This window comes from Mycolicibacter terrae, from assembly GCF_010727125.1.
GTDB classification, from domain to species: Bacteria; Actinomycetota; Actinomycetes; order Mycobacteriales; family Mycobacteriaceae; genus Mycobacterium; species Mycobacterium terrae.
The window spans coordinates 3425575-3481031 of record NZ_AP022564.1 but is presented as its reverse complement, the minus strand read 5'-3'; the positions used below and the strand labels follow the sequence as shown (position 1 = coordinate 3481031).

Annotated in this window: 58 protein-coding genes, 4 tRNA genes and 1 riboswitch (2 of these 63 only partly in view); of the genes, 39 read left to right on the top strand and 23 right to left on the bottom strand. The window is 69.2% G+C overall.

Features of this window, described 5'->3' with window-relative positions; translation table 11 throughout:
* Nucleotides 1-204 carry the end of a class I SAM-dependent methyltransferase gene (locus tag G6N23_RS16490; RefSeq protein ID WP_085258953.1) on the top strand. Its footprint begins 711 nt before the window's first position, so 204 of the gene's 915 nt are visible here — the last part of the coding sequence; its start codon lies off the left edge, out of view; its stop codon occupies nt 202-204.
* Between the two features lie 62 nt (nt 205-266).
* Here the strand turns inward: G6N23_RS16490 and G6N23_RS16485 are convergent.
* Nucleotides 267-339: transfer RNA gene (locus tag G6N23_RS16485), tRNA-Lys, on the bottom strand.
* Between the two features lie 124 nt (nt 340-463).
* On the opposite strand from G6N23_RS16485, the gene G6N23_RS16480 reads away from it, so the two are divergent.
* The 3 genes from G6N23_RS16480 (at nt 464) to G6N23_RS16470 (ending at nt 748) form a co-directional block, all read left to right on the top strand.
* Nucleotides 464-536 (top strand) — tRNA-Glu (locus G6N23_RS16480).
* A 32-nt stretch (nt 537-568) separates the two neighbouring features.
* Nucleotides 569-642 (top strand) — tRNA-Asp (locus G6N23_RS16475).
* A gap of 29 nt (nt 643-671) precedes the next feature.
* Nucleotides 672-748, top strand: a tRNA-Phe gene (locus G6N23_RS16470).
* A gap of 27 nt (nt 749-775) precedes the next feature.
* On the opposite strand, the gene G6N23_RS16465 is transcribed toward G6N23_RS16470, so the two are convergent.
* Nucleotides 776-1225 carry a DUF5994 family protein gene (locus tag G6N23_RS16465; protein ID WP_085258954.1) on the bottom strand — a complete coding sequence of 150 codons (450 nt, stop codon included), beginning with the start codon at nt 1223-1225 and terminating at the stop codon, nt 776-778.
* 226 nt (nt 1226-1451) lie between these two features.
* Between G6N23_RS16465 and G6N23_RS16460 the strand changes: the two genes are divergently transcribed.
* Nucleotides 1452-2219 (top strand): chymotrypsin family serine protease, encoded by a 768-nt coding sequence (locus G6N23_RS16460; protein ID WP_085259018.1) that lies wholly within the window; start codon nt 1452-1454, stop codon nt 2217-2219.
* A 4-nt stretch (nt 2220-2223) separates the two neighbouring features.
* On the opposite strand, the gene G6N23_RS16455 is transcribed toward G6N23_RS16460, so the two are convergent.
* Nucleotides 2224-2565, bottom strand: a complete 342-nt coding sequence (locus G6N23_RS16455) for a DUF732 domain-containing protein (protein ID WP_085258955.1) — start codon at nt 2563-2565, stop codon at nt 2224-2226.
* A gap of 87 nt (nt 2566-2652) precedes the next feature.
* On the opposite strand from G6N23_RS16455, the gene G6N23_RS16450 reads away from it, so the two are divergent.
* Both G6N23_RS16450 and G6N23_RS16445 read left to right on the top strand, forming a co-directional pair.
* Entirely contained in the window at nt 2653-3096 is a 444-nt protein-coding gene (locus G6N23_RS16450) for an SRPBCC family protein (RefSeq protein WP_085258956.1), read from the top strand.
* Nucleotides 3097-3150: 54 nt separating this feature from the next.
* Nucleotides 3151-3603 carry an SRPBCC family protein gene (locus G6N23_RS16445; RefSeq protein WP_085258957.1) on the top strand — a complete coding sequence of 151 codons (453 nt, stop codon included), beginning with the start codon at nt 3151-3153 and terminating at the stop codon, nt 3601-3603.
* On the opposite strand, the gene G6N23_RS16440 is transcribed toward G6N23_RS16445, so the two are convergent.
* Nucleotides 3590-4792 (bottom strand): pyridoxal phosphate-dependent aminotransferase, encoded by a 1203-nt coding sequence (locus G6N23_RS16440; RefSeq protein WP_085258958.1) that lies wholly within the window; start codon nt 4790-4792, stop codon nt 3590-3592. The two genes, G6N23_RS16445 and G6N23_RS16440, sit on opposite strands and share 14 nt — an antisense overlap.
* A gap of 209 nt (nt 4793-5001) precedes the next feature.
* Here G6N23_RS16440 and G6N23_RS16435 point away from each other — a divergent pair, with 209 nt between their 5' ends.
* The 3 genes from G6N23_RS16435 (at nt 5002) to G6N23_RS16425 (ending at nt 8675) form a co-directional block, all read left to right on the top strand.
* Nucleotides 5002-6213: an acetyl-CoA C-acetyltransferase gene (locus G6N23_RS16435; protein WP_085258959.1), complete on the top strand. Its 1212-nt coding sequence runs from the start codon at nt 5002-5004 to the stop codon at nt 6211-6213.
* A gap of 15 nt (nt 6214-6228) precedes the next feature.
* Nucleotides 6229-8373: a 3-hydroxyacyl-CoA dehydrogenase NAD-binding domain-containing protein gene (locus G6N23_RS16430; protein WP_085258960.1), complete on the top strand. Its 2145-nt coding sequence runs from the start codon at nt 6229-6231 to the stop codon at nt 8371-8373.
* 77 nt (nt 8374-8450) lie between these two features.
* Nucleotides 8451-8675 carry a hypothetical protein gene (locus G6N23_RS16425; RefSeq protein WP_085259019.1) on the top strand — a complete coding sequence of 75 codons (225 nt, stop codon included), beginning with the start codon at nt 8451-8453 and terminating at the stop codon, nt 8673-8675.
* Nucleotides 8676-8679: 4 nt separating this feature from the next.
* On the opposite strand, the gene G6N23_RS16420 is transcribed toward G6N23_RS16425, so the two are convergent.
* Genes G6N23_RS16420 through G6N23_RS16405 form a run of 4 tightly spaced genes read right to left on the bottom strand, consistent with a single transcriptional unit; the run spans nt 8680 to nt 13831 of the window.
* Nucleotides 8680-9285, bottom strand: coding sequence for a class I SAM-dependent methyltransferase (locus G6N23_RS16420; RefSeq protein WP_085258961.1), 606 nt, complete (start codon nt 9283-9285; stop codon nt 8680-8682).
* Between the two features lie 5 nt (nt 9286-9290).
* Nucleotides 9291-9716, bottom strand: a complete 426-nt coding sequence (locus G6N23_RS16415; RefSeq protein WP_085258962.1) for a pyridoxamine 5'-phosphate oxidase family protein — start codon at nt 9714-9716, stop codon at nt 9291-9293.
* 58 nt (nt 9717-9774) lie between these two features.
* Nucleotides 9775-11427: a DNA repair helicase XPB gene (locus tag G6N23_RS16410; RefSeq protein ID WP_085258963.1), complete on the bottom strand. Its 1653-nt coding sequence runs from the start codon at nt 11425-11427 to the stop codon at nt 9775-9777.
* Nucleotides 11428-11461: 34 nt separating this feature from the next.
* Entirely contained in the window at nt 11462-13831 is a 2370-nt protein-coding gene (locus G6N23_RS16405; RefSeq protein WP_085258964.1) for a helicase-associated domain-containing protein, read from the bottom strand.
* Nucleotides 13832-13885: 54 nt separating this feature from the next.
* Between G6N23_RS16405 and G6N23_RS16400 the strand changes: the two genes are divergently transcribed.
* From G6N23_RS16400 to G6N23_RS16385, 4 genes are read left to right on the top strand one after another with little or no spacing between them, the layout of a single operon-like run.
* Nucleotides 13886-14083, top strand: coding sequence for a hypothetical protein (locus G6N23_RS16400; RefSeq protein WP_173675005.1), 198 nt, complete (start codon nt 13886-13888; stop codon nt 14081-14083).
* An 11-nt stretch (nt 14084-14094) separates the two neighbouring features.
* Nucleotides 14095-14568 carry a cyclic pyranopterin monophosphate synthase MoaC gene (gene moaC, locus G6N23_RS16395; protein WP_085259021.1) on the top strand — a complete coding sequence of 158 codons (474 nt, stop codon included), beginning with the start codon at nt 14095-14097 and terminating at the stop codon, nt 14566-14568.
* Between the two features lie 29 nt (nt 14569-14597).
* Nucleotides 14598-15056: a MogA/MoaB family molybdenum cofactor biosynthesis protein gene (locus tag G6N23_RS16390; protein ID WP_372508919.1), complete on the top strand. Its 459-nt coding sequence runs from the start codon at nt 14598-14600 to the stop codon at nt 15054-15056.
* Nucleotides 15053-15490: a molybdenum cofactor biosynthesis protein MoaE gene (locus tag G6N23_RS16385; protein WP_085258966.1), complete on the top strand. Its 438-nt coding sequence runs from the start codon at nt 15053-15055 to the stop codon at nt 15488-15490. Before G6N23_RS16390 ends, G6N23_RS16385 begins: the two co-directional genes overlap by 4 nt.
* Before the next feature lie 76 nt (nt 15491-15566).
* Here G6N23_RS16385 and G6N23_RS16380 read toward each other — a convergent pair whose 3' ends face one another.
* From G6N23_RS16380 to moaA, 3 genes are all read right to left on the bottom strand, one after another.
* Nucleotides 15567-16526 carry a transglycosylase family protein gene (locus G6N23_RS16380; protein WP_095173729.1) on the bottom strand — a complete coding sequence of 320 codons (960 nt, stop codon included), beginning with the start codon at nt 16524-16526 and terminating at the stop codon, nt 15567-15569.
* A 9-nt stretch (nt 16527-16535) separates the two neighbouring features.
* A riboswitch (cyclic di-AMP (ydaO/yuaA leader) is annotated at nt 16536-16714 on the bottom strand.
* A gap of 248 nt (nt 16715-16962) precedes the next feature.
* Nucleotides 16963-17241, bottom strand: coding sequence for a MoaD/ThiS family protein (locus G6N23_RS16375; RefSeq protein WP_085258968.1), 279 nt, complete (start codon nt 17239-17241; stop codon nt 16963-16965).
* 3 nt (nt 17242-17244) lie between these two features.
* Nucleotides 17245-18381: a GTP 3',8-cyclase MoaA gene (gene moaA / locus G6N23_RS16370; RefSeq protein WP_095173731.1), complete on the bottom strand. Its 1137-nt coding sequence runs from the start codon at nt 18379-18381 to the stop codon at nt 17245-17247.
* Nucleotides 18382-18594: 213 nt separating this feature from the next.
* Between moaA and G6N23_RS16365 the strand changes: the two genes are divergently transcribed.
* Together G6N23_RS16365 and G6N23_RS16360 are read left to right on the top strand one after the other, a co-directional pair.
* Nucleotides 18595-19005 carry a cold-shock protein gene (locus G6N23_RS16365; protein ID WP_064921134.1) on the top strand — a complete coding sequence of 137 codons (411 nt, stop codon included), beginning with the start codon at nt 18595-18597 and terminating at the stop codon, nt 19003-19005.
* 96 nt (nt 19006-19101) lie between these two features.
* Nucleotides 19102-21048 (top strand): acyl-CoA dehydrogenase family protein, encoded by a 1947-nt coding sequence (locus G6N23_RS16360; protein WP_085258969.1) that lies wholly within the window; start codon nt 19102-19104, stop codon nt 21046-21048.
* Nucleotides 21049-21189: 141 nt separating this feature from the next.
* Here G6N23_RS16360 and G6N23_RS16355 read toward each other — a convergent pair whose 3' ends face one another.
* Complete coding sequence (locus G6N23_RS16355; protein ID WP_085258970.1) at nt 21190-21525, bottom strand: DUF732 domain-containing protein; 336 nt, start codon at nt 21523-21525, stop codon at nt 21190-21192.
* A 410-nt stretch (nt 21526-21935) separates the two neighbouring features.
* On the opposite strand from G6N23_RS16355, the gene G6N23_RS16350 reads away from it, so the two are divergent.
* Nucleotides 21936-22949, top strand: coding sequence for a glutathione S-transferase family protein (locus tag G6N23_RS16350; protein WP_085258971.1), 1014 nt, complete (start codon nt 21936-21938; stop codon nt 22947-22949).
* Here G6N23_RS16350 and G6N23_RS16345 read toward each other — a convergent pair.
* Nucleotides 22941-23450: a DUF2771 domain-containing protein gene (locus G6N23_RS16345; protein WP_085258972.1), complete on the bottom strand. Its 510-nt coding sequence runs from the start codon at nt 23448-23450 to the stop codon at nt 22941-22943. The two genes, G6N23_RS16350 and G6N23_RS16345, sit on opposite strands and share 9 nt — an antisense overlap.
* Complete coding sequence (locus G6N23_RS16340; RefSeq protein WP_095173733.1) at nt 23447-25039, bottom strand: MFS transporter; 1593 nt, start codon at nt 25037-25039, stop codon at nt 23447-23449. Before G6N23_RS16340 ends, G6N23_RS16345 begins: the two co-directional genes overlap by 4 nt.
* Nucleotides 25040-25264: 225 nt before the next feature.
* Between G6N23_RS16340 and G6N23_RS16335 the strand changes: the two genes are divergently transcribed.
* A complete protein-coding gene (locus tag G6N23_RS16335) occupies nt 25265-26248 on the top strand; it encodes a DUF3027 domain-containing protein (RefSeq protein ID WP_085258974.1) in 984 nt (327 codons plus the stop codon).
* Here G6N23_RS16335 and G6N23_RS16330 read toward each other — a convergent pair.
* From G6N23_RS16330 to G6N23_RS16320, 3 genes are read right to left on the bottom strand one after another with little or no spacing between them, the layout of a single operon-like run.
* Complete coding sequence (locus G6N23_RS16330; protein ID WP_085258975.1) at nt 26245-26781, bottom strand: hypothetical protein; 537 nt, start codon at nt 26779-26781, stop codon at nt 26245-26247. The two genes, G6N23_RS16335 and G6N23_RS16330, sit on opposite strands and share 4 nt — an antisense overlap.
* Before the next feature lie 21 nt (nt 26782-26802).
* Nucleotides 26803-27258, bottom strand: a complete 456-nt coding sequence (locus G6N23_RS16325) for an SRPBCC family protein (RefSeq protein WP_085258976.1) — start codon at nt 27256-27258, stop codon at nt 26803-26805.
* A 28-nt stretch (nt 27259-27286) separates the two neighbouring features.
* Complete coding sequence (locus tag G6N23_RS16320; protein WP_085258977.1) at nt 27287-27556, bottom strand: DUF2530 domain-containing protein; 270 nt, start codon at nt 27554-27556, stop codon at nt 27287-27289.
* Nucleotides 27557-27595: 39 nt separating this feature from the next.
* Between G6N23_RS16320 and G6N23_RS16315 the strand changes: the two genes are divergently transcribed.
* Together G6N23_RS16315 and G6N23_RS16310 are read left to right on the top strand one after the other, a co-directional pair.
* On the top strand, nt 27596-28423 hold the full coding sequence (locus tag G6N23_RS16315; RefSeq protein WP_085258978.1) for a TrmH family RNA methyltransferase: 828 nt from the start codon (nt 27596-27598) through the stop codon (nt 28421-28423).
* On the top strand, nt 28420-28695 hold the full coding sequence (locus G6N23_RS16310; RefSeq protein ID WP_085258979.1) for a DUF2537 domain-containing protein: 276 nt from the start codon (nt 28420-28422) through the stop codon (nt 28693-28695). The genes G6N23_RS16315 and G6N23_RS16310 overlap by 4 nt, the downstream gene beginning before the upstream one ends.
* On the opposite strand, the gene sepH is transcribed toward G6N23_RS16310, so the two are convergent.
* Both sepH and serC read right to left on the bottom strand, forming a co-directional pair.
* Nucleotides 28686-29471, bottom strand: a complete 786-nt coding sequence (gene sepH, locus G6N23_RS16305; RefSeq protein ID WP_085258980.1) for a septation protein SepH — start codon at nt 29469-29471, stop codon at nt 28686-28688. The genes G6N23_RS16310 and sepH overlap by 10 nt on opposite strands.
* 115 nt (nt 29472-29586) lie before the next feature.
* The gene (gene serC, locus G6N23_RS16300) at nt 29587-30705 is read right to left on the bottom strand and encodes a phosphoserine transaminase (protein ID WP_085258981.1); all 1119 of its coding nucleotides are present in this window, start codon (nt 30703-30705) and stop codon (nt 29587-29589) included.
* Nucleotides 30706-30951: 246 nt separating this feature from the next.
* Here serC and G6N23_RS16295 point away from each other — a divergent pair, with 246 nt between their 5' ends.
* Genes G6N23_RS16295 through G6N23_RS16285 form a run of 3 tightly spaced genes read left to right on the top strand, consistent with a single transcriptional unit; the run spans nt 30952 to nt 34597 of the window.
* A complete protein-coding gene (locus G6N23_RS16295; protein WP_234808453.1) occupies nt 30952-31929 on the top strand; it encodes an AurF N-oxygenase family protein in 978 nt (325 codons plus the stop codon).
* 20 nt (nt 31930-31949) lie between these two features.
* Entirely contained in the window at nt 31950-33650 is a 1701-nt protein-coding gene (locus G6N23_RS16290; protein WP_085258983.1) for an FAD-dependent oxidoreductase, read from the top strand.
* A 44-nt stretch (nt 33651-33694) separates the two neighbouring features.
* Nucleotides 33695-34597, top strand: coding sequence for a class I SAM-dependent methyltransferase (locus tag G6N23_RS16285; RefSeq protein WP_085258984.1), 903 nt, complete (start codon nt 33695-33697; stop codon nt 34595-34597).
* Between the two features lie 63 nt (nt 34598-34660).
* On the opposite strand, the gene G6N23_RS16280 is transcribed toward G6N23_RS16285, so the two are convergent.
* Nucleotides 34661-35782, bottom strand: coding sequence for a citrate synthase 2 (locus G6N23_RS16280; RefSeq protein WP_085258985.1), 1122 nt, complete (start codon nt 35780-35782; stop codon nt 34661-34663).
* An 85-nt stretch (nt 35783-35867) separates the two neighbouring features.
* On the opposite strand from G6N23_RS16280, the gene pdxH reads away from it, so the two are divergent.
* The 8 genes from pdxH (at nt 35868) to arfC (ending at nt 41751) form a co-directional block, all read left to right on the top strand.
* A complete protein-coding gene (gene pdxH / locus G6N23_RS16275; RefSeq protein ID WP_264069866.1) occupies nt 35868-36527 on the top strand; it encodes a pyridoxamine 5'-phosphate oxidase in 660 nt (219 codons plus the stop codon).
* 17 nt (nt 36528-36544) lie between these two features.
* Complete coding sequence (locus tag G6N23_RS16270) at nt 36545-37816, top strand: MFS transporter (protein WP_085258986.1); 1272 nt, start codon at nt 36545-36547, stop codon at nt 37814-37816.
* A gap of 108 nt (nt 37817-37924) precedes the next feature.
* Nucleotides 37925-39220 (top strand): citrate synthase, encoded by a 1296-nt coding sequence (locus tag G6N23_RS16265; protein WP_085258987.1) that lies wholly within the window; start codon nt 37925-37927, stop codon nt 39218-39220.
* A gap of 5 nt (nt 39221-39225) precedes the next feature.
* The gene (locus G6N23_RS16260; RefSeq protein WP_085258988.1) at nt 39226-39594 is read left to right on the top strand and encodes an FKBP-type peptidyl-prolyl cis-trans isomerase; all 369 of its coding nucleotides are present in this window, start codon (nt 39226-39228) and stop codon (nt 39592-39594) included.
* Nucleotides 39595-40068, top strand: coding sequence for a channel-forming protein ArfA/OmpATb (gene arfA / locus G6N23_RS16255; protein ID WP_085258989.1), 474 nt, complete (start codon nt 39595-39597; stop codon nt 40066-40068). It abuts the gene before it with no gap.
* A gap of 102 nt (nt 40069-40170) precedes the next feature.
* Entirely contained in the window at nt 40171-41241 is a 1071-nt protein-coding gene (gene arfA, locus G6N23_RS16250) for a channel-forming protein ArfA/OmpATb (protein ID WP_235653469.1), read from the top strand.
* A 13-nt stretch (nt 41242-41254) separates the two neighbouring features.
* Complete coding sequence (gene arfB / locus G6N23_RS21470; RefSeq protein ID WP_095173734.1) at nt 41255-41407, top strand: channel accessory protein ArfB; 153 nt, start codon at nt 41255-41257, stop codon at nt 41405-41407.
* Nucleotides 41407-41751: a channel accessory protein ArfC, sunset domain variant gene (gene arfC, locus G6N23_RS16245; RefSeq protein ID WP_085258990.1), complete on the top strand. Its 345-nt coding sequence runs from the start codon at nt 41407-41409 to the stop codon at nt 41749-41751. The genes arfB and arfC overlap by 1 nt, the downstream gene beginning before the upstream one ends.
* Nucleotides 41752-41766: 15 nt before the next feature.
* Here the strand turns inward: arfC and G6N23_RS16240 are convergent, their stop codons facing one another.
* Nucleotides 41767-43101, bottom strand: coding sequence for a sensor histidine kinase (locus G6N23_RS16240; protein WP_085259025.1), 1335 nt, complete (start codon nt 43099-43101; stop codon nt 41767-41769).
* Between the two features lie 17 nt (nt 43102-43118).
* Nucleotides 43119-43829: a two-component system response regulator PrrA gene (prrA, locus tag G6N23_RS16235; protein WP_085258991.1), complete on the bottom strand. Its 711-nt coding sequence runs from the start codon at nt 43827-43829 to the stop codon at nt 43119-43121.
* A 147-nt stretch (nt 43830-43976) separates the two neighbouring features.
* Between prrA and G6N23_RS16230 the strand changes: the two genes are divergently transcribed.
* The 3 genes from G6N23_RS16230 to G6N23_RS16220 all read left to right on the top strand — a co-directional run bounded on the left by G6N23_RS16230 (nt 43977) and on the right by G6N23_RS16220 (nt 48425).
* A complete protein-coding gene (locus G6N23_RS16230) occupies nt 43977-45689 on the top strand; it encodes an ABC transporter ATP-binding protein (RefSeq protein ID WP_234808457.1) in 1713 nt (570 codons plus the stop codon).
* Nucleotides 45686-47446 carry an ABC transporter ATP-binding protein gene (locus G6N23_RS16225; RefSeq protein WP_234808455.1) on the top strand — a complete coding sequence of 587 codons (1761 nt, stop codon included), beginning with the start codon at nt 45686-45688 and terminating at the stop codon, nt 47444-47446. The genes G6N23_RS16230 and G6N23_RS16225 overlap by 4 nt, the downstream gene beginning before the upstream one ends.
* Nucleotides 47447-47573: 127 nt before the next feature.
* Nucleotides 47574-48425 (top strand): DMT family transporter, encoded by an 852-nt coding sequence (locus tag G6N23_RS16220; RefSeq protein ID WP_109560172.1) that lies wholly within the window; start codon nt 47574-47576, stop codon nt 48423-48425.
* Here the strand turns inward: G6N23_RS16220 and G6N23_RS16215 are convergent.
* Nucleotides 48422-49900 carry a carboxyl transferase domain-containing protein gene (locus tag G6N23_RS16215; RefSeq protein ID WP_085258994.1) on the bottom strand — a complete coding sequence of 493 codons (1479 nt, stop codon included), beginning with the start codon at nt 49898-49900 and terminating at the stop codon, nt 48422-48424. The genes G6N23_RS16220 and G6N23_RS16215 overlap by 4 nt on opposite strands.
* A gap of 27 nt (nt 49901-49927) precedes the next feature.
* On the opposite strand from G6N23_RS16215, the gene G6N23_RS16210 reads away from it, so the two are divergent.
* The 5 genes from G6N23_RS16210 to G6N23_RS16190 form a co-directional block, all read left to right on the top strand.
* On the top strand, nt 49928-50659 hold the full coding sequence (locus G6N23_RS16210; RefSeq protein ID WP_085258995.1) for an enoyl-CoA hydratase: 732 nt from the start codon (nt 49928-49930) through the stop codon (nt 50657-50659).
* A gap of 120 nt (nt 50660-50779) precedes the next feature.
* The gene (locus tag G6N23_RS16205; protein ID WP_085259028.1) at nt 50780-52003 is read left to right on the top strand and encodes an MBL fold metallo-hydrolase; all 1224 of its coding nucleotides are present in this window, start codon (nt 50780-50782) and stop codon (nt 52001-52003) included.
* Nucleotides 51988-54417, top strand: coding sequence for an HAD-IC family P-type ATPase (locus G6N23_RS16200; RefSeq protein ID WP_173675006.1), 2430 nt, complete (start codon nt 51988-51990; stop codon nt 54415-54417). The genes G6N23_RS16205 and G6N23_RS16200 overlap by 16 nt, the downstream gene beginning before the upstream one ends.
* Nucleotides 54418-54442: 25 nt before the next feature.
* Nucleotides 54443-54880, top strand: a complete 438-nt coding sequence (locus tag G6N23_RS16195; RefSeq protein WP_085258996.1) for a type II toxin-antitoxin system Rv0910 family toxin — start codon at nt 54443-54445, stop codon at nt 54878-54880.
* A gap of 174 nt (nt 54881-55054) precedes the next feature.
* Nucleotides 55055-55457, top strand: partial view of an ABC-F family ATP-binding cassette domain-containing protein gene (locus tag G6N23_RS16190; protein ID WP_085258997.1) — the start only. 1184 nt of this gene lie beyond the right edge of the window; 403 of the gene's 1587 nt are visible here — the first part of the coding sequence; it begins with the start codon at nt 55055-55057; its stop codon lies off the right edge, out of view.

Below are 55457 nucleotides of genomic sequence, written 5' to 3'. Positions count from 1 at the left end.
GAGGTCGAGATCGGCGAGCTGATCTACCACGGCGAACGCAACCACATCGTCGACTACCTGACGGCGGCGGGCTGGACGGTGGCGGGCCGACAGGTCACCGAGCTCTACGCCGAGGCCGGCCTGGAGTACGGCGACGATCCGCTGGCGGTGGCATTCGGCGATCTGACCTACCTGAGTGCGGAGCTACCCGGCCCGGCCGTATGACAAGCGTCACAACAGTTGATCGGCGATGCGACGGCGGCGCCGCGACGACCACGACGATGAGGTGCCCCCAGCAGGGCTCGAACCTGCGACCTGCGGATTAAAAGTCCGTAGCTCTACCAACTGAGCTATAGGGGCCGTGCCGGAACAGAATACTGCCTTCCCGATCGAGCCCGCGTTTGAGGATTGGGCCCGCCGTGCCCTAAGCTAGCGAAGCTCCCAACGTGACCACGTTGCGAGTCCCCGGAGAGATTCGGTTCTGGCCCCCTTCGTCTAGCGGCCTAGGACGCCGCCCTTTCAAGGCGGTAGCGCGGGTTCGAATCCCGTAGGGGGTACTCGCATCGCGGGGACGCGGAGCGAAGAGCAAGGCCCTGTGGCGCAGTTGGTTAGCGCGCCGCCCTGTCACGGCGGAGGTCGCGGGTTCAAGTCCCGTCAGGGTCGCTTCACACGGCGAGGCACATGTGCCTTCCGGCCAGGTAGCTCAGTTGGTACGAGCGTCCGCCTGAAAAGCGGAAGGTCGCCGGTTCGATCCCGGCCCTGGCCACCAGATCTCATCCTCCTCGGCCGGCCAAGACTAGGTTCCGCAGGCGGCCTCACGTTGTCGCCGGGCGGAGCGCAGAATCGAGCCGGCCGTCAGGCACACGGGCTTGTTCTGGTCCGCCGCCTCGATAGGCAGGTTCGCGGCGCAGCGCATCACCATCATGGCCAGCGCACTGTGCGTCGCATACGAGATCACCAACAGGTTCACGCATGCCTGCATGCCGCTGACGGTCATCACGTGCTGGCGTTTGCTCTCCCAGCCCGGCCAGTTGAGGTCCGGTGGTCGCTGCAGCGGCGACCAGTTGACGTTGATGCCGGTGATCTCACCGAGCCGGGGTGTCAGCAGCGCGACAAGCTCGGGCAATTCACGGGTGATCCGATCGGCACGCGGCCACCAGGCGCCGTCGATGTCGCCGCCCAGTTCCCGAGCCACCGTGAGCCGGATGGGGCGGGCCTGGCGGGTGCCGCCGATCGGGTGGCTCATGGCAGCTGCCCCTGCGGACACCACAGTTCACAATTCACGGGAGGGTTCCTTCACGATTCGTTTGGCCCGCGGCTGCGGACAGGCGGAGGAATCACAATTGCCCGTGGGATCGCCCGCGAGTCTGGGTGAACCACCGCTGACAATGAAGCGGCTCATGCTCGACCGTACGCGCTCGGCAGCGTTTCGGCTGCGGTTCGACCGCAGTCGAGCCATAGACTGGGCCGCTGTGCACCGTGTATCTCCCCGGCGAACGGCCGCGGTCACCGCTGCCGCGCTGATCGCCTCCATCGGGCTGTCCGCCGGCGCAGCTGCAGCCGATGCCAAGATTCTGCTCGGCGGCGGCGCCGCCATCACGCTCGATGACGACACCCTGTGCACGCTGGCCGCCATCGGCCACGACAGCGTCGGCCGGCTGATCGGCTTCACCTCGGTGCACTGTGGCGTACCCGGCTCGCCGGTCGTCGCAGAGGGAGCCGAAGACCACGGCACCGTGGGCACGGTGGTGGCCGCCGACGAGGGTCTCGGTTATGCGGTGATCGACTTCGATCCGGCCAAGGTGAAGCCGATCGCCGACTACGAAGGCTTTGGGATCTACGGCCTCGGCCCCGCCGACCCGGATCCCACCGACCCGGCCCCGGCCGGCCTGGAACCTGGCGTCCCGGAACCTGCCGGCCCGGAGCCCGCCGGACCGCAGCCCGAGCCCGCCGCGTCGGAACCCGTGGCGGCGAAGCAGGCGTGCAAACTCGGCCGGGGCAGCGGCCTCAACTGTTTCGATGTCGCAACGGGCGCCGGGGACCCGGCCGAGGAGTGGTGGCAACCCGGCGATGACGGCTCGCCGATCACCATCGATAACCTGCTCATCGGCATGGTCCGTGACGGATCCGTGCCGGTCGCACCGCTGGACCAGTCCGGGCCGGGAATTGTGACTTTCAAGGAGATCCTCGACGACATCAACGCCAAGGGCGGTCCGGGCGCCGGGTTCGGCCTCGGCTAAATCCTCAGGGGCGCAACGTCTCCGGGCAGAGCTCGGACTGCGCCGCGGCGATCTGGACGTCGGCGGCTTCGGGGCTGTAGTAAAAGGTGTTGGTCAGCTGGCGAACCAGATCCCCCGGCGAGATCCCGGCCCGGTAGGTCCCGGTGTGGCCGTACATCCGCAACTGGGCGCAGATGTAGTGCCCCGAGGTCACCTTGACCTGATCGGCGATCGGGATCGGCACCGGCGATGCGTTGACCTTCGCCAGATAGCTGGCGTCGTCGGCGTGTGCGGCGGGCGCGCCGGCCAGCGCAACGGCGGCCAGCAGGGGTGCGGCGATGCGCGCGGTCACATGCATGACCTCCATCGTGCCACCGCCGCCGGCTGGCCGGGACACCTCCGTCCGGGGCAAATTCCCCGCGCACCGCCGCACGGCTGACTATCGTTGCCAGCCATGGCAGTCAAGGATTCCCGCGAAGTGGTCATCGAGGCCAGCCCGGAGGAGATCTTCGATGTCCTTGCCGACGTCGAGTCCGTCCCGTCCTGGTCCCCGCAGTACCAGTCCGCCGAGGTGCTCGACACCTATGACGACGGCCGGCCGCGCCGGGTGCGGATGAGGATCAAGGCGGCCGGTCTGACCGACGAGCAGGTGGTCGAATACAGCTGGACCTCCGACAGTGTCGGCTGGACGCTGGTGTCGGCCGGTCAACTCAAGGCGCAGGACGCCAAGTACACCCTGACCCCGCAGGGCGAGGCGACCAAGGTCCGCTTCGACATGGAGGTCGACCCGTCGATCCCGATCCCGGGGTTCCTGCTCAAGAACACCCTCAAGGGCGGCATGAAGACCGCCACCGACGGCCTGCGCACCCAGGTGCTCAAGGTCAAAAAGGGCCGCTGACTTCGGTTCGGTGAAACCCCGCCGGGGGCTGGTCACCCGGCTAGGCTCGGGGCAGTGGCTGTTCGAGCATCGCGGGAAATTGTGATTGAGGCGCCGCCGGAGAAGATTCTGGACGCGCTGGCCGATGTGGCTGACTTGGTGTCCTGGTCCCCGGTGCACAAGCGGGTGGAGATCCTCGACACCTACGAGGACGGCCGTCCCCACCACGTCCGTGCCACCATCAAGGTTCTGGGGTTGGTGGACAAGGAGATTCTGGAGTACCACTGGGGTCCGGACTGGATGGTCTGGGATGCCAAGGCGACAGCGCAGCAGCACGCCCAGCACGTCGAGTACACCCTGATCCGGGAAGGCCCGGACAGCACCCGGGTGCGCTTCGACATCACCGTCGAACCGGCAGGGCCGATTCCGGCGTTTCTGGTCCGGCGCGCCAGCAAGGTGGTGTTGGCCACCGCCACCGAGCGGCTGCGGGAGCGGGTGATGGGCGACGAGACCCCTAGCGGGTCGTGATCGGCCCGTCCCGCAGCACCGCCAGACGGCGGATCGCCTCGTCGAGAGTGTCTTCACGTTTGACAAAAGTGAAGCGCACCAAGTGATTCCAGACCTCGGGAGCTGCGGCTTCGGCCGCGGGCACGCAGAACGCCGACAGCGGGATCGCCGCCACCCCGGCCCGATGCGGCAGTTCGGCGCAGAACGCCGTGCTGTCGTCATAGCCCAGCGGCCGCGGGTCGGCGCACAGGAAATAGGTGCCGAAACTGTCGTGCACCTCGAAGCCGACTCCTGCCAGCCCGGCGGCGAGCCGGTCCCGGCGGGCCTGCATCGTCGCGCGCAGCGTCGCCACCCAGGCGTCCTCGGTGTTGAGCGCCAACGCCACCGCCGGCTGGAACGGCGCCCCGCCGACATAGCTCAGGTACTGCTTGGCGGCCCGCACCCCGGCCAGCAGCTCCGCCGGCCCGCAGGCCCAGCCGATCTTCCAGCCGGTGCAGTTGAACATCTTCGCCGCACTGGAGATGGTGACGGTGCGCTGGGCCATGCCCTCGAACCCGGCCAACGGCAGGTGCGCCCGCCGTTGGGGCCCCGGGAAGACCAGGTGCTCGTAGACCTCGTCGGCGATCACCAGCAGATCGGCCTCTACCGCGATCCGGGCGATCGCCGCCAGCTCGGACTCGGTGAACACCATGCCGGTCGGGTTGTGCGGTGAGTTGACGATCAGCGCGCGGGTCGCCGGCGTGACCGCGCGCTGCAGTGCGTCGACATCCAATGCGAAGCCGCGGCCGTCGGGAACCAGCGGCACGCTGACCCGCCGCGCCCCGGCCATGGCCACCACCGGCGAATAAGAGTCGTAGAACGGCTCGAGCAGCAGCACATCTGAGCCCGGCTCGACCAGGCCGAGCACCGCGGCGGCAATGGCCTCGGTGGCCCCGACCGTCACCAGGATTTCGGTGTCCGGGTCGTAGTCGATCCCGAAGTGCCGGCTGCGCTGGCCGGCGACGGCCTCGCGCAGCGCGGGGATTCCGGGACCGGGCGGGTACTGGTTGATGCCGTCGGTGATCGCGGCCCGGGCGGCCTCGAGCATGGCGCGCGGCCCGTCCTCGTCGGGGAAGCCCTGACCGAGGTTGACCGCGCCGATCCGCGCGGCCAGCGCCGACATCTCGGCGAAGATCGTGGTGGCATAGGGCCGTAACCGCGACACCGTCATGGATGCCGAGCCTAAAGCGTGCCCGAGCTTGTCCAACGTGAAGCCCAGTTCACGCTCGACCCGAGCGTGAACGCAACTTCGCACTCGGCGGGGGAGCTGCCCAACCATCCGGTTGATAGGCCGCCCTGTTAGGGTGGGAGGCAGAGGTCTACGCTCCCAGCAGACGAAATCGAACAATCCGCATCGAACACTGAAGAGGAACTCTCATCATGTCCGAAGAAGCCTTCATCTACGAGGCCATTCGCACCCCGCGCGGCAAGCAGCGCAACGGGGCGCTGAACGAGATCAAGCCGGTCAGCCTGGCCGTCGGCCTGGTCGACGAGCTCCGCACCCGCTACCCGGATCTGGACGTCAACCAGATCAGCGACGCCGTGTTCGGCGTGGTGTCGCCGGTCGGCGACCAGGGCGGCGACATCGCCCGCACCGCGATGCTGGCCGCCGGCATGCCCGAGACCACCGGTGGCGTGCAGCTCAACCGGTTCTGCGCCTCCGGCCTGGAGGCCATCAACACCGCCGCCGCCAAGGTCAAAGCCGGGTTCGACGACCTGGTGCTCGCCGGCGGCGTGGAGTCGATGAGCCGGGTGCCGATGGGCTCCGACGGCGGCGCCTGGGCCAGCGACCCCGACACCAACTACCAGATCGGGTTCGTGCCGCAAGGTATCGGCGCCGACCTGATCGCCACCATCGAGGGCTTCTCGCGTGATGACGTCGACGCCTACGCGCTGCGCAGCCAGCAGCTGGCCGCCGCGGCCTGGTCAGGCGGCTACTTCGCCAAGTCCGTGGTGCCGGTGCGCGACCAGAACGGCCTGGTCGTTCTCGACCACGACGAGCACATGCGGCCCGACACCACCATCGAGGGGCTGGGCAAGCTCAAGACCGCGTTCGACGGTATCGGCGCGATGGGCGGCTTCGACGACGTGGCGCTGCAGAAGTACCACTTCGTCGAGAAGATCAACCACGTCCACACCGGCGGCAACAGCTCCGGCATCGTCGACGGTGCCGCGCTGGTGCTGGTCGGCAGCGAAAAGGCGGGCAAGGAGCAGGGGCTGACCCCGCGGGCCCGCATCGTGGCGGCCGCCACCAGCGGCGCCGACCCGGTCATCATGCTCACCGGGCCGACCCCGGCCACCCAGCGAGTGCTCGACCGCGCCGGGCTGACCGTCGACGACATCGACCTGTTCGAGCTCAACGAGGCGTTCGCCTCCGTGGTGCTGAAGTTCCAGAAGGACCTGAAGATCCCGGATGAGAAGCTCAACGTCAACGGTGGCGCCATCGCCATGGGCCACCCGCTGGGCGCCACCGGCGCGATGATCACCGGCACCATGGTCGACGAACTGGAGCGCCGGGGTGCCCGCCGCGCTCTGATCACACTCTGCATCGGCGGTGGCATGGGCGTCGCCACCATCATCGAGCGCGTCTGAGAGGGTTTTTCAAAAATGGCAGAGAACACCATCAAGTGGGACAAGGACGCTGACGGCATCGTCACGCTGACCCTGGACGACCCGACCGGGTCGGCCAACGTGATGAACGAGCACTACAGCGAGTCCATGCACAACGCGGTGCAACGCCTTGTGGCGGAGAAGGATTCGATCACCGGTGTGGTCATCACCAGCGCGAAGAAGACCTTCTTCGCCGGCGGCGACCTCAAGGCGATGATCAACGTCGGCCCGGCCGAGGCTCAGCAGGCCTTCGACCAGGTGGAGAACATCAAGGCCGACCTGCGCGCCCTGGAGACCCTGGGCAAGCCGGTCGTCGCCGCCATCAACGGCGCGGCGCTGGGAGGCGGCCTGGAGATCGCGCTGGCCTGCCATCACCGCATCGCCGCGGACGTCAAGGGCAGCCAGCTCGGCCTGCCCGAGGTCACCCTGGGCCTGCTGCCCGGCGGCGGCGGCGTCACCCGCACGGTGCGCATGCTGGGCATCCAGAACGCGTTCATGAACGTGCTGGCCCAGGGCACCCGGTTCAAGCCGGCCAAGGCCAAGGAGATCGGCCTGGTCGACGAGGTGCTGCCGACCGTCGAGGAGCTGGTGCCGGCCGCCAAGGCCTGGATCAAGGCCAACCCGGATGCCCACACCCAGCCGTGGGATGCCAAGGGTTACAAGATGCCCGGTGGCACCCCGTCCACCCCGGCGCTGGCGGCGATCCTGCCGTCGTTCCCGGCCCTGCTGCGCAAGCAGCTCAAGGGGGCCAACATGCCGGCGCCGCGGGCCATCCTGGCCGCCGCGGTCGAGGGCGCGGCGGTGGACTTCGACACCGCCAGCCGCATCGAGAGCCGGTACTTCACCTCGCTGGTCACCGGCCAGGTCGCCAAGAACATGATCCAGGCGTTCTTCTTGGACCTGCAGCACATCAACGGCGGCGGCAGCCGGCCCGACGGCATCGGCCAGACCCCGATCCGCAAGATCGGTGTGCTCGGTGCCGGGATGATGGGCGCGGGCATCGCCTACGTGTCGGCCAAGGCCGGCTACGACGTGGTGCTCAAGGACGTCAGCCTGGAAGCGGCGCAGAAGGGCAAGGGCTACTCGGAGAAACTCGAGGCCAAGGCGCTGGAGCGCGGCCGCACCACCGCGGAGAAGTCCAAGGCGCTGCTGGACAAGATCACCCCGACCGGCGACGCGGCCGACCTCAAGGGTGTCGACTTCGTGATCGAGGCAGTGTTCGAGAGCCAGGAGCTCAAGCACAAGGTCTTCCAGGAGATCGAGGACATCGTCGAGCCCAACGCGCTGCTGGGGTCCAACACCTCCACCCTGCCGATCACCGGTCTGGCGACCGGCGTGAAGCGCCAGGAGGACTTCATCGGCATCCACTTCTTCTCACCCGTCGACAAGATGCCGCTGGTGGAGATCATCCGCGGGGAGAAGACCTCCGACGAGGCGCTGGCCCGGGTGTTCGACTACGTGCTGGCGATCAAGAAGACCCCGATCGTGGTCAACGACAGTCGCGGCTTCTACACCTCCCGCGTGATCGGCACCTTCGTCAACGAGGCGCTGATGATGCTCGGTGAGGGCGTGGAGCCGGCCAGCATCGAGCAGGCCGGCCTGCAGGCCGGCTACCCCGCCGCTCCGCTGCAGCTCTGCGACGAGCTCAACCTCGAGCTGATGCAGAAGATCGCCATCGCCACCCGCGAGGGCATCGAGGCGGCCGGCGGAACCTACGAGAAGCAGATGAACGAGACGGTCGTCGAGAAGATGATCGAGCTCGGCCGTCCGTCGCGCCTCAAGGGGGCCGGCTTCTACGAGTACGTCGACGGCAAGCGCACCGGCCTGTGGCCGGGCCTGCGGGAGACGTTCAACTCGGGCAGCTCCACCCCGCCGCTGCAGGACATGATCGACCGGATGCTGTTCGCCGAGGCGCTGGAGACCCAGAAGTGCCTCGACGAGGGCGTGCTGACCTCGACCGCCGACGCCAACATCGGCGCGATCATGGGCATCGGCTACCCGGCCTGGACCGGCGGAACCGCGCAGTTCATCGTCGGCTATGAGGGCCCGCACGGCGTGGGCCAGCAGGCCTTCGTGGCGCGGGCCAAGGAACTGGCCGCCGAATACGGCGACCGGTTCACCCCGCCGTCCTCGCTCCTTTAGCTAGGCTCGCAGGCGTGGAATCCCCCGAACCTCCATGGTTTCGGGGGATTTCGCGTCTTCTGGACTACCGGGTGAACGTGAGTGTCGCCAAGCTGCTGGAGACGGCGCTATGGCTGGGTCTGGTGTACGTCATCATCGGCGTGGTGTGCCTGTTCCTGCGCCCCGACGGTGTGGAACTCCTCCAGACCCGGGCCGAGCAACAGTTCGGCATACCGCCGCACAGCATCTACGAGGTGGCCACCGTGGCCGGGGTGCTGCTGTGGCCGCTGATGATGTTGCTGCCCAGCGCCTGCGGGAGCTGACCGGTCAGGCCCGGCGCGCCAACAGGTAGTGCCGCACCGGCTGGCCGCCGTTGGCGGGCAGGTAGTTCGGCTCATCGCCGGAGCTGATCAGCTCCCACTCCGGTGCGAAAAGCCGGGTGATCTCGGCCTGGTCGATCCCGCGGACACCGAACAACGCCCCCGGGGCGAACGCGACGATCAGCAGCCGCGAGTCCGGTCCGGTCACCGCGTTGACCTGCCGGACATAGACCGCCCGGTCGTGATCGTTCATCCCGTGCAGGCAACCACTGTCGGTCACCAGCGCGAAGTCATCACCGAGACCGGCCGAGGCCAGTTGGGCGATGTCGGCGCAGACGAACCGCACCGAGACCTTCCCGGCCTGCGCCTTGTCCCGCGCGACGCGCAGCGCCCGCGGGGCGAAATCCACTCCGGTGACCCGCCATCCGTTCTGCGCCAGGTAGATGGAGTTGTCCCCGGTACCGCAGCCGAGATCCAGTGCGGTGCCCGGCGACATCGCCACGCCCGTGTCGATCTCGACCAGGTTGCGCAGCCCGCGGGCCAGGGCGTGCCCATCCCACGGGGTGAACCCCAGCCGATACATCCCCCGAAACAGCAGCCGCCTGCCCCCCATGGCGTCTAGATGGCTCCCATGTCCGCAGAGACCCAATGCTGGGGGCGCAGATAGATGGCCACGTGCTCACCCAGTTCGGCCAGTGCGTAGGTGAGGAACTTCTCGGCCCGGTCGGGAGGAAGGTAGCGGTGGGCCAGTTCGGCCTGACGGTCGTCCGTGCCGGGTTCGATGCGGCTGAGGGCACCGTCGACGGCGACGTAGCGCACGGTCGGCTCGGTCCGCTCCACCATCAGCGAGAAACTGCCGGCGGCCTCGATAAGCCGCCTTTTGCGTGAATCGGCGCCGGTGAGCACCCAGGGCTCGCCGCCCGGCGTGTACTGATACCAGATCGGCACCGTCAGCGGGCCCCGGCCGGGGCCCGCACTCACCGACAGTGCCGCGATGTGCGGCTCGGCCAGAAACTGTTCGCGCTCATCCTTGGATAGGGCCATGTTTCGAGGCTAACCGCAACGCCGCGCTGGGCGCGGGTGCCGGGCGGGCGGGTCGACGTTAGATCGCCGGGCCGAGCAGGTCGTCGGCGTCGCGGATGATGTAGCCGTAGCCCTGTTCGGCCAGAAACCGCTGCCGGTGCGCGGCGTACTCGGCGTCCAGGCTGTCGCGGGCGACCACCGAGTAGAACACCGCTCCGCCACCGGCGGCCTTGGGGCGCAGCAGCCGGCCGAGCCGCTGGGCCTCCTCCTGCCGGGACCCGAAGGTGCCCGAGACCTGCACCGCCACCGACGCTTCCGGCAGGTCGATGGAGAAGTTGGCGACCTTGGACACCACCAGGGTCGATACCTCGCCGCGGCGGAAGGCGTCGAACAGCTTCTCGCGTTCGGCGGTGCGCGTCGAACCCTGGATGACCGGGGCGCCCAACTGCTCGCCCAGTTCCTCCAACTGGTCGAGGTAGGCGCCGATCACCAGGGTCTGTTCGCCGGGATGCTGCTTGAGGATCGAGCGCACCACCGCGATCTTGGAGTGCACCGTCGAGCACAGCTTGTAGCGCTCCTCCGGCTCGGCCACGGCGTAGGTCATCCGTTCGCTCTCGGTCATGGTGACCCGCACCTCGATGCATTCGGCCGGCGCGATCCAGCCCTGGGCCTCGATGTCCTTCCACGGGGCGTCGTAGCGCTTCGGCCCGATCAGGCTGAACACGTCACCTTCGCGGCCGTCCTCCCGGATCAGGGTGGCGGTCAGTCCGAGCCGCCGCCGCGACTGCAGATCGGCGGTCATCCGGAACACCGGCGCCGGCAGCAGATGCACCTCGTCGTAGATGATCAGGCCCCAGTCGCGACTGTCGAACAGTTCCAGATGCCGATACTCGCCCTTGGTGCGGCGGGTGATCACCTGATAGGTGGCGATGGTGACCGGCCGGATCTCCTTGCGTTCTCCGGAGTACTCGCCGACCTCCTCTTCGGTCAGCGAGGTGCGCGCGATCAGCTCGCGTTTCCACTGCCGGCCGGCGACGGTGTTGGTGACCAAGATCAGCGTGGTGGCGCCGGCTTTGGCCATCGCCGCGGCGCCGACCAGCGTCTTGCCGGCGCCGCACGGCAGCACCACCACCCCCGAGCCGCCCGACCAGAACGAGTCGGCGGCCATCTCCTGGTAGTCGCGCAGCTGCCAGCCGTCCTGGCGCAGCTCGATCGGATGCGCCTCGCCATCGACATAGCCGGCCAGATCCTCTGCGGGCCAACCGATTTTGAGCAGCATCTGCTTGACCCGGCCGCGCTCACTGGGATGCACCACGACCGTGTCGTCGTCGATGCGGGCACCGAGCATCGGCGTGATCTTCTTGTTGCGCAGCACCTCCTCGAGCACGGCACGATCCAGGCTGACCAGGGTCAGACCGTGCACCGGGCTCTTCACCAGCTGCAGGCGCCCGTAGCGGGCCATGGTGTCGACGATGTCGACCAGCAGCGGCTGCGGTACCGCGTAGCGCGAGTGGCTGACCAGTGCGTCGACCACCTGCTCCGCGTCGTGGCCGGCCGCGCGGGCGTTCCACAACGCCAACGGGGTGATGCGATAGGTGTGCACGTGCTCCGGGGCGCGTTCCAGCTCGGCGAACGGCGCGATGGCGGCGCGCGCCGCGCCGGCCTGCTCATGGTCGACCTCGAGCAGCACGGTCTTGTCGGATTGGACGATCAACGGCCCGTCGGTGCTCATGGGCCCATTATCCGGAGAGCTCCGACAATGGCGCTCACTGCGGCTCGGTCGACGCGATCGACGTGATGCGGTGGATGGTGAAATCACGCATCTGGCCCGACGTCGAATCGAACGCCACCAACTGGCCGCCGCGCACCAGCACGGGGGAGATCTCCCGCTGGGTGGCGACCCCGGCGGCGTCGACGTAGCCGATCAGCACGGTGGACCCCTCGGCCGCGGCGCGTTTCAGCATGATCATCGCGGTCACCGGCTCCAGGCGGATGTTGTCGAACGGCGCCGACGTCACAGTGCGCAGCACCCGAACCAGCGAGGTGAGGCTTTCGCCGCTGGGCCCGGCGGCCGGCCGGTGACCGCGACGCTCGGCCGGGGTCGGCACCCGCACCCCGCGCGGCCGGATGTCGACGATCGTTCCGGTGGCGTCCTCGGCGGCCGGGGCGAGACCGGCGTCGCGCAGCGCGGCCAGCACGTCGGCGATCGGGGCCTGCGCCACCGCCACCGTCGGGGCCAACACCCGCAGCCCGAGCGCCTCGGCGGCCGGCGTCGCCATGGCCTGGGCCAGCAGGGCCGGATCCTCGCAGCGCACGAAGGACGCCGCCATCCCGATCCGCAGCTGCCCGTGCCGGCGCGCCACGTCGTCGATCAGGTAGGTGAGTCCCTGCGGCACCGGGGTCCTCGAGTGCCTTGCGAAGAATGCGTGCAGGCCCGCGCCGGTCCGCCCGACGTCCAGGGCGGCCCGGATGGTCTGTTCGGAGACCCGGTACACCATCGCCGCGCCGGCCGATTCGACGGTGGCCACCACGCCCAGCTCCTCGGCCAGCTCACGTTTCAACGGACCCGGCACCACCACGGTCAGATCGGCCTGCACCAGGAAATGGTCGATCGGCTCGGGTAAGGCCTTGGTCATCGACGAGACGGCCGCGAGGGTGGCGGACTCGGCTGCGCCATCGGCCAGGGCGCCGGCCAGCAGCGCACGCCCCGGGGAGCTGATGGCGCCCCGGCCCAGCACGCCGAGCGCGTGCGCCTCGTCGAGCAGCTCGCCCACCGGTCCGGGCTGGAGCCGATTGGCCCAGCGCGGCCGCCGCCAGACCAATGCCTGTGACGCGGACACGGCGTCGACCCCGGCACCCTCGGGCAGTTGGGCGAGCATGCCCAGCAGCAGCCGGCGATCCAGCGGGGCGGCGGTTGAGAACAGGGGCGTCGACAGCGCCGCCCGCGGTTTGCCGTCCGCGCCCCGGCTACCGATCAGGCTCGGCCGGGCGGCCAACTCCAGCCAGGTGGCGGCCAGCAGATGCCAGCGTTCGGCGGTCGGTCGCTCGGCGAACCGGTCGGCGAGCACCGTCGGCGCCCAGTACGGCCCGTCGGCGTCGGGCCACTCCCGCTTGTCGACGGTCGCCGGGTCGGGATAGTCGGAGGCGATCAGGCGGGCGGTGGCGGCCACCTCGAGCAGCAGGCCCAGCCGGGTCTCGTCGACGCCGGTCGTCTTGGCCAGCCGCTTGACCTCGCGGACGCCCAGCCCGCCGCTGCGCAGCTCCGGCACCGGCGCATCGCCCAGGCCGGCCAGGATCACGTCGAGTTCACGCAGCAGGTCGATCACCGCACCGGCCGCCACCGCGTCGACGTCGGCCGCCGTGGTCTGGGAGACCACCGGGTCGGGGGCGCGCAGAGCGACCGGCCCGGGATGCTCACCGCGCAGCACCTGGCCGACCAACCGCGGCAGGATCACCGTCTCGTCGTCGATGCGGCGCAGCAGACCGGCCGCCAGCAGTCGCGGCACCGGGTGCTCCGGCGGTGCCCCGGGGGCAGCGTCGCGGGTGCGGCCGATCGGGGAGCCCGCCAGCAGCTTGTCCAGCAGATCGCGCTGGGGCGGGTCGAGCTCGGCGACGGCAGCCATGATCTGCTCCGGGCTCTGCCCGGGATCCTCCCGGGTGACCTGGCCCGGATGCCAGGGCAGCCCGGCACCGACTTCGGCGGCCACCCGCAGCACACCGCCGTGCTCATGCGGCGGTCCCAGCTTCGCCTCTCCTTCGTCGAGCCTCGCTGAACCGCCGGGCTCATGCGGCGAACCCCAACACAGCGCCCGTTCGATCAGGTCGGTCAGCGCCTCGTGCACCGCGTCGGCGGGGGCGCGCTCACCGATCAGCGCCAGCAGGTCGGCCACCGGCACCGTAGCGGCGTCGGCCTCCAACACCAGCAGGGCGTCGAGAACGGCGAGCCGCAGAAAATCCAGCTCGTCGGTGGCCGCCCGGACCGACTGGCGGGCCTGCGCTCGGGCCGCCAGAGCGGCGATACTGCCCGGCGGCGGTTGGGCGAGGTCGGGCCGCAGCTCCAGTAGCCGGATCAGAGCCTCGTCGGGCAGGTCGGCCAGCCACGATCCCAGCGGCACACCCCGGGCGTGTTCGGTCATCGACGACCAGCGTAAGGCCCAACCGGTGAGCAACGCCGATCGCGACCTGTCAGAATGGGAACCGTGGCTGCGAATCAGGACAACAAGAACCGGTACGTCGACAACGGGTGGCCGGAGACCGACGGCGAACCGGCAGTGAGCGAGCTGCGCACCGACCGGGCCGGTGCGCTGTCACCGTTCGGGGACCTGGTGTTCCCGCTCCCGTCTGACGAGCTGCCGTACCTGCATCCGGTCACCGACGTCAACCGGTAGGCGTGACCGCCATGACCGGGCCGCTCTCACACCTCGATGAACGCGGTGCGGCCCATATGGTCGACGTCAGCGCGAAGGCGGCCACCAAGCGCGTCGCCGTCGCCGCCGGCGTGCTGCGCACCACGGCCCAGGTGGTGCAGCTGATCTCGGCCGGCGGGCTGCCCAAGGGCGACGCGCTGGCCACCGCGCGGGTGGCGGGCATCATGGCCGCCAAGCGCACCAGCGATCTGGTCCCGCTCTGCCACCAGTTGGCGCTCACCGGCGTCGACGTGGACTTCGCGATCGGCGAAACCCAGATCGACATCACCGCCTCGGTGCGCACCACCGACCGCACCGGGGTGGAGATGGAGGCGCTGACCGCGGTCAGCGTGGCGGCGCTGACTCTCTACGACATGATCAAGGCCGTCGACCGCGCCGCGGTCATCGACGACGTCCGGGTGCTGAGCAAAGACGGCGGACGCACCGGGGCCTGGGAGCGCCGGTGACTGCCGCGAGCGCCCGGACCGCCCACGTCATCATCGCCTCCACCCGGGCGTCGGCTGGGGTGTACACCGACCGCACCGGGCCGGTCATCGTCGACTGGCTGGCGCAACGTGGCTTCGCGCCGGCGCAGCCGGAGGTCGTCGCCGACGGTGAGGCCGTCGGCGCGGCGTTGCGGGCCGCGGTGGCTGCGCCCGTCGACCTGGTCATCACCTCCGGGGGAACCGGGATCTCACCGACCGACGACACCCCGGCGCAGACGGTGGCCGTCCTGGACTACGAGATTCCCGGCCTGGCCGACGCCATCCGCCGTTCCGGGTTGCCGAAGGTGCCGACGTCGGTGCTGTCCCGCGGGGTGTGCGGGGTGGCCGGGCGGACGCTGATCGTCAACCTGCCCGGCTCGTCCGGGGGAGTGCGCGACGGGCTCGGCGTGCTCGCCGACGTCCTGGATCACGCCTTGGATCAGCTCGCCGGTGGAGATCACGACCGATGACGGACAACGGCGCGCTGGTGCTGCGGGCGGCGGTCACCGAGGAGCCCATCCTGCTGACCGAACACGAGGAGCTGGTCGGGCACCGGGCGGCGGGCGCGATCGTCGGGTTCGTCGGCATGATCCGCGATCACGACCACGGCAGGCAGGTCACCCGGCTGGAGTATTCCGCGCACCCGTCGGCCCAACAGGTCATGGCCGAGGTGCTGGCCGAGGTCGCCGAACAGAGCGCCGGGATCCGCGCGCTGGCAGCCAGCCACCGGATCGGCGTCCTGCACATCGGTGATGCCGCGCTGGTGGCGGCCGTGGCCGCCGATCACCGCCGGGAGGCCTTCGAGGCCTGCGCGCTGCTGGTCGACACCATCAAGGCGCGGCTGCCGGTCTGGAAGCATCAGTTCTTCGCCGACGACACCGAGGAATGGGTCGGCTCGGCCTGAACCCCGCAGACACCGAAGACACGAAAGAGGGGGCCGGTAGATCCGGCCCCCTCTTTCGTGTTGTGTGCTTCTGGCGCTAGACGACCCGGCCGGGCTGCTGCGCGAACGTGGCCAGCGCGTCGTTGCCGCTGACGTTCTCCGCCCGGATGGCCTGCCACAGCTGCTGGTGGAAGCCGACCGAAACCGCCTGGGCCTTGTCGCCCTCGGGGGCCGGGGCCGCGTCGTCGCCGGGCGCGGGGGCCTCGGGAGCCGGAGCCTCGGGAGCCGGCGGGGCCCACCACGGTGCCGGCTCGGGAGCCGGGGGCAGGTCCTCGGCGGCCGGGGCCGGAGCCTCGGGGGCCGGAGCCTCGGGGGCCGGCGGGGCCCACCACGGTGCCGGCTCGGGAGCCGGGGGCAGGTCCTCGGCGGCCGGGGCCGGAGCCTCGGGAGCCGGGGCCTCGGGGGCCGGTGCCTCCGGGGCCGGAGCCTCCGGAGCGGGCGGCATCCAGCCGGCCGGAGCCACCTGGGTGGAGTCCTCGGCGGGTGCGGGGGCCTCGGGGGCCGGCGGGGCCCACCACGGTGCCGGCTCGGGAGCGGGCGGGGCGATCGGGTTGTCCATGGCCACGGTCTGGCCGTTGACATCCGGGTTGTCGATGGGGGCGTCGGCCGGGGTTGCGGGAACCTCGCGCTGCGACGCGCCGGACAGGCCGCGTCCGCAGACCGGCCACGCACCGCGGCCCTGGGTCGCCAGCACGTGCTCGGCGATGGCGATCTGCTGCTCGCGGCTGGCCAGGTGCGCCGACGGGGCGAACTTGCCGCCGCCGTGTGCGCTCCAGGTGCTCGGCGAGAACTGCAGGCCGCCCTGGTAACCGTTGCCGGTGTTGATGCCCCAGTTGTTACCGGACTCGCATCGGGCTACGTGGTCCCATTCGTCATCGGTGGCTGCGGCCGCGTGCCCGGCGAGGGCAAGGCTGCCGCCACCGATCACGGCTCCGGTGAAGGCGATTTTGGCGATGTTGACGTTCGACTGGGTGGGCTTGCGATGCCGTCCACTCATACGGTGGTGTATTCCTCTCTGTCTACGCCTGCGAGGTCAGCGTCGGGTTGGGCTGGAGAAGACTGCCCGGCCATGGCGCACCGCGGTGCGTCCTACGGCTTCACCCCAAGGGGCCGAGGGTGGCCCCAAGTCCGCTCGCGGCGGACCGGTCGGGTCCCCCGCCTCCATCCATCAGGTATTCGTTGGTTTTCCCCGCCCGCTGGATGGAGCTCGGCGCTACGGGAGAGGAAAGGTGGATCGACTGGAAGAGTTTCGATGCACCCGGGGATAGACCGTAACCGGTCTTTACGGCAACGTCACGCTTAGGGGGCCCCGGTGTTTTCACTGCCGGTTCTTCTCAAAACACCAGGAAACGCTGGCGTCTGTGCAGGTCAGAGCATGCTCTACCAAGCCGTTGTCGGTCCGTGATCAATTCGTTATGTGACGTAGATCATGTCTATCCGCCGGCGAACGGGGGTAGTACGTCGACCGTCTCGCCGGCGAGCAGCGCCGCCGAACGGTCACGCACCGCGACCCCGTCGCGCAGGTAGGAGCAGCGGTCCAGCACGGTCGCAAGCCGGTCGTTGCCACGCGCGAGGGCATCGGCGAGCTCGGCCACGCCGGCCCCGGCGGGCACGCTGACGGTCTCCGAGTCGACACCGGCGGCCGCTCGCGCCGCGGCAAAGTAGCGGACGGTCACCGCAACGGCGGTGGTGGTGTCGGTCTGCTGCGTCATGGGTTAACCACCTATTGCACTCATCGGGCGGTCCGGCTGGATGAAATCCGGATCGTTGATGCCGTGGCCGGCTTTCTTCGACCACATGGCCGCACGCCATGCCTGCTCGATGGCGTCGTCATCGGAGCCGTCGCGCAACAGGGCCCGCAGATCGGACTCCTCGCTGGCGAACAGACAGTTGCGGATCTGACCGTCGGCGGTGAGCCGGGTCCGGTCGCAGTCCCCGCAGAACGGCCGCGACACCGAGGCGATGATCCCGAATGTGCCGGCCGGGTGGTCCGGACCCTCATCCACCAGCCACACTTCGGCCGGCGCGGATCCGCGCGGCTTCGGATCGGGCCGCAGCGCGAACTGTGCCTGCACCGTCTCCAGCAGTTGCTCGACGCTGAGCCCGGCGTCGCGGTTCCAGTTGTGGTCGGCGTCCAGCGGCATCATCTCGATGACCCGCAGCTGGTAGCCGTGGTGCAGGCAGAAGCGCAGCAGGTTGACGATGTCCTCGCCGGTGACCTTGGGAGCGAGCACCGCGTTGACCTTGATCGGCGCCATACCGGCCCGGGCGGCCGCGTCGAGGCCGTCGAGCACGTCGGGCAGCCGGTCGCGCCGGGTGATCTCGGCGAAGTGTGCCCGGTCGACGGTGTCCAGTGACACGTTGATCCGGTCCAGCCCGGCGGCCACCAGGGCGCCGGCGCGCCGGGCTAGCCCCAGCCCGTTGGTGGTCAGGGCGATCTCGGGACGTGGCTGCAGGCTCGCTGCGGCGGCCACCACGTCCTCGAGGTGGCGGGCCAGCAGCGGCTCGCCGCCGGTGAACCGAATGTCGGTGATCCCCAGCCGGGTGACGCCGATACGCATCAGCCGGACCAGCTCGTCGTCTTGCAGCAGGTGTTGGCTGGGAATCCAGTCCAGCCCTTCGGCCGGCATGCAGTAGGTGCAGCGCAGGTTGCACCGGTCGGTCAGGGAGATCCGCAGATCGGTGTGCACCCGGCCGAAGGTGTCGACCAGCGGCCCGGAGGTGGGCATCTGTTGGGAGATGGCTCGTTGTACGGCGTCGTGAAAGGCCTGCCGGGCGGCGTTCGTATCGTCCGCGCCGGCGGCGTCCACCTGCTGTGGTGGTGTCTGCAGATCCCGTTGCCTCAACGTCATGTGTGTATCCGTTTCGGTCGGCCGGAGAGCGACCGGATGACGTTCAACGTCCGGCGCGTATCTCCTCCAGCGGCTCCCCCAGCTTACCGAGGAAACCGGGGTGCTCCGTGGGCCGCCGTCCGAGTAAGATCAGCTGCTGACGCGTCCTGCGCAGGCGGGGCGCTTCATTTGTGTCCCCCAGATACGTGATCAGCAAGACAGCAGGTGAGACCAGTGCCGACCGGCAAGGTGAAGTGGTACGACGCCGCGAAGGGCTTCGGCTTCTTGTCCCAGGAGGAGGGTGAGGACGTCTACGTCCGCGCCTCGGCCCTGCCGGACGGTGTGGAGGGTCTCAAGGCGGGCCAGCGGGTGGAGTTCGGCGTCGCCGCCGGGCGCCGCGGACCGCAGGCGTTGACGCTCAAGCTGATCGACCCGCCGCCGAGTCTGTCGCGCACGCGTCGCGAGGCGGCTCCCGCCGAGCACCGGCACAGCCCCGACGAGTTGCACGGCATGGTCGAGGACATGATCACCCTGCTGGAAGGCACGGTGCAGCCGGAGCTGCGCAAGGGGCGTTACCCGGACCGCAAGACCGCCCGTCGGGTGTCCGAGGTGGTCAAGGCCGTGGCCCGCGAGCTCGACGCCTAGGAAAGGTCAGCGCCCGAACAAGGTGTAGTGGCCGGCCTGATTGGGGAACCCCGGAGATAGTCGCTCGACGAGCGCTGTCGAACCGGGAGGTGCCCGATGGCACAGCAGGTAGGGGTCACCGAGGAGCAAGCCAGGGCTGTCGCGGAGGAATCCCGCGAAAGCGGTTGGGACAAACCGTCCTTCGCCAAAGGGCTGTTTTTGGGGCGTTTCCCGCTTGAGCTGATTCACCCGTTTCCCCGGCCTTCGGATGCCGAGGCCGCACGCACCGAGGAATTTCTGGGCAGGTTGCGGGAGTTTCTCGGAACCGTCGACGCCGCGGTCATCGAGCGTGACGAGCAGATCCCCGATGGCTGCGTCAAGGGTCTGGCCGAGCTCGGCTGCTTCGGGCTGAAGATCCCCACCGAGTACGGCGGTCTGGGCATGTCGCAGGTCGCCTACAACCGGGTGCTGTTGATGGTGTCCAGCGTGCATCCCAGCCTCGGGGCGTTGCTGAGCGCCCACCAGTCGATCGGGGTGCCCGAACCGCTCAAGCTGGCCGGCACCGACGCGCAGAAGAAGAGGTTCCTGCCCCGCTGCGCGGCCGGGGCGATCTCGGCGTTCCTGCTGACCGAGCCGGACGTGGGCTCGGATCCGGCTCGGCTCGCCTCGACCGCGACCCCGATTGAGGACGGCGCCGCCTATGAGCTGGACGGGGTGAAACTGTGGACCACCAACGGCGTGGTCGCCGAGCTGCTGGTGGTGATGGCCCGCGTGCCCGAGAGCGAGGGCCATCGGGGAGGCATCAGCGCCTTCGTCGTGGAAGCCGATACCCCCGGCATCACCGTCGAACGCCGCAACAGGTTCATGGGGTTGCGCGGTATCGAGAACGGCGTGACCCGGCTGCACCAGGTTCGGGTGCCCGCCGAGAACCTGATCGGGCGCGAGGGGGACGGCTTGAAGATCGCGCTGACCACGCTCAACGCTGGACGCCTGGCCATCCCCGCGATGGCGGCCGGATCGGCGAAGTGGTCGCTGAAGATCGCCCGGCAGTGGTCCCGCGAGCGGGTGCAGTGGGGCAAGCCGGTCGGCGAGCACGAGGCCGTGGCCAAGAAGATCGCGTACATCGCCGCCACCGGTTACGCGCTGGAGGCGGTGCTGGAGCTCTCCGGTCAGATGGCCGACGAAGGCCGCAACGACATCCGGATCGAGGCGGCGCTGGCCAAGCTGTGGTCCAGTGAGGTGGCCTGCGTGATGGCCGACGAGTTGCTGCAGATCCGCGGGGGCCGCGGTTATGAGACCGCGGAGTCGCTCGCCGCCCGCGGGGAGCGGGCGGTTCCGGTGGAACAACTGGTGCGGGACCTGCGGATCAACCGCATCTTCGAGGGGTCCAGCGAGATCATGCGGCTGCTGATCGCGCGCGAGGCCGTAGATCCACACCTGAGCGCCGCGGGTGACCTCGCCGACCCCAAAGCCGGTTTGGCCCAGAAGGCCAAATCCGCCGTCGGGGCCAGCGGCTTCTATTCGAAGTGGTTGCCGCAACTGGTTTTCGGTGAAGGCCAACGTCCCTCCGGGTACCACGAGTTCGGCCGGTTGGCACCGCATCTGCGCTTTGTCGAACGGCACTCGCGCAAGCTGGCGCGCAACACGTTCTACGGCATGGCGCGCTGGCAGGCCGGTCTGGAGAAAAAGCAGGGATTCCTGGGCCGGGTCGTCGATATCGGGGCGGAGCTGTTCGCTATGGCGGCCGCGTGTGTGCGCGCGCAGGCCCAGCGGGCGGCCGACCCGGGCGAAGGGGAGCAGGCATACCAGCTGGCCGACGCGTTCTGTCAGCAGTCACGCCTGCGGGTCGAGGCGATGTTCGCCGCGTTGTGGACGAACACCGACCGCACCGACGTCCGGTTGGCCCACGCCGTCCTCGAGGACCGCTACACCTGGCTGGAGGACGGCATCCTCGATCCCTCGGAGGGCACCGGACCGTGGATCGCCGACTGGGAGCCGGGAGCTTCGGGCGAAACCGATCTCGCTCGGCGATTCGGGGCAGCCTCGGAGGCACCCCGAACTTGAGGTTCAGGTTCCTCCTGGGCCGATAGATCGGGTCCTTCACCCCGTGAACGGTTGGCCGGCAGGCTCGCGGCACGAATGTCCATCTGTCCGGAAGAGAGGAAGTCAAAGTCAACGGCGTCCAAGCCGGTTCGGAGATTCCAATTAGTAGAACTGTGGACAGAAATGCCATTCGGCCGCATGCACGACAAACTCGGCATCGAGAACTTCCGACTGATCGCCCTGAGTGGCTTCGGCAATTACTTTGCCCTCACTCTGGCCACCCTGGAGGGCACCGCAGATAGTCTGCCCAAGCTGAGCTGCGTCACTGATGGTGCCTCTCGCGTACGGGCTGACGTCGACCCAGAAGGCGGACGCGTCGCCGTCCCCTGCCGGACCGCTGAAAGGACCGTCGCTGTCGCCGATAGGAACTGCATACGCAGGGGCGGGCAAAAGGATCGGCAGGTTTAGTAGTGTTGCGGCGATTATCTTGGTGAACATAGCTGGCTCCTGTTTCACTCGTCGAATTCCTCAATGCTCACGAGTGCACCGCGGTGCCGCGTTCTGCCGGGGCGACCTCGCTGCCTGCAATTAGAACGCCGATACCCGGAGAATTTCGCAAGATTTCGTAACTACGTTGCTTCGGGGGCAAGTGCTGCAGGGACGCCTACGACCGGTAGCTCACCCGCTGGAAGAATCGACGACGGCGACGCCATCCAACAATGCCGCGAAGGGCGGCTAAGAAGCGCTGGTTAACGGGCCATTTGTGAAAGCTGCGCACGGGCCCCCGCGAAGAACGGGTGCCCACCCGGGTACGGATCGGTTGCGCCTGTGCAGGCGGTCCTGCGGGAAGAAGGCGTTCTTGAGCCGGACGAAGGCGATCTACCGGCGCTCGTGGCACGCTGACAATCATGGCCAACTACCTCGCCGGTGGTGACTTCAAGCGCGACACCGACTACATCACCACCCGGATCACCGCCGATGGCCGCGACGGGTATCCCGTCGAACCCGGCCGGTACCGACTGGTCGTCGCGCGGGCCTGCCCGTGGGCCAACCGGACCATCATCGTGCGACGACTGCTCGGGCTGGAAAACGTTATCTCCATAGGGTTTTGCGGACCCACCCACGATCAGCGCAGCTGGACCTTCGACCTGGACCCCGGCGGCGTCGACCCGATATTGAAGATCCCGCGGCTGGCCGATGCGTATTTCAAGCGTTTCCCGGACTACCCCAAGGGAATCACCGTCCCGGCGATCGTCGACGTGCCCACCGGCGCGGTGGTCACCAACGACTTCGCCCAGATCACCCTGGACTTCTCCACCGAGTGGACGGCCTACCACCGCGACGGCGCCCCGCAGTTGTATCCCGAACCGCTCCGCGCCGAGATCGACGAGGTGGCCCGCCGGGTCTACACCGAGATCAACAACGGCGTCTACCGGTGCGGCTTCGCCGGCAGCCAGGATGCCTACAGCGCGGCCTACGACCGGTTGTTCACCGCACTGGACTGGGTCGGCGAACGCCTGAGCCACCAGCGCTACCTGGTGGGCGACACCATCACCGAGGCCGACGTGCGGCTGTTCACCACGCTGGTGCGCTTCGACCCGGTCTATCACGGACATTTCAAGTGCAACCGGCAGAAACTGTCCGAGCTACCGGTGCTGTGGGCTTACGCCCGCGACCTGTTCCAGACGCCCGGATTCGGCGACACGGTCGATTTCGTCCAGATCAAACGGCACTACTACATCGTGCACGCCGACATCAACCCGTCGCAGATCGTCCCCGACGGGCCGGATCTGTCGAACTGGCTGCTACCGCACGGCCGAGAAGCTCTGGGCGGCAGGCCATTCGGGGACGGTACAGCGCCGGGTCCGGTTTTGGAGTCCGAGCGGGTGACGGCCGGGCACGGGGTTCAGCCGTCAACGTGACGCGGGACGGCTCCACTGCAGGCCCACCGCCCATTCGGCGTGCGGCACCGCGAACTTCTCGCCGGAGTCCCGGTCGACGACCAGGGTCAGCAACTGCACCACCAGCCCGCGCAGTGGGCCGCGCTGCGGGTCGATGGTGGGGACGGTGACGGCCAGCGTGCTGCCCGGCGCATACATCTTGCCGGTGGCATCGGCCGGATCGTCGTAGAGCCGCAGTAGCCGCCACGGCGCCCGACCGATGACGGTGTCCACCGACAGCTGGACCGGATGGCGCTCGTCGACCGTCAGCTTGCCCTGCTCCTCGGTCAGCACGCACTCGTTGAGGTCGAGCACGTCGCAGTACATGTAGGGCCCGGCGTGGGTCAGGTGCCCTTTGGAGTAAGCGCTGACCTGCGGCGGCGTCGGCTCACCGCCGCGGCCCAACCACCAGGTGCCGAACCCGGCGAGCACGGCCGCCGCCACCACCAGCACCGTCACCAGTGCGGCCGTCGAGCGCTTCACCTGTTCATCACCCCTGTCTGATCGCGGCGGGAGCCGTCCTGTTCGATCAGCACCGGACGGTTGCCCCCCAGGCCGGGGATCAACGAGTCGCCGTGGAAGGACAGGATGGTCTGGGCCAGCCCCGGGATCAGCAGCGCGGTGATCGCGGTGAAGCCCACCCACAGGTCGGTGTATACCAGCACGCCCAGCGCACCGCCGAGCACCCAGGCCAGCTGCAGGGTGGACTCGGTACGGCCGAACGCCGAAGCCCGCGACTCCTCGGGCAGGTCGTCCTGCAGTGCGGCGTCCAGTGAGGCCTTCGCGACCGCGCTGGCACCAGAGGTGACCAGGGCGGCGATGGCCGCCATCACGAGGGTTCCGGCCACCGCCGCCGCCAGCGCGACGGCGGTCACGGCCATGGTGCAGCGCACCACCAGCACCGCGGGCCGGCCCAGCTGCAGCCGGGCGCTGGTGAAGTTGCCGGCGAAGTTGCCCACCCCGGCGGCCGCGCCGATCAGACCGAGAATGCCCAGCTGCACCCAGCCGTTGGCGTCGTGCTGCTTGGCGACGAACGCCGGGTACAGGAACAGGAAACCCACCATGGCCTTGATGGTGCAGTTGCCCCACAGCGCAGCGATGATGTTGCGGCCCAGCGGTTGGCGCAACGGCTGGCTCAGTGCCCCGCCGGCTCGCCGGATGTGTTCGGGCCAGCTGCGCCGGCGCTCGTTCGAGCGGTAACTCAGTGTGGTCGGGACCTCCCCGGTGGTCACCTCCACCCACCGCGGGATCCGCATCGCCAGGCCGGCCCCGGCCACCGAGACAGCGACGACGACGAACAGCGCGCCGGGAAGTTCGAGCAGGCGGGTGAACACGTACTCGGCGCCCGCGGCGATGCCGCCGCCGACGATCGTCCCGCCGAGCAGACCGAACATCGTCAATCGGGAATTGACCCGCACCAGGTCGATGGAGGGCGGCATCACCCGCGGAGTCACCGCGCTGCGCAGCACCGTGAACGACTTCGAGAACACCATCATGGCCAGCGCGCACGGGTAGAGCACCCAGGAGCCGAAGGTGCCGGCGGCGCCGTCGTAGTTGGCGATCAGCACCAGGGCCAACACGGTGCGCAGCGCGAACGACAATGCGAGCGCCGCGCGCCGCCCGTGTTGGATGCGATCCAGCGCCGGCCCGATCAGCGGTGCGACCACCGCGAACGGCGCGATCGTCACCAGCAGGTACAGCGCCACCCGGCCCTTGCTCTCCCCGCTGGCCGCGGCGAAGAACAGGGTGTTGGCCAACGCCACGGCCATCGCCGCGTCCACCGCGAAGTTGGCGACCACCGGCCAGGTCAGCGCGGTCAGCCCGGATTTGTCGGCGCCGTCGGCGGTGGCGGCCCGTTGCACCAGCCCGTACATCCGGTAGCCCATTTCGCGGCTGCGAGCCGCGGCAGCCCGGGTCACCGTGACGCGGTCACCGGTGCCCGTGTCGCCGGACGGGCTGTGCCGGCGGGGTGGCTCGGGGTGGTCGTGCAGCGGTGGCAGGTACCGGTTGGCGCTGGGCATGGGCTGGCGCTGTCGCTGGTCACCGGGGCTGTCGCTGGGATAGTTGGCCATGCCGGGGTGCTCGCCGGGCGAGCCGTTGCGGGGCCCGCGGCCGGTGGGTGCGGGCGGGCGTCGGCGCCGGCCCGGGTCGGGGAGATCACGCCGCCGTGCAGACACGGTTCAATTCTTCCCTATGACCATCGCCTCGCCGTGCAAGCCGCGATCGTGCCTGCCTGTGGCTGAGCGGACCGGCCTGCGGCAGTATAGGGACGTCATTGAACGGAAGGGACCCGCGTGATGCGACCCAGCGCAGAATCAGACACCGCGACCATCGCCGTGCCCGCGGTGTTGGCCGCGGCTGTCGACCAGGCCCGCGCGGCCGTCGCCGAGTTCAGCGGCGCCGACACCGTCGGTGAGCACCTGGGCGTCGATTACGAGGACGCGACCGCCGCGACCCACCGGTTCGCCGCGCTGCTGCCCGGCTATCAGGGCTGGCAGTGGGCTGTCGTCGTCGCCGCCATCCCGGACGCCGCGCACTCCACGATCAGCGAGGTGGTGCTGGTTCCCGGCCCCACGGCGCTGCTGGCGCCGGAATGGGTGCCGTGGGACCAGCGGGTCCGGCCCGGCGATCTGGGCCCCGGGGATCTGCTGGCACCACCCGCCGACGATCCGCGACTGGTCCCGGGCCACGCCTCCAGCGGCGACCCGGAACTCGACGAGGTGGCCGGTGAGATCGGTCTGGGCCGCCGGTGGCTGATGAGCCCACTGGGCCGCGCCGAGGCGGCGCAGCGCTGGCATGACGGCGAGTACGGTCCGGATTCGGCGATGGCGAGGTCCACCAAGCGGGTCTGCCGAGACTGCGGCTTCTATCTGCCGCTGGCCGGCGTGCTCGGCACGGCCTTCGGAGCCTGCGCCAATGAGATGTCCGCGGACGGCCGGGTGGTCGACGCGGAGTACGGCTGCGGCGCCCACAGTGACACCCCCGCACCGGCGGGCACCGGTTCCCCGGCCTTCGACCCCTACGACGACGGCGTGCTCGAGATCCTGGAGAGCGATGCCCCCGCCGAGATCAGCACTGCCGAACCGGTTGAGGCGATGGCCGAACCGGCTGAGGCGGTGGCCGAACCGGCTGAGGCGGTGGCCGAACCGGCTGAAGCGGTGGCCGACCCGGTTGAGGCGGTGGCCGAACCGGCTGAAGCGGTGGCCGAACCGGCTGAAGCGGTCGCCGAAGCTGCCGTCGAGACAACCGCCGAAGCCCCCGAGGACCCGGCGACTTCCTAGCCGAAGTTGAACAGGTACTCGCCCGGCAGCACCACGACCATGTTGTAGATGGTGTTGACCACCAGGCCCGGCAGCCCGAGCACATAGTTGATGATGTCCTGCGGGATGGTGACCGCCTCGCTGAAGGCCATCCCGAAGTCGAGGTTGACCAGGCTGGTGATGAGATTCTGGACGTCGTTGAACAGCGTCCCGGGCAGGCTGAACAGGCTGTTGAAGAATCCTTGGGCCGCAGCCAATTCCGCGTTGAACAGACCGGCGATGTCGAATGCGTCGGCAGCCCCGGGGGTGTCCAGGGCGGCGACGTCGCCGAGGATCCCGTCGATGCCGTCGGTCAAGGCGCTACCGGTCAGCACCACCTCGGCGGACACCCGTGCGACGGCGTGGGTGGTGACCCCGGGTGCCACCGCCACCGGGGTGAGACCGGCGGCCAGCAGTACTGCGGTTGCTGCAACGCCGCTCAGCATCCGAGGGCTCAATGTCGCGGTGTCCATCATCTCCGAGGCTCCCTCCCAATCGATGGTGACGATGGACATTACCCCCACTTGTGAGACGCGTCAGCGGTTTTCGGCGGCCGCCTTGATCCGCTCCAAGGAGGCGTTCATGCCTTCGAGCAGCTCATGCTCGAAGCTCTCGACGCCGCCCATGAACAGTTTCGTCACGGTTGTCGAAAAGCTGGTGATCCCCTCGTCGGCGCGCCGGCTCTCGGTGACCCGGGTGCCCTCGGCGATCGGCTCCAGTTCATAGCTCCACACGCTGTGGTTCTCCGTCACGCGGAAGGCCAGCTTGCGCTCCGGGACGAACTCGGTGATGCGCGAGCTGGTGGGCCAGTACAGCCGGCCGCGCCGGTTGAAGTTTATGGTGCGAGTGCCCGGGCGCACCGCACCCAGCGGTTTCATCCACCGGCACTGCGGGCTCCACTCCGGCATCCGACGGAAATCGGAGATCAGGTTCCAAACCTCGGTGACCGGTGCCTTGATGTCGATCTCGGCCTTCAACAGCGGCGCTGCCATCTCATTCCTCCTTGGGTAGGGCGCAACTCTATTCGTGTTCCAGTCCGGTTTGGGCGCCGCGCACGCCGCGCCGTGACGCTGTGCGTTGCACGAGAAAGATCGTGGTGCCCAGCACGCCGACCCCCAACCCGGCCACGCTCACCGGCCGCCACGACTCCAGGGCCGGAATCGCGAACGCCGCGATGGTCGCACAGCAGAACCCGGCGGCCCCGGCACCGATCACCGGCCAGACCCGCAACAGGGCGGGTGGCAGCGGTGGCGGCTCAGGGGCGGACTCGGGTGGCGGCTGGGGGGTCATCGCCGTTGACGTTAGCGCCTCGCCGGTATCGTTCAGCCAGTGGCCAGGGTTATCGAGGTCGTCGATATCGAGGACCCCCGTGATTCACGGCTGGACGATTTCCGCGATCTGAACAGCATCGACCGCCGCCCGGATCTGCCCACCGGCAAGGGGCTGGTGATCGCCGAAGGGGTGCTGGTGGTGCAGCGCATGCTGGCCTCCCGCTACACGCCGCGGGCGTTGCTGGGGACCGACCGCCGGCTGACGGAGCTGGCCCCGGATCTCGCCGGTGTGTCAGACGTGCCCTACTACCGGGTGTCGGCCGAGGTGATGGCCGAGGTGGTCGGCTTCCATCTCAACCGCGGTGTGCTGGCTGCCGCATCGCGGGTGCCCGAGCCCACGGTGGCGGACCTGGTCGCCGGCGCCCGGACCATCGCGGTGCTCGAGGGCGTCAACGATCACGAGAACCTGGGTTCGATCTTCCGCAACGGCGCCGGCCTGGGAGTCGACGCGGTGGTGTTCGGTCACGGCTGCGCCGATCCGCTCTACCGCCGTGCGGTGCGGGTGTCGATGGGACACGCCCTGCTGGTGCCGTTCGCCCGTTCGGCGGATTGGCCGGCGGATCTGGCGATGCTGCGCGAGCGGGGGTTTCGCGTGCTCGCCATGACTCCCGACCCGCGGGCCGACGCGCTGTCCACTGCCATGGCGACGGTGCGCGGCGAACCGCTGGCGGTGCTGGTCGGGGCGGAGGGGCCGGGTCTGTCGCAGCAGGCCATGCGGGCCAGTGACATGCGGGTGCGCATTCCGATGTCGCGGGGCACCGACTCCCTCAACGTCGCGACGGCGGCCGCGCTGGCGTTCTACGAGCGCACTAGGCTGCCGGAATGAGTCCGACCCAAACCACGCCGTGGGCAACGGGTTTGACCGTGGCGGCGTTCGTCGCTGCGGTGTCGGGGACCGCGATCGCGGTGCTGAGCCTGGGATTGACCCGGGTGCACCCCGCGGTGGCGGTCGCGCTCAACCTGATCGCGGTGGGCGGGCTCGCGCCAACGGTCTGGGGCTGGCGGCGCACCCCGGTGCTGCGATGGCTGGCGCTGGGCGCCGGACTCGGGGTGGCGGGGGCGTGGCTGGTGCTTTTGGTGCTGGCTGCTCAGCGTTGACCGGCCGAGCCGGTCGAGCGCACCCCGAGCAGCACGTCCTCCCAACCCGGAACCGGGGGCTTGCTGCGCCGGGACCGGGTCGCCGAGCGTTGGCGGACCGGCTCCTCTTCCACCACCGGCGGGGCGGCAGGCTCCTCGAAGTCCAGTTCGGCGATCGTGGCAACCGGCCGCAGCGGACGGTCGAAGTCCGGGTCGATCAGCTCCATCGCCGAGTCGTCGACGGCGGTGACCGTCCCGCCGTGCGCTCCCGGGGCGAATCGGAAGTGGGCGACGTTGTCGGAGCGGCCCGCCTTCCAGGCCAGCTGCACCGTCCAGCGTCCGTCCTCGTTGCGCCACGCGTCCCAGCTGCTGTGATCCGGATTGAGGCCGCGGCTCATCAACGCGCTGGTGATCACTTCGAGCAGGGTCGACACCGCGGGGCCGTCGGCCAGCACCGGGTGGGCAGCGGCCGCCAGCTCCGCGGCACGCGAGCGCTCCAGCAGCACCGGGTGCGCGAACCGCTCCACCCGGGAGACGTCCACGCCGGCCGCCGCGGCCACCTGCTCGACCGACGCCCCGGCACGGATGCGGGCCTGGATGTCCTTCGGACGCAACATGGTGCCTCCCAGATCGGCCTGGGTCTGCCCGACGCGGTTGCCCTCGCCACGCACCACTGAACGCAGCCGGTCGTCGAGGCGCAGCGCGAACATGTCGGCGCGTTCGTCGTCACCGCAGGCGCTCTCACAGATGATGTGTTTGCCGTCGACGTCGAGACCTATGACTGTCAATTCCCGCATGACTTCTCCTTGCGAAGGCCCGGTTACCTGCGGACTCTAGTGCAGCAGGCGACCTCGGCCGCCGTGACACGCTGGGGTTATAACGACTTGATCACAGGAGTTCGGCGGGTCGCGCTCAGAGCCTTTCGACGACCCAGTCCACGCATTGCGTCAGCGCGCTGACGTCGTCGGGCTCCACCGCCGGGAACATCGCGATCCGCAGCTGGTTGCGGCCCAGTTTGCGGTAGGGCTCGGTGTCGACGATGCCGTTGGCTCGCAGCACCTTGGCCACCGCGGCGGCATCCACGTCGTCGACGAAGTCGATGGTGCCTACCACCTGCGACCGCAGTGCGGGGTCGGCGACGAACGGCGTGGTGAACGGTCGGGCCTCGGCCCAGGAGTACAACCGCTGCGACGAATCCGCGGTGCGCTTGACCGCCCAGTCCAGCCCGCCGTTGTCGAGCAGCCAGTCCAGCTGCTCGGCCATCAACGCCAGGGTGGCGATCGCGGGGGTGTTGTAGGTCTGGTTCTTGGAGCTGTTGTCCACCGCGATCGGCAGGGACAGGAACTCCGGCACCCAGCGGCCCGAGGCGGCGATCGCCTCGATGCGGGCCAGCGCGGCCGGGCTCATGATCGCCAGCCACAGGCCGCCGTCGGAGGCGAAGTTCTTCTGCGGCGCGAAGTAGTAGACGTCGGTCTCGGTGATGTCGACCGGCAGACCGCCGGCGCCCGACGTCGCGTCGATCACTACCAGGGCCTCGCCGGCCCCGCCGGGCCGGCGCACCGGCACCGCCACCCCGGTCGAGGTCTCGTTGTGTGCCCAGGCGATCACGTCGACCGACGGGTCCGAGGTCGGCTCGGGGGCGCTGCCCGCATCGGCCTTGATGATGATCGGGTCACCGACGAACGGATTCTTGGCCACCGCCGAGGCGAACTTCGCGCTGAACTCGCCGTAGGTCAGGTGCAGGGAGCGCTTGTCGACCAGGCCGAATGCCGCGGCGTCCCAGAACGCGGTGGAGCCGCCGTTGCCCAGGACCACCTCATAGCCGTCGGGCACCGAGAACAACTCGCGCAACCCGGAGCGCACGCGGCCGACCAGGTCTTTGACCGGCGCCTGGCGGTGCGAAGTGCCGAACAGCGGCGCCACCGTGGTGACCAGCGCGTTCAACTGCTCCGGCCGGACCTTGGAGGGCCCACAGCCGAACCGTCCGTCGGCGGGCTTGATGTTGTCCGGGATCGTGAGCTGTTCAGCCATGGCCTCTAGCGTAGACAGCGCCCCGCAGCCTTCCGCACGCCAGGTTTATCGTGACGGAGATCACATGAGACACTCGACACCTGTCACGGCCACAAGGGGTATTCAAGGCCTAGACCGTACCCGATACCTGCGGTACCGTTGTACATAAGAAGGCCAAATGTAAACGTCAGTGGGGTGTCTCCGATGGCTCAGAAAACGGCTCAAAAACCGGCTCGAACCCGCATGGTGCGGCGGTGGCGGGCGAACATGGAAGTCTCCGACGACACCCAGTACGTCGACATGCTCAACACCCTGTCGGAAGGCTCCGTGCGTCGGCACTTCAACCCGTACGTCGACATCGACTGGGACAGCCCGGAATTCAAGGTCACCGAGAATGACCCGCGGTGGATCCTGCCGGCCACCGACCCGCTGGGCAAGCACGCCTGGTACCAGGCGCAGCCCGAAGACCGCCAGATCAAGATCGGCATGTGGCGTCAGGCCAACGTGGCCAAGGTCGGCCTGCACTTCGAGTCCATCCTGATCCGCGGCCTGCTCAACTACGCGTTCTGGGTGCCCAACGGCTCACCGGAGTACCGGTACTGCCTGCACGAGTCGGTCGAGGAGTGCAACCACACCCTGATGTTCCAGGAGATGGTGAACCACATCGGCGCCGACGTTCCCGGCATGCCGCGGTTCCTCAAGTGGCTGGCGGCGTTCATCCCGCTGGTCGCCGGGCCGCTGCCGATCCCGTTCTGGTTCGGCATCCTCGCCGGCGAAGAGCCCATCGACCACATTCAGAAGGACATCCTGCGCGAGGGCAAGACGCTGCACCCGATCATGGAGAAGGTGATGGCGATCCACGTCGCCGAAGAGGCGCGGCACATCTCCTTCGCGCACGAATACCTCAACAAACGGATCCCGCACCTGCCGCGCCGCAAGCGATTCTGGCTCTCGCTGTTCGTGCCGGTCACCATGCGGATCCTCTGCTCGGCGATCGTCGTTCCGCCGAAGGCGTTCTGGGTGGAGTTCGACATTCCCCGCTCGGTGCGCAAGGACGTGTTCTTCGGCTCGGCCGACGCCCGGCGGATGCTGTCGGACATGTTCGCCGACGTGCGGATGCTCTGCCACGACACCGGTCTGATGAACCCGGTTGCCAAGCTGGTGTGGCGGATGTGCCGGATCAACGGGGCACCGTCGCGCTTCCGGGCCCAGCCGCAGCGCGCGCACCTGTCGCGCGTCGCGTAAGTCGCCGGACCCGCCGCCTCATGCCGCACGTCATCAGCCAGGCATGCTGTAACGACGCGTCTTGTGTTTTCGCCTGCCCGGTCTACTGCATCCATCCCAGCCCGGATGAACCGGACTTCGCCACCTCGGAGATGCTCTACATCGACCCGGACGCCTGTGTCGACTGCGGCGCCTGCGTCCGGGCCTGCCCGGTCGGCGCGATCTACCCGGACACTCAGCTGCCGGCCGAGCAGCTGCCGTTCATCGAGATCAACAAGTCGTACTACCCCAAGCGCCCCGAGGGCGTGAAGCTGCCGCCGACGTCCAAGCTGGCGCCGATCCTGCCGGCCGCCGAAGTGCACAGGCGCGGCAGGCATCCGCTGACGGTGGCCATCGTCGGCTCCGGCCCGGCGGCCATGTACGCCGCCGACGAACTGCTGACCCAGCCCGGCGTGCTGGTCAACGTGTTCGAAAAGTTGCCCACCCCCTACGGGCTGGTGCGTGCCGGAGTCGCCCCGGATCACCAGCGCACCAAGCTGGTCACCCGGCTCTTCGACGAGATCTCCCGGCGGCGGGGCTTCAACTTCTTCCTCAATGTCGAGGTCGGCAAGCACCTGAGCCATGCCGACCTGCTGGAGTATCACCATGCCGTGCTGTACGCCTCCGGCGCGCTGCACGACCGCCGGCTCGAGATCGACGGCATGGACCTGGCCGGCACCGGGACCGCCACCGAGCTGGTCGGCTGGTACAACGGGCATCCCGACTTCGCCGATCAGCCGGTCGATCTCAGCCATGAGCGGGTGGTGATCGTTGGCAACGGCAACGTGGCACTCGACGTGGCCCGCATCCTCACCTCCGATCCCGACAAGCTGGCAGGCACCGACATCGCCGATCATGCCCTGGCGGTGCTGCGCGATTCCCGCGTGCAGGAAGTGGTGATCGCCGCCCGCCGCGGGCCGGTCGACTCCGCGTTCACCCTGCCCGAACTGGTCGGCCTGACCCAGACCGCCGACGTGGTGCTCGACGCCGAGGACCACGCCCGGGTCCGTAACGACCTGGCCACGGTGCGCGACGACTTCACCCGGCAGAAGCTGGAGATCCTGGCCAAGCTGGGCAGTGTCGACAGCGCCTCGGCGCAACCTACCCGGCCCCGCATCCGGTTCGCCTACCAGCTGACCCCGGCTCGGGTGATCGGCGAGAACCGTGCCGCCGCAGTCGAATTCACGGTGACCGGCACCGACGAGGTCCGCCGGCTCGACGCCGGCCTGGTGCTGACCTCGATCGGCTACCACGGCACCCCGATCGCCGACCTGCCCTTCGACGACGCCGCCGGTGTCGTTCCGAACGAGGGCGGCCGCGTCATCGACCCGGCCACCGGGCAGCCGGTTCCGGGCGCGTACGTCTCGGGGTGGATCAAGCGTGGCACCAACGGCTTCATCGGCACCAACAAGTCCGACTCGCTCAAGACGATCCAGGGCCTGGTCGCCGACTACAACGCCGGGCAGTTGAGCGAGCCGATCGGCGGGCCGCGCGCGGTGGCGCGGATGGTGCACGCTCGTCAGCCCGAGGTGATCGACGCCGCCGGCTGGAAGGCCATCGACTCCGCCGAGATCGCCCGCGGCGACGCGCAGGATCGGCCCCGGGTGAAGTTCACCCGGGTCCCGGACATGCTCGAGCAGGTGGAGGACTACTCCGACGTGCCGTTGCTGCAGAATCTGCTCGGCGCGCTGCGCCGGCGCTGACCGACCGGCGGCCCGGTTCCGGCCGGCTGTCGTATCGTGAAGCGGTGCCTCGCCGCCGATTGGAACGCGATGCCAGTCTGACTGCGCAGACGTGCGCGCTCGAGCGTGCTGCTGAATCTCTCCAACCGCCTCATCGCAGGTTGCTCGACGATCCCGACTCGGCGGTGTTCGCCGGCGGATACGCACCGCTGTTGGCCAGGCCGGTTATCGCGAGGACGTGGCTGCGTGCTCTCGACAGCTATCTGCCGGGTTTGCATGTCTACATCGTCCTTCGGGTCCGCTACGCCGATGCTGTGCTCCAGCAGGCTATTTCGACGGGTATCGATCAGATCGTGCTACTGGGAGCCGGGTTTGACACCACCAGTCTGCGCATCACCGGTGCCGGTTCCGGTCCGGCGATCTTCGAGGTCGACGCACCAACCACCCAGCAGGAAAAACAACTCCTGCTCGCGCGCGCCAACCGTTCCGTCGGACCGGAGGTCCGTTGGGTCTCATGCGATTTCGAAAGTGACCGCCTGACCGAGCGTCTCGATCAGGCCGGTTTCGACTCGGCAAGGCCGTGTGTGGTCGTCTGGATCGGGGTCTCCGTCTACCTCACCCGTCCCGCGATCGATCAGACCTTGGCGGACCTTGCCGGAATCTGTTCTGCTGGAAGTCTTCTGGTGACCGACTTCGGTGACCCCGAGACAGTCACGGGAAGGCATCGTCTCGTCGGTGCGCGCCGCACCGCCCGACTGGTGCGCCGTCGTGGTGAGCCCTGGCTCACCGCCTTGTCGTTGACCGAACTCACGCACGCTCTCGGCGACAGCGGTTTCGTCGTCCGCGACCATGCCCGAACCACCGACCTCGCTGAGCGATATGCACCGAATGGACAACCGTGGTGCTCAACCGATGACTGGCTCGGCGTGTTGACCGCCGAGCGCGTGCTCAAGACGGCCCCCGACTAGCGAGCCGGGTTTCCGGGCGTCCCCATGGCCCGGTCCGGCGGACCGGCGACGAGATCGCGCCCGCTAGGCCACAGGGTGGGCCAGCTTGTCCCAGCCGGCGACCGAGGCCGCGCTGCGCGGCCCGGGTCCGACATAGATCGCCGAGGGGCGCACCAGCTTGCCCAGCCGCTTCTGCTCCATGATGTGCGCGCACCAGCCCGCGGTGCGTCCGCAGGTGAACATCGCCGGCATCATCGCCGGGGGCACCTCGGCGAAGTCCAGGATCACCGCCGCCCAGAATTCGACGTTGGTCTCGATGGCGCGGTCGGGCCGGCGCTCCCGCAGTTCGGTCAGTGCCGCCTGCTCCAGCGCCGCAGCCACCTCGTAGCGGGGCGCGGCCAGTCGCTGTGCGGTGGCGCGCAGCACCCGGGCGCGCGGGTCCTCGGCGCGGTACACCCGATGCCCGAAGCCCATCAGCTTCTCGTTGCGGTCCAGGATGCCCTTGACCACCGCGCGGGCGTCGCCGGAATCCTCGGCCTCGGCGATCATCGGGATCACCCGGGCCGGGGCGCCGCCGTGCAGCGGGCCGCTCATCGCCCCGATCGCGCCGGACAGCGCCGCACCGACATCGGCACCGGTGGAGGCGATCACCCGGGCGGTGAACGTCGAGGCGTTCATCCCGTGCTCGGCCGCCGACACCCAGTAGGCGTCGATCGCCTCGGTGTGGCGGGGGTCGGGTTCGCCGCGCCAGCGGGTCATGAACCGTTCGGTGATGGTGGCGCAGCCGTCGATCTCCGACTGCGGCACCGGCGGCTGCGAGCCGCGTGCCGACTGCGCGACGTAGGACAGCACCATCACCGCCGCGCGCGCCAACTGGTCACGGGCGGTGGCGTCGTCGGTGTCCAGCAGCGGCTTGAAGCCCCACTGCGGCGCCAGCATCGCCACCGCGGCCTGGGCGTCGACCCGCACATCACCGGTGCGCACCGACAGTTCTTGTGCCTCGGCCGGTGCCAGCGGGCGATTGAAGTCGCCGTCGACCAGCAGGGCCCACACGTCGCCGAAGCTGACGTGGGAGGCCAGGTCCTCGATGTCGACGCCGCGGTAGCGCAGTGCGCCGCCGTCCTTGTCCGGTTCGGCGATCTCGGTGGTGAAGGCCACCGTGCCCTCCAGGCCAGCTACGAAGTTCTCCGGGACTGCAGCGGTCATGTGTCCGATTCTTCCACTCGGGTCCCCGGCGGTTGCTACCGGCCGGTAAGGCCGACCGGGACGCGCCGGGGCGTAGCGTTATGCGGTGCACAGGACGGGCCCCGACAACGAGCACCTGGCGGCGATGCGAGTGGAATACCGGGAGAAGGACAACTGCGGCGACCTCGACGTGGACTGGCTCGAGGACGGCTGGGAGGTTTTGCTGCGCAACTGGATCGGCGACGCCGAACGCGCCGGGATCGCCGAGCCCAACGCCATGGTGCTGGCCACGGTCGAGGACGGCAGACCGGTCAGCCGTTCGGTGTTGTGCAAGAACCTCGACGAAAACGGCGTCACCTTCTTCACCGATGACGGTTCGGCCAAGGCCGCCCAGTTGGCCGCGACACCGTACGCCTCGGCGACGTTTCCCTGGTACCAGCTGGGCCGCCAGGTCCACATCCGCGGCCGGGTCACCAAGACCGACGCCGCGATCCCCGCCGAGTACTGGGTGCACCGGCCCCGGGCGTCGCAGCTGGGTTTCTGGGCGTCGCAGCAGTCGGCGCCGATCGCCTCGCGCGCGGCGTTGCTCGGCCAGCTCGTCGAGGTGACCGAACGATTCGCCGACGCCGAACAGGTCCCGGTCGCACCCAACTGGGCCGGGTACGTCCTCGCTGCTGAGGTGGTGGAGTTCTGGCAGGGCCGGGAAGGCCGGTTGCACAACCGGATTCGGGTGAGCGGCGGACGCATCGAGCGTCTGCAGCCCTGAGCCCGGACCCGGCTGGCGTGAGACTGTTCGCCGACACCACCCCGTTGCGCAGCCCGGACTTCCGGCGGCTGTGGGTGGCCGGGATCCCGACCGTCATCGGCGCGAACCTGACGATCTTCGCGGTGCCGGTCCAGATCTACGCGCTGACCGGCAGTTCGGCCTACGTCGGGCTGGCGGGACTGTTCGCGCTGGTGCCGCTGGTGGTCTTCGGGCTGCTGGGCGGCGCCTGGGCCGATGCGATGGACCGCCGGACACTGCTGATCATCGCCTCCTGCGGACTGGGGTTGGCATCGCTGCTGCTCTGGGTGCAGGCGGTGCTCGGCGGCGGGGTCTGGATGGTGCTGTGCCTGTTGTCGGTACAACAGGCCTTCTACGCGATCAACGCGCCCACCCGATCCGCGGCGATTCCGCGGCTGGTGGCCGGCGGTGACCTGCCCGCCGCCAATTCGCTGAACATGACCGTGATGCAGTTCGGGGCGATCGTCGGGCCGCTGCTGGCCGGGTTGCTGCTCGGCTGGGTGGACCTGTCCACCCTGTACCTGATCGATGCGCTGACCTGCATCTTCCCCATCTGGGCGACGTTCCGGCTGGTCCCGATGCCGCCCGCGGGTTCGCCCGACGGCTCCCGTTTCGGGGTGGCGGCGGTGCTGGACGGATTTCGCTTTCTGGCCGGCAACACCGTGGTGCTGATGTCGTTCGTGGTGGATGTGATCGCGATGGTGCTGGGTCTGCCCAGGGCGTTGTTTCCGCAGATCGCCGCCGCGGACTTCGGCGGGCCGGTCGAGGGCGGCACCACGATGGCGCTGCTGGCCGCGGCGATGGCGGTCGGGGCGGTGGCAGGCGGGGTGTTTTCGGGCTGGCTGCCGCGGATCACCCGTCAGGGGCTGGCGATCGTCGTCTCGATCGCGGTCTGGGGCGCGGCGATGGCCGGCTTCGGGCTGGCGGTCGCGCGCGCGGACGGCCATGCGGGTCGCGTGCTGTGGGTGGCGCTGGCGTTCCTGGCGGTCGGCGGCGCCGCCGACATGGTGTCGGCGGCGTTCCGTTCCACGATCCTGCAGCAGGTCGCCTCCGATGAGATGCGGGGCCGGCTGCAGGGGGTGTTCACCGTGATCGTCGCCGGTGGCCCACGACTCGCCGACGCCGTGCACGGCGCGGCCGGAGCGGCGGTGGGCACGGCCGCCGCGGCGGCCGGGGGCGGGGTGCTGGTCATCGTCGGAGTGCTGCTCGCTGCCCTGGTGGCGCCGGCTTTCATCGGCTACCGTCGGCCGGGACCGGCGGAGGCGCCATGAGCGTGCCGCGATACCCGGCCCCGGGCGGGCACGCCGGCCCTGAACCGACTACCTTTTCCTATACACACCCAATCGACTCGTTAGCCGAATAGCGCAAAGGGGTTCCCTGTGGCCGCAACCGACGAAACCGCCACCCTGAAGTACCCGGGTGGCGAGCTGGAGCTGCCGATCGTCCACGCCACCGAGGGGTCCGACAGCCTGGCCATCGGCTCGCTGCTCGCCAAGACCGGCTACACCACCTTCGACAACGGCTACGCCAACACCTCGCCCGTCAAGAGCGCCATCACCTACATCGACGGCGATGCCGGCATCCTGCGCTACCGCGGCTACCCGATCGAGCAGCTCGCCGAGAAGTCCACCTTCATCGAGGTCAGCTACCTGCTGATCTACGGCGAACTGCCCACCGCCGAACAGCTGGCGACGTTCACCGGCAAGATCCAGCGGCACACCATGCTGCACGAGGACCTCAAGCGGTTCTTCGACGGCTTCCCGCGCAACGCCCACCCGATGCCGGTGCTGTCCAGCGTGGTCAACGCGCTCTCCGCCTACTACCAGGACTCGCTGGACCCCTCCGACAACGAGCAGGTCGAGGTCTCGACCATCCGGCTGCTGGGCAAACTGCCCACCATCGCCGCCTATGCCTTCAAGAAGTCCGAGGGGCAGCCGTTCCTGTACCCGGACAACTCGCTGTCCCTGGTGGAGAACTTCCTGCGGATGACCTTCGGTCTGCCGGCCGAGCCCTACGAGGTCGACCCCGAGGTGGTCCGGGCACTCGACATGCTGTTCATCTTGCACGCCGACCACGAGCAGAACTGCTCGACGTCGACGGTGCGGCTGGTCGGCTCGTCGCGGGCCAACCTGTTCACCTCGATCTCCGGTGGCATCAACGCGCTGTGGGGCCCGCTGCACGGCGGCGCGAACCAGGCGGTGCTGGAGATGCTGGAGAAGATCCGCGACCAGCACGGCAACGTCGGCGACTTCGTCCGCAAGGTCAAGGACCGCGAGGACGGCGTCAAGCTGATGGGCTTCGGGCACCGGGTCTACAAGAACTACGACCCGCGGGCGCGCATCGTCAAGGAGCAGGCCGACAAGATCCTCGGCAAGCTCGGCGGCGACGACGAACTGCTCAACATCGCCAAGGACCTCGAAGAGGCCGCGCTGACCGACGACTACTTCATCGAGCGCAAGCTCTACCCCAACGTCGACTTCTACACCGGCCTGATCTACCGGGCGATCGGCTTCCCGGCCCGGATGTTCACCGTGTTGTTCGCGCTGGGCCGGCTGCCCGGGTGGATCGCACACTGGCGCGAGATGCACGACGAGGGCGACTCCAAGATCGGCCGGCCGCGCCAGCTCTACACCGGCTACACCGAACGCGACTACGTCACCATCGGCGGGCGGTAACCGCCATGACGAACCCGGCCAAGCCCCAGATCACGGTCCCGAGCGGCCCGCCCCCGACCGAACTGGTCATCGAGGACATCGTGGTCGGAGACGGCGCTCAGGCCGCCCCCGGTGCCCTTGTCAACGTCCACTACCTGGGCGTCGACTACGACACCGGTGCGGAGTTCGACAGCTCCTGGAACCGCGGGGAGTCCCTGGAGTTTCCGCTCGACGGGCTCATCGCGGGCTGGCAGGACGGCATCCCGGGGATGAAGGTGGGCGGCCGGCGCCAATTGGTGATCCCGCCCGAGCTGGCCTACGGACCGGCCGGCACCGGACACCAACTGGCCGGCAAGACCCTGGTCTTCATGATCGATCTGCTCGGCACCCGCTGAGTGCGCGCCTGGCTGGCCGCGGCCGCGCTGGTCGCGGTGCTGCTCGGCGCGACCGGCTGTGGGTTGCGCGAAGGTTCGCCCGAGGGCAGTGATCCCGGCGCCGCGGCGCCGGTGCCGGTCTCGGTCATCCGCCGCGGCAACGAGATCACCCTGACCGGAGATGTGGCGGACCCGGTGGCCAAACGGGCGCTGTTGGACGCGGTGATCACCTCGACCGACGATGTCACCGTCATCGACCGGCTCGGTCTGGCGCCGGGTGTCACAACACCGGACTTCTTGGTGTCGGCTCCGGTGTTCGAAGCTGCTGCGGTGATAAGCGATTTCGCGTTGAGCGTCGCCGGCGACACCGTGACGCTGGCAGGCACCGCGGCCAGGGCGGCAGAGGCGGCCTCCGTCGAGGAGGCGGCGAAGGACGCCTGGCCGCGAGCCGACATCGTCGACGAGTTTGTGATCAGCTCGCCGTCGCCGCGATAAGCGCACGAAATTAGAGTGAATTCCTCCATCGCCTGATCGGAAGCTCATACACTCGCCGTGTCCTGGACACCGAGAATCTTTTTCGATCTTCAAGGAGGATCCATGCCAGGCTCCGAAAACCCGACCGTGACGGCCTGGCGCAAGGTATCGCGCTTTTACCGTCGACCTCCCGGTGGCGGTTGGCTTTTGGCCCTGGCGGCAATTCCCTTGCTACTGACGCTGATCGGCGTCGGAATGGCGGATCGCTCGAAACTCGACATCACCGCAAACCGCGTCGCCGTTCCATCGCTTTCGGCGCCGAGTGTGAGCACACCGGGATTGTCGTTCGCCCCGTTGGCGGTTCTGCGTAACGGCAATGTCATCACCCTCAACGGTGACCTGCCCGACATCGCAACGCGGACATGGCTGCTCGATATGCTCACGGGCGTCTACGGCAGCGATGTCGAACTGGTCGACAACCTCAACATCAAACCGGGCGTCGCCGTGCCCGACTCCGCCGCCTTGATATCGGTGTTCCGGGCCGCGGTGACCATGCCGGACTTCAAATTCAAAATCAACGGCGACACCGTCACGCTGATCGGTACCGCCGCTTCCGGCGCGGTCAAGTCCGCCGTCGAGGCGGCCGCGAAGGCGGCTTGGCCAAACCTGGAGTTGTCCAACAATATTCTGGTCCTGCCCGACGCAGTGGAGGCGCCGAGTGCACCGGCGTCACCGAGCGCCCCGGAGGTCCCGGCATCTCGGTCTCCGAGTCCGTTGTCGCCCAGCGCTTCTCGGAATCCGGCCAACACGCCCACGCCGGCCCCGGCCGGTGACTGCGTCGACCTGCAAGCCGACATCACCGCCCTGATGAGCATTCCCGTCACGTTCGTGACCAATGGCCAGGCCCTGTCGCCGGCCACCCGGCAGCAACTGAGCCGGGTCGCGGAGAGGCTGAAGGGTTGCCGCAGAGCACATGTGGCGGTCAGCGGCTACACCGACAACACCGGCAACGACGGCATCAACGTCCCCCTCAGCACCAGCCGGGCCAAGGCGGTCGCCGACTTCCTGGTGGCGCAGGGCGTGCCCGCGAACAGCGTCACCGTCAAAGGGTTCGGATCGGCTGACCCGGTCGCCGGCAACGCGACACCGGAAGGCCGCGCCCAGAACCGTCGTGTCGCCATCACCGTGAGCTAAGGGAGAGTATCGAATGGATTTCGTTGTTCAGTGGCTGTGGTATCTGCTGGCCTTCGTGGCGGGTTCAGCGGTCGCCTGGTTACTCACCATCGTGTCGATTCGTCGCACCAGCCGACAAGACGCCATTGCGGCAATGCCCGACTCACGTGAGATGGGGGCGAACTGATGCACGGCGCCAATTGCTGGTTGATGTGCTTGTCTTTCGGGCTGGGGCTGCTGCTGACATTCGCCTTCGCCATCCGGTGGGTCACACGCGAGATTCCGGTGTCGGCCGAGGCCGAGACCACCGTGCTCCCGGCCGGCGGTGCACCCTACGGCGAAGGCTCGGCGCGGGCCGGCGCAGGCGGCAGCGGCCCGGCGGGCTGGACGATCAAAGGCAACGAGGACTCGATGCTCTACCACGGCCCGGAGAGCCCCAGCTACGGGCAGACCATCGCCGAGGTGTGGTTCATCGACGAGCAGACGGCCGAGGCGGCCGGCTTCACCCGCTGGGACGCTCGCGGCACGTAATAGGCGACTGCGCGGTCAGCGCGGCGGCGGTAGCCGCAACATCAGCCGTACCCCGCCCATCGGGCTGTCCTCCAGCGATGCCGTGCCGCCGTGCAGTCCGGCCTGCTGCGCCACCAGGGCCAGCCCGAGTCCGGAGCCCGAATGCGATGCCGTCGACCCGCGGGAGAACCGCTCGAAGACCATTCGGCGCTCCTCCTCGGGAACCCCGGCGCCGTTGTCGTCGATGGCGATCTCGACACCGGCACGGGAGGTGACCGCCGACAGCTGCACCTGGGTCGCGCCGCCGTGCTTGACCGCGTTGGCGATCGCGTTGTCCACCGCCAGCCGCAGCCCGGCCGGCAACCCGACGATGATGCAGGTCGGCGAGGGTGCCAGCGAGACATTCAAATCGGGGAAGACCCGCATCGCGTCGTGGGCGGCCCGGTCGAGCAACTCGGTGATGTCGACGGGAACCTGGTCGTCGGCCGTGGACAATTCCCCCTGGGCCAGCCGCTCCAGTGCGGACAGCGTGGCCTCGATCCGCGTCTGGGTCCGGACTACGTCGTTGAGGACTTCCTTGCGCTGGTCGTCGGGCAGATCCAGGGTGGTCAGCACCTCCAGATTGGTGCGCATCGCGGTCAGCGGGGTGCGCAGCTCGTGCGAGGACACCGCGGCGAAGTCGCGTGCCGACGCCAGCGCCTCCTTGGTGCGGTCCTGCTCGGTCCAGATCCGCTGCAGCATGCCGCGCATCGCCTCGGCGATCTCCACGGCCTCGCTGGCGCCGCGCACCTCGATCTCCGGTCGCTCGTCGCCGGCGTCGATCGACCGGGCCTGCTGGGCCAGCCGCCGCAACGGCCGCACCGCGAACGCGGCCAGCAGCCAGCCCAGCACCGCGGCGGCGCCGATCGCGAACGTGCACAGCAGCAGCACCCGGCGGTGCAGGTTGTTGGTGTCGGCGACGGTGGCGTCGTAGGTGGCGCCGACCGCCAGCGACCGCGGCCCGGGACCCGGGATGTCGACGGTCCGGACCCGGTAGAGCACCCCGTCGATCTCGGTGTCGGCGTACCCCGGCTCGAGCTGCGGCAGTACCACCGCGGAGTTCGACGTCACCTCACCTACCCGGCGCAGGGTGATCACGGCATCGGTGGCACCGGCCGATCGGGGCAGTTCGCCCAGGCCGATCAGCGGCACTGTCAGACCGGCCGCCTCGTCGAGTCTGCGGTCCAGCCAGTACTTGCGGTCGTTGGTGATCCCGACCCACACGATGGCACCGATGATGACCGTCACGATCGCGGTGCCGATCGCGGTCGCCAGCACCACCCGGGTCCGCAGCGACGGCGTGCGAGCGAAGAGGCGCCGCAGCGCGTTCATGACGTTCATGGTGGTCCTCACTGCGTGCGCAGGACGAATCCGACGCCGCGAACGGTGTGCAGCAGCCGGGGGGCACCGCCGGCTTCCAGCTTGCGCCGCAGGTAGCCGATGAACACGTCGACGACGTTGGTGTCGGCGGCGAAGTCGTAACCCCAGACCAGTTCGAGCAGCTGGGCGCGCGACAACACCGCGGTCTTGTGCTCGGCGAGCACCGCCAACAGGTCGAACTCCCGCTTGGTCAGGTCCACGTCGACGCCCTTGACCCGGGCGCGCCGGCCCGGGATGTCGACCTCCAGCGGGCCGACGGTGATGGTCTCCGACGACGAGCTGGCCGAAGACCCGCGCCGCCGCAGCATCGCGCGCACCCGGGCCACCAGTTCGGCGAGCACGAACGGCTTGACCAGGTAATCGTCGGCGCCGGCCTCCAGGCCGGCGACCCGGTCGTCGACCGAACTGCGGGCGGACAGCACACAGACCGGCACGTCGTCGCCCATCGCCCGCAGCGCCGTCACCACGCTGACGCCGTCCAGCACCGGCATGTTGATGTCGAGCACGATCGCGTCCGGGCGGGTCTCCTTGGCGCTGCGCAACGCCTCGGCGCCGTCGGCCGCCGTGGCCACCTCGAAACCGGACAGGCGCAGTCCGCGTTCCAGGGAGGCGAGCACATCGGAGTCGTCGTCGACCACCAGTACCCGAGGGGCGGCAGCGGCGTTGGCGGGGTTGTTCATGGCCGCCATTTTGCCTGAATGTCGCGGCTAAGCGCGGGATGCGCCGCGGGGCGGTGACTTCGTTCTAGGGTCGATTGGGTGAATCCGGCCTCCGCGCTGCGCAATTTGCTGCCGTACCTGCGGCCCTACCGGGCCAGGTGGATCACCATGATCACGGTCGCCGTCGTCAGCCTCGGCGCCACCGTGGCGATCCCGCTGATGACCAAGGCCGTCATCGACGGGCCGGTAGCCCACCGTGACCAGCGCGGACTGTGGCTGCTGGGGACGGCGGCCGCCGCGCTCGGGGTCGGCGAGGCGGTGCTGTGGTTGGTGCGGCGCTGGCTGGTCGCGCACGCCACCATGGGTGTCGAAGCCGATCTCCGCAAGGATCTCTACGCCCGGCTGCAGGTGTTGCCGATGACGTTTCACGGTCGCTGGCAGTCCGGGCAGCTGCTGTCGCGGATCATGAACGACCTGGCGACCATCCGGCGGTTCCTGTCGTTCGTGCTGGTGTTCCTGGTGCTCAACACGTTGCAGATCGTGGCGGTGACGACCATTCTGCTGCTGCTGTACTGGCCGCTCGGGGTGGTGGCCTGCGTGTCGATGGTGCCGGTGACGCTGGTGGTGCAGCACTTCCGGCGCCAGTACACCCGGCTGTCGCGCCGCGCGCAGGACCAGGCCGGTCAGGTGGCCACCGTTGTCGAGGAGTCGGCGCTGGGCCTGCGCACCATCAAGGCGTTCGGCCGCGAGGATTACGTCTTCGCGAACTTCGACACCCAGGCCAAGACCCTGCGCGACCTGGGCATCGACAAGGTGACGGTGTCGTCGAGGTTCTGGACGCTGCTGGAGGTGATCCCCAACCTCACGCTGATCGTGGTGCTGGCGATCGGCGCGTTCGCGGCCGGCCACCATCAGGTCACGATGGGCACCCTGGTCGCGTTCATCACCTTGATGCTGTCGCTGGTCTGGCCGGTGTCGTCGCTGGGCTTCCTGCTGTCGGCCACCCAGGAGGCGATGACCGCCGCCGACCGGATCACCGAGATCTTCGATGCGCCCCTCGAGATCACCGACGGGGACGATCCGGTGCCGCCGTCGGGGCGACTGGAGCTGCGCGACGTCGGCTTCCGCTTCGGCGATTCGGATTCGGATGGCCCGTGGGTGCTGCGCGGCGTCGACCTCACCGTCGAACCCGGCGAGACCGTCGCCCTGGTGGGCGCCACCGGATCGGGAAAGACGGTGCTGGCGATGCTGCTGTCGCGGCTCTACGACGTCTCCGAGGGGCAGATCCTCATCGGCGGACGTGACATCCGTTCGCTGACCCTGACGGCGCTGCGTTCGGCGGTGATCACCGCCTTCGACGACCCGACGCTGTTCTCCATGTCGGTGGCGGAGAATCTGCGGCTCGGCCGGCCGGACGCGAGCGATGCGGAGCTGGCCCGCGCCCTGTCGACGGCTTCGGCGGATTTCGTCTATGACCTGCCGTTCGGGCTCGACACCCGGATCGGTGAGCAGGGGATGAGTCTCTCGGGAGGGCAGCGTCAGCGGCTGTCGCTGGCCCGGGCCCTGCTGGCCACACCGACGATTCTGGTGCTCGACGACACCTTGTCGGCGCTGGACGTGCACACCGAAGCCGCCGTGACCGACGCGCTGCGCGGGGTGTTGCGTGACGGGCCGGAGCCGATCACCGCGATCGTGGTGGCCAACCGGGCCTCCACCGTGGCGCTGGCCGACCGGGTGGCGTTGCTCGAGGGTGGCGGCATCAGCGCGGTCGGTACCCACGCCGAACTGCTGGCCACGGTGCCGCGGTACCGCTACCTGCTGGCCGCCGACGACGAGCTCGACGACGGCGCCGAACACCTCGTCGACTGGGCACAGCGGTGACGGCCGATGCCGACCGGGCGGCCGCGCGCGCCCTGCTGTGGTCGCTGCTGCGCCCCTACCGCGTCGCGGTCATACTGCTGGCATTGATCGTCGTAGTGGAAAACGCTGCCCGCCTTGCTGTTCCGGTTCTGGCCCAGCGCGGTATCGACCGCGGAATCCCACCTATCGCCGCCGACGGCTCGACCCGGGTGCTGACGGTGATCGTCGTCGCGCTGGGGGCCGTCGTGCTCACCCAGGCCGGCAGCCGGCTGCTGTTCCTGCAGTGGTCGGGACGGATCGGCCAGCGGGTGCTGCTGGAGCTGCGCCGGCGGGTGTTCCGTCACTTCCAGCGCCTCGACGTCGGCTTTCACGATCGCTACACCTCGGGTCGGGTGGTCAGCCGGCTGACCAACGACATCGACGCGATCCAAGAGATGCTGACCAGCGGGTTCGACAGCCTGGTCAGCGCCGCGCTGACGCTGGGGGGCACGGCGGTGCTGCTGATCGTGCTGGATTGGCGGCTGGGCCTGATGTGCCTGGCCGCCTTCCCGGTGCTGTTGGCGTTGCTGCGCTGGTTCCGGGCCGAGTCGTCGAAGACCTACACCGCGGTCCGGGAGCACGCCGCGCGGGTCATCGTGCAGTTCGTCGAGACCATGACCGGGATCAAGGCGGTGCAGGCCTACCGCCGGGAAGCGCGCAACCAGCAGATCTTCGCGGGCGTCGCCGACCGCTACCGGGTCGTCAATGAGAAGGCGTTCAAACTGGTCGCCGTCTTCAGCCCCGGGGTCAAACTGGTCGGCAACCTGACCACCGGGGTGGTGCTGCTCTACGGAGGCTGGCGAGTCCTGCACGGGCACATGACGATCGGGACCTTCACCGCGTTCCTGCTCTACCTGCGGATGTTCTTCGAACCGATGCAGGAGATCACCCAATTCCTCAACACCTTCTCCTCGGCGACGGCGGCGCTGCAGAAGCTGGCCGGGGTGCTCGCCGAGACGCCCGCGGTCGCCGACCCGGACACCCCGGCCGCCCCCGGTGCGGTGCGCGGCGAGATCGCCCTGCGGGACGTGTGTTTCGGCTACTCCGCCGATGCGCCGGTGCTTGAGGGGTTGTCGCTGAGTATCCCGGCCGGCCAGACCGTGGCGCTGGTCGGCAGCACCGGTGCCGGCAAGACGACCATCGCCAAGCTGATCGCCCGCTTCTATGACCCGACGTCGGGATCGGTGACGCTCGACGGCGTCGACTTGCGTCACGTCACCCAGGCGGAGCTGCGCCGCCACGTGGTGATGGTCACCCAGGAGAATTTTCTGTTCTCCGGAACGCTGGCCGACAACATCCGCTTCGGCCGTCCCGAGGCGACCGACGCGCAGGTGGTCGCCGCCGCGAAGAGCGTGGGCGCCGAGGCGTTCATCGCCGGATTGCCCGACGGTTATGGCACCGACGTCGCCAAGCGCGGCGGCCGGCTCTCGGCGGGACAGCGGCAGCTGGTCGCCTTCGCCCGCGCGTTCCTCGCCGACCCGGCCGTGCTGATCCTCGACGAGGCCACATCGGCGTTGGACATCCCCGGCGAGCGGATGGTGCAGCAGGCGCTGCGCAGCGTGCTGGTGCACCGGACCGCCCTGGTGATCGCCCACCGCCTCTCGACGGTCGAGATCGCCGACCGGGTGCTGGTGATCGAAGGCGGGGCCGTCGTCGAAGACGGACCGCCTGCCGAGCTGATCCGCGCGGAGGGCCATTACGCCGCCCTGCACGAGGCCTGGCAGCGATCGCTGGCTTAAACGCAGCCGAATTCTCATGAAACGGCGTGCAAACGCCCTGTTGGCGGTGGCCAGGGCCGCGGGACGGACACCGCTGCGCGCTTACACTTCTCGCCGTGATGGACACGTCTGACGCCAAGGTTGCGGGGTGATCGGCTCGCCGGCCGCCCAGGGGTTGGCGTTGGCGTCAGCCACCAGTTTCGGGATCAGCGACTTCGTCGGCGGCGTCGCGTCGCGGCGGGTTGCCGCGCTGCGGGTGGTGCTGGTGTCCACCCCGGTCTCGATGGTGATGCTGGGAGCACTCGCGATGATCGGCGGCGGCCACATCACGCCGGGCGCCGTCATGCTCGGCGTGCTCGGCGGGCTCAGCCAGGCCCTGGGTATCTGGTGGTTCTACGCGGCGATGGCGGCCGGCCCGATCTCGGTGGTCTCGCCGCTGGCGGCGGTGGTGGATGCCAGCGTGCCGGTGTGCATCGGACGGGTGCTGGGGGAGCGGCCCGGCATGCTCGCCAGTGCGGGCATCGCGGTGGCATTGGCCGCCGTGGTGTTGATCAGCTGGCACGCCGGAGACGGCGGTAACCGGCAGCGGCTGACCCGCGGAGCGATCTGGCTGACGATCGCCTCGGGGGTGGCCCTGGGGTTGAACTTCGTGTTCTTGGACCGCACCCCGCCGGAAGCCGGATTGTGGCCCCTGCTGTTCGCGCGCGGGGCCGCCACGGTGCTGGTGATCGTGGTCGCGGCGGCCAGCCGTAATCTGCGGCTGCCGACGGGGACGCCGCTACGGCTGGCGCTGGTGATCGCATTGCTGGACACCGCCGCCAACGTCACGATGCTGTTCGCGCTGCAGCTGTCGCTGCTGTCGCTGGCCAGCGTGCTGATCTCGCTGTATCCCGCCGCCACCGTGGTGTTGGCGGTGACCGTACTGCGGGAGCGGGTGCGTCCCCGTCAGGTCGCCGGAATGGTGCTGGCCGCGGTGGCGGTGGGGATGATCACCGGCTAACCCGGCAGCCCGATGCGGCGGTAGCGCCGCAAGCGGGCTGCCATCCGCTGCTCGGCCGGCACTCGCCGCAACGCGTCGAGCTCCACGGCGATGGCCGCCGACATCCGCTTGGCGAAGTCGATCGGCTCGTCGGCGGCATCGGGGCGCTCGGCCACGATCACGTCGACGACGCCGTGGGCCTGCAGATCCACCGACCGGATGCCCTGCGCCGCCGACAGTTCGGGGGCGTGCTGCGTGTCGCGGAACACGATGGCGCTGGCGCCCTCCGGGGGCAGCGGCGCCAGCCAGCCGTGCCGCGCCGCCAGCACCCGATCCGCCGGCACCATCGCCAACGCGGGGCCGCCGCTGCCCTGGCCGAGCAGTACCGACACGGTCGGCACCTCCAGCGTGACGAGCTCGGCCAAGCAGGCCGCGATCTGCCCTGCCAGCCCGCCCTGTTCGGCCTCCACCGACAGTGCCGGCCCCGGCGTGTCGATGGCCAGCACCAGCGGCAGCCGCAGGCCCGCCGCCAGCGCCATGCCGCGGCGAGCGTCTCTCAGCGCAACCGGGTCGGTCAGCCGATCCGGGCCGCGCAGCTGCCCCAGCACCACCGCGGGCTGGCCACCGAAGCGGGCCAACGCCAGCAACATGGTGGCGCCGCGTTCGGCGCTGCCGGTGCCGGACAGAAAGACCCGCTCGGTGGCGCCGTGCCGCAGCAGAAATCCCGCGCCCGGCCGCTCGGGGCGCCGCGACGCACACACCGAGTTCCACGCCGGGACGTCGGGAATCGGTTCGACGGGGGGTCGCGCCGGCGCGGGGCCGGGTTCGTCGAGGATCACCTTGAGCGCCCGCGCGCAGGTGCGGCGCAGCCACTTCACCGGGATCACGCCGTCGATCACCCCGTGGGCTTGCAGATTCTCGGCGGTCTGAACGCCCGGCGGGAACGGGGCGCCGTAGAGCTGCTCGTAGACCCGCGGTCCCAGGAAGCCCACCAGCGCTCCGGGCTCGGCCAGGGTGATGTGCCCGAGCGAACCCCACGAGGCGAACACCCCGCCGGTGGTGGGATGGCGCAGGTAGACCAGATAGGGCAGGTGGGCGCGCTTGTGCAGCTCGACGGCGGCGGCGATCTTCACCATCTGCAGGAATGCGACGGTGCCCTCTTGCATCCGGGTGCCGCCCGAGCTCGGTGACGCCAGCAGGGGCAAGCCCTCGGCGGTGGCGCGCTGGATCGCCGAGGTGATCCGCTCGGCGGCCGCCACCCCGATCGAGCCGGCCAGGAAATCGAAGTCGCTGGCGATCACCGCGACCCGCCGCCCGTTGATTCGGCCTTCGCCGGTGATGACCGCCTCGTCGCGGCCGGTGGCGGCCCGGGCGGCGGCCAGCTCGGCGGCGTAACCGGAACTGACCGGTACCACCAGCGGCTCGTCATCCCAGCTGATGAACGATCCGCTGTCCAGTACCGCGTCGCGCAGTTCGTCGGCCCCGGTCCGGCTCACAGCACGAGGCTAATAGGCTGGTGCGTCATGATCGGTGTTACCCGCGACGAAGCCGTCACCACTATCGAGTTGCAGCGCCCGGAGCGGCGCAACGCATTGAACTCCCAGCTCGTCACCGAACTGCGGGAGGCCATCGTCGACGCCGCCACCCACGACGTCCGGGCCATCGTGCTGACCGGGCAGGGCACCGTGTTCTGCGCCGGCGCCGATCTGTCCGGCGACGCGTTCGCCGCCGACTACCCCGACAAACTGATCGCATTGCACACCGCCATCGGCGATGTCCCGGTGCCGGTGATCGGCGCGATCAACGGGGCCGCGATCGGCGCCGGGCTGCAATTGGCGATGGTCTGCGACCTGCGGGTGGCGACACCTGAGGCGTACTTCCAGTTCCCAGTGGCCAAATACGGCCTCGCCTTGGACAACTGGAGCATCCGCCGGCTCTCCACCCTGGCCGGATACGGACGAGCCCGCGCGATGCTGCTGACCGCCGAGAAGCTGACCGCCGAGAACGCGCTGCTGACCGGCATGGTCAACCGGATCGGCACCCTGGCCGACGCACAGGCCTGGGCGCACGAGATCGCCGGGCTGGCGCCGCTGGCGCTGCAGCACGCCAAGCGGGTGCTCAACGATGACGGCGCCCTGGAGGAGCAGGAACCGGTCCACAAGGAGCTGTTCGACCGGGCCTGGGCGAGCCAGGATGTCATCGAGGCCCAGATGGCGCGCATCGAGAAGCGGGCGCCGAAGTTCCAGGGCGCTTAGCGCGGTGATCGCAAACGCGGCGGAGCCGGGTGCAGCGGGTCACCGCCATCGGGTGGAGCGGTGATCGCAAACGCGGCGGAGCCGGGTGTAGCGGGTCACCGCCATAGACTCGGCAGCATGCTGCGCGGAGCACTTCGGCCGGCCCGCATATTGGGGGGCGCCGCCTCCCTGGCCGCCTGGGGCTGGACGCTGCGCGCGCTGCGCGGCACACCGGGGGCGCTCGGCGCCGGACCGCACGCCATTGCCGCGGTGGCCGCCCGGTCGCCGCACTACCGCGACGGGGTCTTCCACAATGTCGAGCGTGTCGCGGCCGTGAACATGGACCGCGAACAACAGCGCCTGATGCTGCGGGAGCTGTTCGCCGATCGCGGCGCGAGCCGTCCCGCGGCGGCCGTCCCGTTGGCGGTCCCCGATCTCACCGGCGCGGCCGAACCGCTGTCGATCACCTGGCTGGGCCATGCAACGGCGCTGATCGAAGTCGACGGCTACCGGGTCCTGACCGACCCGGTGTGGAGCGAACGCTGCTCGCCGTCGGACGCCGTCGGTCCCAGGCGGTTGCATCCGCCGCCGGTCGAACTGGCGGCGCTGCCCGCAGTGGACGCGATCGTGGTGAGCCACGACCACTACGACCATCTCGACATGGACACCATCACCGCGCTCGCCCGCAGCCAGCGGGCACCGTTCGTCGTCCCACTCGGGGTGGGTGCGCACCTGCGGGCGTGGGGCATTCCCGCGGGCCGCGTCGTCGAACTCGACTGGGATGAGCATGCCGCGCTCGGCGAACTCACATTGACCTGCACCCCGGCCCGGCACTTCTCCGGCCGGTTTGTCACTCGCAACCTGACCCTGTGGGCTTCGTGGGTGATCGCCGGCCCCGGTCACCGGGTGTACTTCGGCGGCGACTCGGGATACACCGGCAGCTTCAGCCGGATCGGCGCCGAGCATGGTCCGTTCGATGCGGCCCTGCTGCCGATCGGCGCCTACAACACCGCCTGGCCGGATGTCCACATGAACCCCGAGGAGGCGGTCCGGGCCCATCTGGACCTCAATGGCGGCACGCTGGTGCCGATCCACTGGTGCACGTTCCGGCTGGCGCCGCATCGGTGGGATGAGCCGGTGGAACGGCTGCTGGCCGCCGCGCAGGCCGCCGGCGTCGCAGTAGCCGTGCCGCGTCCCGGCGGTTCAGTGAGGCTCGACGGAGGAGAGGCGAAGCTGGGACCGCCGCATGAACCCGGCGGTTCAGTGAGGCTCGACGGAGGAGAGGCGAAGCTGGGGCCGCCGCAAGAACCCGGCGAACGGATCCCGCCGTCGGCCGGCGACGTCGCGCCGTGGTGGCGGTCTTGACCGTCACCCAGGGCGCCGCCGGGCTCTCCGACACCGAAGTCGCCCAGCGGGTTGCGCAGGGACAGACCAACGACATCCCGGTGCGGGCGGCACGCAGTGTGCGCGAGATCGTCCGGGCGAATGTGTTCACCCGGATCAACGCGATCCTGGGCGTGCTGCTGGCCATCGTGGCGACCACCGGATCGCTGATCAACGGGCTGTTCGGGCTGCTCATCGTCTTCAACAGCGTTATCGGCATGGTGCAGGAGATCCGGGCCAAGCAGACGCTGGACAAGCTGGCCATCGTCGGCCAGGCGAAACCGTTGGTGCGCAGGCAATCCGGGACCGCGGAGCTACCGGCCCGCCAGGTGGTGCTCGGCGACGTCATCGAACTCGGCCCCGGCGACCAGATCGTCGTCGACGGCGAAGTCGTCGAGGTGTCCGATCTGGAGGTCGACGAGTCCCTGCTGACCGGTGAAGCCGACCCAGTCGGCAAGAGCATCGGTGATCAGGTGATGTCGGGCAGTTTCGTGATCTCCGGCAGCGGCGCCTACCGGGCCACCCGGGTCGGCAGCGAGGCCTACGCAGCCAAACTGGCCGAGGAGGCCACCAAGTTCACCCTGGTGAAATCCGAACTGCGCAACGGCATCAACCAGATCCTGAAATTCATCACCTACCTGCTGATCCCGGCCGGCGTTTTGATCGTCTACACCCAGCTGTTCACCACCGACGTGGGCTGGCGGGCATCGGTGCTGGCGATGGTCGGGGCGCTGGTGCCGATGGTTCCCGAGGGTCTGGTGCTGATGACCTCGCTGGCGTTCGCGGTCGGGGTGGTGCGCCTCGGACGGCGGCAGTGCCTGGTGCAGGAACTGCCCGCGATCGAGGGGCTGGCCCGCGTCGACGTCGTCTGCGCCGACAAGACCGGCACCCTCACCGAGAACGGGATGCGGGTGGCCGAGGTCGCCGAACTGCCCGGCGGCGAAGGTCTTCCGTTACACGAGGTGCTGGCCGCGCTGGCCGCCGAGGACGCCCGACCCAACGCCAGCATTCAGGCCATCGCCGAGGCGTTCCCGATGTCGCCGGGCTGGACGTCCACCGGCCGCGCGCCGTTCAAGTCCGCCACCAAGTGGAGCGGCGTCTCGTTCTCCGGGCACGGGGACTGGGTGATCGGAGCTCCCGACGTATTGCTCGAACCGTCGTCGGAGGCCGCCGCACAGGCCGAGCAGATCGGGGCGCGCGGCCTGCGGGTGCTGCTGCTGGGCCTCAGCGACCGGCCCGTCGACCACCCGGACGCGCCCGGACAGGTCACCCCGGCAGCGCTGGTGGTACTGGAGCAGAAGGTGCGGCCCGACGCCCGCGCCACCTTGGATTATTTTGCTGCGCAAGAAGTCTCCGTAAAGGTGATCTCCGGCGACAACGCGGTCTCGGTGGGTGCGGTGGCCGCCGAGCTCGGTCTCAACGGGGACGCGATGGACGCCCGCAAACTGCCGGCCGAGACCGACCGGCTGGCCGACGCGCTGGAGGACCACACCGTCTTCGGCCGGGTGCGCCCGGATCAGAAGCGGGCCATGGTGCGAGCCCTGCAATCACGCGACCACACGGTGGCCATGACCGGCGACGGCGTCAACGACGTGCTGGCGCTCAAGGACGCCGACATCGGGGTCGCGATGGGAGCGGGAAGCTCGGCGGCGCGCTCGGTGGCACAGATCGTGTTGCTGGACAACAAGTTCGCCACCCTGCCCTATGTGGTGGGTGAAGGACGCCGGGTGATCGGAAACATCGAACGAGTGGCGAACCTGTTCTTGACCAAGACGGTGTATTCGGTGCTGCTCGCGCTGCTGGTCGGCCTGGTCGGGCTGGCTTCGGCGCTGTTCGGCACCGAGCCGCTGCTGTATCCGTTCCAGCCGATCCACGTCACGATCGCGGCCTGGTTCACCATCGGCATCCCGGCGTTCATCCTGTCGCTCGCGCCGAACAACGAACGCGCACATCCCGGATTCGTCCGTCGGGTGATGAGCGGAGCACTGCCGGCCGGCTTGGTGGTGGGCATCGCCACATTCAGTTCCTACCTGCTGGCCTATCGCGGCAGCGAAGCCACCCCGGTGCAGCAGATCCAGGCGTCCACCACCGCCCTGATCACGCTGCTGGTTACCGCGGGCTGGGTGCTGGCCGTCGTGGCGCGTCCCTATCAGTGGTGGCGGCTGACGCTGGTGATCGGCTGCGGCCTTGCCTATCTGGGCATCTTCGCGATCCCATTGGCGCGGGAGAAGTTCCTGTTGGACCCCTCCAATGTCGCGCTGACGTCGCTGGCGCTCGGTATCGGGGCGCTGGGTGCCGCCGCCATCGAGGCGATGTGGTGGGCGCGCGGCGCGATAATCGGTGAGCGGCCCAAGTTGTGGCGGGAGCCGGCAACGACCACAATGACCCACCGATAACGGGGACGGAAGGGGAAGAAATCACATGGCCAAGCTCTCCGGATCCATCGACGTCCCGCTGCCTCCCGAAGAGGCCTGGGCGCACGCCTCGGATCTGTCGCGCTACAAAGAGTGGCTGACCATCCACCGGGTATGGCGCAGCGTGCTGCCCGAGACGCTGGAGAAGGGCACGACACTCGAGTCGATCGTCGAGGTCAAGGGCATGCCCAACCGGATCAAGTGGACGATCGTGAACTACAAGCCCCCGACGGGGATGACCCTCAACGGCGACGGCAAGGGCGGGGTCAAGATCAAGCTGCTCGCCAAGGTCACCCCGGCCGGAGACGGCGCCACGGTCAGCTTCGACGTCCACCTGGGCGGACCGGCATTGTTCGGCCCGATCGGCATGCTGGTGGCCGCCGCGCTGAAGAGCGACATCAACGAGTCGCTGCGCAAGTTCGTCACGGTTTTCGCGCCGGCTTGATCGGTTGCACGCCACGCCATCCCGCAGCTAAGGTGGCGGGCGTCCCCGCACAGGAGGTCTGGAGAATGACAGGCATCGCCGGTCTCGCGCCGCTGTCCGCGCGCTGATCACCGACGAATCGCCGTAGTCGCGTCCCCGGTCATCAGCGCACCCGCTGACTTCTCCGGAGACCTCATGTCCACACCCTCTGCTGACTTCGGTTCCGTTGTCACCCTGACCGATCTCGGCTTCACCTGGCCCGACGGCGCTCCCGCGCTGGCCGGTGTCAGCGGTTCGTTCGGCGCCGGCCGCACCGGCCTGGTCGGTGCCAACGGCGCCGGAAAATCCACCCTGCTGCGCCTCATCGCCGGGGAGCTCGCCGCCACCACGGGGCGCATCGCCACCGCCGGCGAGGTGGCCTACCTGCCGCAGCTTCTCACGCTCGACGCCGGCGTGACGATCGCCGAATTACTCGGTGTCACCGCGCAACTCGCCGCCCTGCGCGCGATCGAAAGCGGTGACGCCGACGCGGCCCACTTCGAGATCCTCGACGACGACTGGGACATCGAAGCCCGCGCCGACGCCGCGCTGCGGCCGA

Coding starts and splice junctions, on each gene's coding strand:
- G6N23_RS16230 (WP_234808457.1), top strand. CDS start 43,977: ATGATCACGGTCGCCGTCGTCAGCCTCGGCGCCACCGTGGCGATCCCG.
- G6N23_RS16400 (WP_173675005.1), top strand. CDS start 13,886: ATGGGAACCGTGGCTGCGAATCAGGACAACAAGAACCGGTACGTCGAC.
- G6N23_RS16450 (WP_085258956.1), top strand. CDS start 2,653: ATGGCAGTCAAGGATTCCCGCGAAGTGGTCATCGAGGCCAGCCCGGAG.
- G6N23_RS16290 (WP_085258983.1), top strand. CDS start 31,950: ATGCCGCACGTCATCAGCCAGGCATGCTGTAACGACGCGTCTTGTGTT.
- G6N23_RS16320 (WP_085258977.1), bottom strand. CDS start 27,556: ATGACCCCCCAGCCGCCACCCGAGTCCGCCCCTGAGCCGCCACCGCTG.
- G6N23_RS16415 (WP_085258962.1), bottom strand. CDS start 9,716: ATGGCCCTATCCAAGGATGAGCGCGAACAGTTTCTGGCCGAGCCGCAC.
- G6N23_RS16240 (WP_085259025.1), bottom strand. CDS start 43,101: ATGAACGCGCTGCGGCGCCTCTTCGCTCGCACGCCGTCGCTGCGGACC.
- arfC (WP_085258990.1), top strand. CDS start 41,407: ATGCACGGCGCCAATTGCTGGTTGATGTGCTTGTCTTTCGGGCTGGGG.
- G6N23_RS16350 (WP_085258971.1), top strand. CDS start 21,936: ATGGCCAACTACCTCGCCGGTGGTGACTTCAAGCGCGACACCGACTAC.
- G6N23_RS16355 (WP_085258970.1), bottom strand. CDS start 21,525: ATGTTCACCAAGATAATCGCCGCAACACTACTAAACCTGCCGATCCTT.
- G6N23_RS16210 (WP_085258995.1), top strand. CDS start 49,928: ATGATCGGTGTTACCCGCGACGAAGCCGTCACCACTATCGAGTTGCAG.
- G6N23_RS16360 (WP_085258969.1), top strand. CDS start 19,102: ATGGCACAGCAGGTAGGGGTCACCGAGGAGCAAGCCAGGGCTGTCGCG.
- G6N23_RS16325 (WP_085258976.1), bottom strand. CDS start 27,258: ATGGCAGCGCCGCTGTTGAAGGCCGAGATCGACATCAAGGCACCGGTC.
- G6N23_RS16260 (WP_085258988.1), top strand. CDS start 39,226: ATGACGAACCCGGCCAAGCCCCAGATCACGGTCCCGAGCGGCCCGCCC.
- moaA (WP_095173731.1), bottom strand. CDS start 18,381: ATGACGTTGAGGCAACGGGATCTGCAGACACCACCACAGCAGGTGGAC.
- G6N23_RS16455 (WP_085258955.1), bottom strand. CDS start 2,565: ATGGAGGTCATGCATGTGACCGCGCGCATCGCCGCACCCCTGCTGGCC.
- G6N23_RS16465 (WP_085258954.1), bottom strand. CDS start 1,225: ATGAGCCACCCGATCGGCGGCACCCGCCAGGCCCGCCCCATCCGGCTC.
- G6N23_RS16340 (WP_095173733.1), bottom strand. CDS start 25,039: ATGGCCAACTATCCCAGCGACAGCCCCGGTGACCAGCGACAGCGCCAG.
- G6N23_RS16195 (WP_085258996.1), top strand. CDS start 54,443: ATGGCCAAGCTCTCCGGATCCATCGACGTCCCGCTGCCTCCCGAAGAG.
- sepH (WP_085258980.1), bottom strand. CDS start 29,471: ATGCGGGAATTGACAGTCATAGGTCTCGACGTCGACGGCAAACACATC.
- G6N23_RS16405 (WP_085258964.1), bottom strand. CDS start 13,831: ATGACCGAACACGCCCGGGGTGTGCCGCTGGGATCGTGGCTGGCCGAC.
- G6N23_RS16435 (WP_085258959.1), top strand. CDS start 5,002: ATGTCCGAAGAAGCCTTCATCTACGAGGCCATTCGCACCCCGCGCGGC.
- G6N23_RS16310 (WP_085258979.1), top strand. CDS start 28,420: ATGAGTCCGACCCAAACCACGCCGTGGGCAACGGGTTTGACCGTGGCG.
- prrA (WP_085258991.1), bottom strand. CDS start 43,829: ATGAACAACCCCGCCAACGCCGCTGCCGCCCCTCGGGTACTGGTGGTC.
- G6N23_RS16280 (WP_085258985.1), bottom strand. CDS start 35,782: ATGACCGCTGCAGTCCCGGAGAACTTCGTAGCTGGCCTGGAGGGCACG.
- moaC (WP_085259021.1), top strand. CDS start 14,095: ATGACCGGGCCGCTCTCACACCTCGATGAACGCGGTGCGGCCCATATG.
- G6N23_RS16375 (WP_085258968.1), bottom strand. CDS start 17,241: ATGACGCAGCAGACCGACACCACCACCGCCGTTGCGGTGACCGTCCGC.
- serC (WP_085258981.1), bottom strand. CDS start 30,705: ATGGCTGAACAGCTCACGATCCCGGACAACATCAAGCCCGCCGACGGA.
- G6N23_RS16330 (WP_085258975.1), bottom strand. CDS start 26,781: ATGTCCATCGTCACCATCGATTGGGAGGGAGCCTCGGAGATGATGGAC.
- G6N23_RS16335 (WP_085258974.1), top strand. CDS start 25,265: ATGCGACCCAGCGCAGAATCAGACACCGCGACCATCGCCGTGCCCGCG.
- arfB (WP_095173734.1), top strand. CDS start 41,255: ATGGATTTCGTTGTTCAGTGGCTGTGGTATCTGCTGGCCTTCGTGGCG.
- G6N23_RS16380 (WP_095173729.1), bottom strand. CDS start 16,526: ATGAGTGGACGGCATCGCAAGCCCACCCAGTCGAACGTCAACATCGCC.
- G6N23_RS16385 (WP_085258966.1), top strand. CDS start 15,053: ATGACGGACAACGGCGCGCTGGTGCTGCGGGCGGCGGTCACCGAGGAG.
- G6N23_RS16410 (WP_085258963.1), bottom strand. CDS start 11,427: ATGAGCACCGACGGGCCGTTGATCGTCCAATCCGACAAGACCGTGCTG.
- arfA (WP_235653469.1), top strand. CDS start 40,171: ATGCCAGGCTCCGAAAACCCGACCGTGACGGCCTGGCGCAAGGTATCG.
- G6N23_RS16440 (WP_085258958.1), bottom strand. CDS start 4,792: ATGACGGTGTCGCGGTTACGGCCCTATGCCACCACGATCTTCGCCGAG.
- G6N23_RS16420 (WP_085258961.1), bottom strand. CDS start 9,285: ATGGGGGGCAGGCGGCTGCTGTTTCGGGGGATGTATCGGCTGGGGTTC.
- G6N23_RS16295 (WP_234808453.1), top strand. CDS start 30,952: ATGGAAGTCTCCGACGACACCCAGTACGTCGACATGCTCAACACCCTG.
- G6N23_RS16430 (WP_085258960.1), top strand. CDS start 6,229: ATGGCAGAGAACACCATCAAGTGGGACAAGGACGCTGACGGCATCGTC.